Raw genomic sequence first — 57,365 nt, forward strand, 5'->3', positions numbered from 1 at the left:
TGCTCGATGGCCGCCGGCGAGTCCCCGCCGATCAGGTTGACCTGGCCGTCGAGGGCCAGGCCGGGCCGGGTGTTGGGGTTCGTGAGGACGGTGTCCACGCTGGGTCCGCCTACGCCTAACGCGCTCAACATTTTCTTGAAGACCATCGGAACTCCCGCTGGGTCTGGTGTCGCACTCTCCTGGAGCCGACGGTGACGGTGTGCACCGTACCGGATGCTGTCGAGAGGCCGTCGTAAGTCTCCCACCAGCGCCGGGTCGGCCACCACCTCCGCCGGACACTCCCGTTGCTGTGGACGCTACCCGGCGCCGGCCACCACACCACCGGTCCGGCTCGCCGGCAAGCTAGGCGAAATCGAACTCACCGTCGCGCACGCCGCCGACGAACGCCGCCCACTCCTCAGCCGTATAGATAATCGTGGCCGCCTCGGGGGCCTTGCTGTGCCGCACCGCCACCCGCCCCGACCCGTCCAGCAACGGCCCCGCCTCGACGCAGTTGCCGCCGTGGTCCGGGCTCCTGGTGCTGATATGCCAAGCAACGTCGGGCATGGTGTCGCTCATGACAACTCCTCCGCAAGGGCAGAAATCAGCCTCGCCGACTCGCGCACAGTGAGTGCGGCCTCCCGGAGGCGATCGTACGCGCGGACATATCGCAACGCCTTGTCCGACTCCATGAAGAGCCGTCCACCAAGCGTCTCGGCATGCGCGACGTCGGTGTAGGGCGGAGGCATCTTGAAGAGCCAGAACGTGCCGTCCAAGCCCGCGTGCAGACCGAGGCCTGTGGACAGAACCCGGATCTCGACCGTCGGCTTCCGCAGCGCCTGCACCAGGTGGTCGAGCTGTGCCGCCATGACCTGCCGGCTCATCACCGGACGCCGTAGGGCCGACTCCTCGACGATCACGGCGATTCGCGTGCCGGTGGGCTGTTCCAACAGGCGCTGCCGGTCCATCCGGAGCTGAACCCACTTCCGGATCTGCACCTCGCTGGTGGAGCTGGCCTCCGCGTTCCGGATCACCGCCTCGGCGTAGTCCCGGGTTTGCAGAAGGCCGGGTATGAGCAAGGAGGCGTACGTGCACACCTGCTCCGCTTTCGACTCCAGCCAGGGAAAATCAATGAATGACGTGTCATAGATCGTCTGGTCGAAGTCGTTGTCCCAGCGATCAACCCGCCAGGCATCCTGCGCAAGCTGGATGATCCGCGTTCGTTCCCGCTCATCGTAGACCCCGTAGAGATCCAAGAGTTCCATGACGAGATCTCGACGGAAAGGCCACTCGGCTCGCTCGTACCGTGCCAGCGACGAGAAGTCCCGCTCCAGAAACTGGGCCACGTACTTGAGCGTCAGGCCACGTCGCGCAGCTCCCGCATCTGTTGGCCGAGCCACTGCGCCCGAAGCGTCCGTACGAAGGCTTCTCTCTTGACGGCCATGCTCACCTCTCCACGCATCCTGCCGAAAATGGATCCGTTGGTGTCGTTGCACCAATGCCGAGGCCACTGGAAATGTGGCCTTCGGGTGAGGGTGATCACCGGCCCCCGGGGACGCCCGGTGCAAGCACGGCAACCGCGGCTGTGCCAACAGCCGAGAAGGTGACGAGAGACGGCCTGGCGTGTGGCAGACGCATACCGGCTCTCGTCGGGTCTCAACATGGAGCCGCGATTAGCGCGCATTCCGGCTCCGACCGACTTGACGAATACCTATCACGGAAAGGCGGGTCTCCGCGACCCTGCCTCGCCGCGAACTGACACCACCCACCGGCAGCCCGGTGGCCGTACCGCCAAGGAGGGCTGCGGTCGTCGGGCGGGGCGGCCCTGCGCCGGAAATGTCCCCTCCGACCGGGGCCGCCCCTTCCAACACCAACGAAGGGAACCGATCAATGCGTCACGGCACCGTCTACGGCGGCACCGAGCAACTCCATCCCCGCCTCGTCCGCGAACGGAACTTCGCCACGGTGGGCCTCGGCCGACGCGGCCTTGACCCCCAGGAGGTACGACACTTTCTGCACCGGGTCGCGCACGAGCTGGCCACGCTGCGACAGGAGGTGGTTCGGCTCCACGACGAGAACACCCGGATCAAACGGGCGCTGCGCGACTGGCAGAGCGCCCAGGCCCGACGACGCACGCCCTGACCGGTCCAGTCGGGCCCCCAATCCACGCTCGACAGACCGTACCTCTAGATCATCTTCATGCATCGCGGTTCTTAACGCCCGCGACCAGGGCCGCGCCGGTGAGGGTAAGCAGGAATCCGACCGCGAGCATGGTGGGAAGGCTGGCGCCGGTCACTGGGAGGATGGGCTTTCGGACTGTGGCTGTCGCTGGGTCGGATGTGGAGACTGGACAATTGCCGTCACCGTTGTAGCGCGCCTGGATGCTGCGTTTGCCAGGTGTCAGACGGTTGACCGTGAGATTTGCGGTGGCGGTGGGACTGCCGGACAGTGGTTCAGTACCCATGATCTTCGTGCCCTCCAGGAAGGTCACGGTCCCCGTGGGGGCGCTGGCGGTGCAGGTCACGGTAGCGGTAAGAGTGACGGGTTGATCCGGTTCCGGATTCGGCGGGGACACCTGCAGGGTCGTGGTTGAGTTCGACGGGACGATGGCCAGACTGTGAAAGCCGCCGCCCGCGACGGCGACGACCGTGACACCGGTCGGCACGTCCACCGCAACAGGGATGCTACTGCTGGTGGTGGTCCCATCACCCAACTGGCCCGAGACGTTGAGGCCCCAGGCCAGCACGGTGCCGGCGGGGGCCAACGCCAGACTATGGCGGTTGCCGGCGGCAACGGCGGTGATCGTGATGCCGGTCGGCACATCCACCGCAACAGGAGTGCTGCTACTGACGGTCGTCCCATCACCCAACTGGCCTGAGTCGTTAAGGCCCCAGGCCAACACGGTGCCGGCGGAAGCCAACGCCAGACTATGGAAGCGGCCGCCGGCAACGGCGGTGATCGTGATGCCGGTCGGCACATCCACCGCAACAGGGGTACTGCTACTGACGGTCGTCCCATCACCCAACTGACCGGAACCGTTGGCACCCCAGGCCAACACGGCACCGGCGGAGGTCAACGCCAAACTGTGGAAGCCGCCGCCGGCAACGGCAGTAATCATGGTGCCGCCGGGCACATCCACCGCAACAGGAGTGCTACTACTGACGGTCGTCCCATCACCCAACTGGCCCAAGTCGTTGAAGCCCCAGGCCAGCACAGTGCCGGCGGAGGTCAACGCCAGACTGTGGAAGTTGCCGGCGGCAACGGCAGTGATCGTGATGCCGGTCGGCACCTCCACCGCAACAGGGGTACTACTACTGACGGTCGTCCCATCACCCAACTGACCGGAACCGTTGGCACCCCAGGCCAACACGGCACCGGCGGAGGTCAACGCCAAACTGTGGCCGCCACCGCCGGCAAGCGCGGTGATCGTGGTGCCGCCGGGTAAGTCCACCCCAACGGGAGTGCTGCTGCTGATGGTGGTCCCATCGCCCAACTGGCCGGAACCGTTGTCGCCCCAGGCCAGGCCGGTGCCAGGAGAGCCCGCTGCCGCCGACGGCGCGTCCTGCGCAAGGACGCGCGCCGTACCGACCGAGGTTGTGCCCAGCACGATCGCCACCATCAGCAGTACCGCGAACAGCTTCCGCAGACTCGCGGGCCGGGCCCAGCTTCTTTTCACGTCCGCGACCGTGCCGGTCCAAAAACTCGCCACTTAGCCCTACCCCAGCAACTTGTCGAAAGCTCACCCGCCGCAAGGTATAAGCGAACGAAGTAGGCATTGGTGACGAAAGACCCGAGCCGACGAAGACCCAGAACGGCGACCAGCAGCCGGAGAAGAAGCTCGGGACAGCGCGGTTCATCTCTGGCTGAGATCGTGGGACCGCTCAACCTGCATCTGCACTTACCAGAGAGGCGACGGCATGGCGTTCAAGCTGGCCCTGGGTCTGGCATTGATCATTTTTGGGTTGGTGCTCAGACTGTTCTTTCCAGACACCGAGCTGCTCTGGTTCCGGGGTGAACCGCTCGGGCTGGTGCTCATCCTGGTGGGTGTGATCGACGTGTTCCAAGCTCTCCGCCCTCGCCGCAGGTCGAAGCCCAAGGGGATTCTTGGCGAGCTCGCCGACGATCTGGGCATCAGCTCCCGGGATCGTCGGCGCGAGGACCGACCGCACTGACGGGTCCAGCCTCAGCGCTGGCAGAAAGCACCGCCGGCGCGACATCCGACGGGACCGCGAACGGCAGGACCCGGGACGTCCACCGACGCACCTGTCGACGGCCGCGCAATCGCACCACCATGACCGCCGGGCCCCGCTGCTGGAGCAGCTGGGCTACGCGCTCACCCGGGCCTTTCTGCGTTCGCCACGCCCATCGGATCACGTGATCGGGGTCGGTCAGGACGGTCCGCAGCGGGGGCTCGACGTTGCCGTTCCACAGCACCTCACGCCGCCAACTGCGAGCCATCGTGCGGGCGATCACCTGCCGCATCACCAACTGCCGGGGATGGTCCAGCCACACCACCAGATCGGCTTTGCCGGAGAGAATGTCGCCGAGCTTGGCGGTGTACTGCCACTCGGTCACCCAGCGCGGCCCAGCGGCAAATCGACTCACCTCGGCAACGAAGCTCGGGCGCGGTACCCAGTGCTCACCGTGGTGCAATGCGTCGAGCTCCACCCGAGGGAGCTGCCATGCCGCGGCGAGCGACGTCGCCAGGCTCGTCTTGCCCGCCCCAGAGGTTCCCGCGACCAGGACCCGGCTCGGCCGCCAAAGTAGCGGATCACGCCAGCTCAGTAACGGCATGGCGGCATCCTACGGGTCCCGGCCAGGCCGCCCTCCGCCATTGTCGGGCCGGGCCGGGCCGGACTCCGCCCGGCCCCAGCGGGTCACGACCGCCGGCTCATGGGCGCTGGTGGGGCGGCCGACGTCGGTGGGTGAGGTGGATGAGGGTGACTCCGGTGAGGATGAGCAGGCTGGCGGCACCCACGGCGCTAGACACGTTGGGGCCGGTGATGGGCAGATCCGGGTCGGTGGGGGTGTCGGGGTCGGTGGGGGTGTCGATGGTGATGGTGGTGGCCTCGGACCGGCTGTTGGGGCAGGTGTTGGTGCTGGCGTAGTGGGCGGTGAGGGTGTGGGTGCCGGGCGGGAGCCCGGTGGTGTGGGTGGCGGTGTTGGTGCCGCCCAGCGGCACGGTGGCGAGGTCGGTGGCATTGCTGCGGAAGGTGACGCTGCCGGTGGGGGTGTCGGTGGTGCAGGTGACGGTGGCGGTGAGGGTGACGTCCTGATCGGCCGTCGGGTTCCGGGGCGAGACCCGCAGGGCTGTGGTGGACGCTGATCGCGCTTCGACCAGGGCCAGGCTGTGGACGCTGCCGGTGGCGATGGCGATGGCGGTGACCGTGGTTGCCGTGGGCAGGCTGGCCGCGACGGGCGTCCGGCGAACGGTGGTGGTCCCGTCACCCAACTGGCCGAGGATATTGCTGCCCCAGGCGAGGACGGCACCGGCCGAGGTGATCGCCAGGCCGAAGAGATTGCCGGCGGCGACCGCGGTGATCGTGCTGTCGGCGGGCAGGCTCACCGAGCCGGGCGTGTTCCTTTCTCTGGTGGTCCCATCACCCAACTGGCCCCAGGAGTTGCTGCCCCAGGCGAGAACGGTGCCGACCGAGGTCACCGCCAGACTGTGGTTGAGCCCGCCGGCGATGGCGGTGACTGTGGTCCCCGGCGGCAGGCGGACGGGAACGGAAGCGTTGCGGTTCAGATTGCTCCCGTCGCCCAACTGGCCAACGAAATTGTTGCCCCAGGCACGGGCGGCGCCGGCCGATGTCACCGCCAGGCTGTGCGAGCCACCGCCGGCGACAGCGGCAACCACCGTGCCGGGCGGCAACCCCACCGCCACCGGCGTACTGCGGTTCGTTGTGCTCCCGTCACCCAACTGACCGGAAGAATTGTCACCCCAGGCGAAGACGGTGCCGGCCGACGTCAATGCCAGGCTGTGCACGCCACCGCCGGCGACAGCGGTAATCACCGTGCCCGCCGGGAAACTCACCGCCACCGGCGTACTGCGGTTCGTCCTGGTCCCGTCACCCAACTGACCGACAGAATTGTCACCCCAGGCAAGGACGGTGCCGGCGGAGGTCAACGCCAGACTGTGGTTGAAGCCGGCGGCGACGGCAGTGACCGTGATGCCCGGCGGCAGGCGGACGTCGACGGGAGTGCTGCGATTGATGGTGCTCCCGTCCCCCAACTGGCCAACGCGGTTTCTGCCCCACGCGAGAACGGTGCCGGCCGACGTCAACGCCAGACTGTGCGCGTCACCGGCGGCGACAGCGGCCAGCTCAGCGCCCGTTGGCAGGCCCACGGGGTTGGGTGTGGTGCGGTTGTTGTTGGTGGTCCCGTCGCCCAACTGGCCGTAGTAGTTGTCACCCCAGGCGAGGACGGCATCCGAGGTGACGGTGGTCGGCGACGACGCCTGCTGCGCGATCGCCGGCGACCCGCCCGCCGCCGGGGTGACTGTCACTGCCACCACGAGGGCGAAGCAAGCCCCGGCCATTCCTTTTCGCCAGCGCGTTCGGGCAGCACAGCCTGCCTGCTGGCGGAATCTGCGCACCGCCCAACACCTCCGAGCGCACCACATCCGCAAATAGGACGAAAGCCATGTTTACCGCCCTACTGCGGGAAAGGCGAGGAGAAACGCCCTCGAAGGCTCAGACGCGAACCAGGATCCGGTCGTCAACCACATCGAAGGCGGTGTCGATCCCCGCCTCGGCCGTGATCTCCGCCAGATAGTCGCGGACCGCGCGCCCCTCCGGCGTGTCCGCCCGGTACGGCACCGGCTCGTGCCCCTCGTTGATGAACACGGGCACGATGCTGACCCGGTCGATTTGACCGCCGGTGATATGTAGCCGGACGATCACCGAGTTCCGGCCCTCCTCGCTCAGATCTCGGCCGGGGGCGAGTTTCTGGTGGATCCGGTTCGCCTTCTCAAACCACTCCTTGCTGTACGACTGCCACCAGCGCTCGTTGATCTCAAAGGCGAAGTTGCCCAGGCTGTAGAAGATGACCTTGCCTCGGTAGACCTCGACCGGCTTCAGGATGTGCGGGTGGTGCCCGATCACCACGTCGGCACCGGCGTCGATCGCCGCATGAGCCACCGTCGGCTGGTAGTCCGCGAGCCGTGAGCGCTGGAAGTGCAGGCCCCAGTGGAGTGACACGACCAGCACGTCCACCTCGTCGCGCAGCTTGTTGATGTCCGCGACGAACGCCGCCAGGTCGGACTCGTCCGGCTGGGTTTTGATCAGGGGTGGGCCGCCGGGCTGGTCATACTCGAACGGCTCGTAGTGGGTCATCGCCCGCATCGGCGACACGCCGTGCTTGTCCGGCCCGGCGTAGTAGCCCTCCGGCGCGACCGAACAGTAGGCCAGGAACCCGACCCGCGTACCGTCGCGTTCGATGATCCCGGGCCGGCGCGCCTCGTCGATATCCGCCCCCGCACCCACCACGGTGACGCCGTTGCGGCGACACCGCTCGATGCAGTCGAGCAGCGCGTCAGCTCCCCAGTCGCCGGTGTGGTTGCTCGCCATCGAGATGACGTTGTAGCCCGCGTGCGGTATCGCCGCGAGGTTCTCCACGTCGTGCGGGACGCCGCCGCGTGGGCCGGACGAACCCAACGACCCCTGGTCGGAGTAGGCGGTCTCCAGTTGGCCGAAGGTGATATCGGCCCCGACCAGATGGTCCCGCACGTGCCGGAACATGTCGTGCGGACGGTCCCGGAGGATGAGCAGGTCGCCGGTGGCGGCGACGACAATCTCCTGAATCTCCTGGTTCGTGCCCACGTTTGGACGCTAACACTGTCGGTAACCGTCCGGCCGGTCGATCGCGGTGTCCGGACGGCGGGGAACCCCGGCCGGCCTCCGGTTCCACCGCCCACCCCGGTGCCGGCGATCCCGGTCGCGTGGGCTGCACGATCCCGCCCCAGCGCCGCGCTGCCCGGACTAGCCTCAGGACGGAGGCCGGGGGCGACTCCCGCGGAGGTGATGCCGACATGGCCGCAGCCAGTGACGCGCCAGCGCTCGTCGGGGTCGGCTCGGAACGGGACCTGCCGCTGGTCGAGCTCGCCGCGCAGGAAGCGGCCGCGTTCGGGCACCCCCTCCAGCTGATCCACACCTTCGACTGGGGGGCAGCCTTCGCGGCGGAGTCGGTCGCCGGCACGCACGACGCGGCCGCGGAACTCCTCGATCGTGCCGTCAAGGTCGCCCGGGAGGTCGAGGAGACGCTGACGGTAGGCCACGAGATCGCCGAAGGCTCGCGGGTGCAGCCGCTGATCCGCAGGTCGGAGACGGCCTTCCTGGTCGCCGTCGGCGACAGCGGCATGAGTACCCGACAGCCCGGCTGCGCCCTCCCCGCCGACACGCCGGCGGTGCAGCTCGTCACCCAGGCCGGCTGCCCAGTGCTGGTGGCCCGCCGCGAACCGCCGACGAAGGGGCCGGTGCTGGTCGGAGTGGATGGCTCGGCCGACTCCCGGCAGGCCCTGAAGTGGGCGTTCGACTGCGCCGTCCGTCGGACCGGCCGCCTGGTCGCCGTCCGGGTGGTGGAGCGCGGCTACGACGACACACCGGCGATCCTCGCCGACACGGTGGCGGAGATCGGCGGCCCGGAGCCGGGAGTGCCGGTGGAGTGCCACACCATCCGCGGTGCTCCCGGCGATGTCCTGGTGGAGCAGTCCCGGTCCGCACAGCTGGTGGTGGTGGCCGCGCGCGGCCAACAGCCCGGCCGGGGAATGATCGGCGCAACCTGTCAGACCCTGCTCTACCACTCGCCCACGCCCACGGTTGTGGTGCGGGGAGTCCCTCCGGCAGAGAGTCCGTGAGACCCGGGACCAACGCCTCTTAACCCGGCGGTAGCCGTCGGCGAGGCTGACCACAACGCCCCGGATGCGCCACACCCGACCGAGAGGCTTAGGTAAGCATGAACATCGCCACCACCCAGCACAGCCCGCTGACCGAAGACGAACTACGCCGACTGGACGCGTATTGGCGGGCGGCGAACTATCTCACGGTCGGGCAGATCTACCTCCGGAGCAACCCGCTGCTGCGTGAGCCGCTCACCGTGGAACACATCAAGCCGCGGCTCCTCGGGCACTGGGGCACCAGCCCCGGCCTGAACCTGCTCTACGCCCACCTCAACCGGGTCATCGTCGCCCGTGACCTGAACGCCATCTACATCACCGGTCCCGGCCACGGCGGTCCCGCGCTGGTGGCGAACACCTGGCTGGAGGGCACCTGGAGCGAGCTCTACCACGGCACCTGCCAGGACGAGGCCGGCATGGCGCAGCTCTTCTGCCAGTTCTCCTTCCCCGGCGGCATCCCCAGCCACGTGGCCGCGGAGGTGCCGGGATCGATCCACGAGGGAGGTGAGCTCGGGTACGCGCTCAGCCACGCCTACGGTGCCGCGTTCGACAACCCGGACCTGCTGGTCGCGTGCGTGATCGGCGACGGCGAGGCGGAGACCGGGCCACTGGCCGGTAGCTGGCTGTCGAACGTGTTCCTGAACCCGGCCCGCGACGGCGCGGTGCTGCCCATCCTGCACCTCAACGGCTACAAGATCGCCAACCCGACGGTGTTGGACCGGCTCCCCGAGTCCGACCTGCTGGATCTGATGCGCGGGTACGGTCACGAGCCGTACCTGGTGGCCGGGGACGATCCGGCCACCGTGCACCAGGCGCTCGCCGCGACCATGGACCGGGCGCTGGACGAGATCGCCGCGATCCAACAGCGGGCCCGCTCCGGTGGCCAGGTCGAGCGCCCCCGCTGGCCGATGATCGTGCTCCGTACGCCGAAGGGCTGGACCGGCCCGCGCGAGGTCGACGACAACCGGGTGGAGGGCACCCACCGCGCACACCAGGTGCCGCTGCCGCAGGTGCGCGAGAACCCGCAGCACCTGGCCGAGTTGGAGCGTTGGCTTCGCAGCTACCGCCCGGAGGAGCTCTTCGACGCGACCGGGACACCGGTGGCCGAGCTGTTGGACCTGCCGCCGAAGGGCGATCGCCGGATGAGCGCCAACCCGGTCGCCAACGGCGGGCAGGTGCTGCGTGATCTGGTCCTGCCCGACTTCCGCGACTACGCGGTCGACGTGCCCCGCCCCGGTACGGCGGTCACCAGCGCCACCGGCACGCTCGGCAGCTGGATCCGCGACGTCATCTCCGCGAACCCGGAGACGTTCCGGCTCTTCGGCCCGGACGAGGTCGCCTCCAACCGGCTCGGTGCCGCCTTCGAGGTCACCGACCGGGCCTGGGTGGCGGCCACCGTCCCCGGCGACGAGAACCTCTCCCCCGATGGTCGGGTCATGGAGGTGCTCTCCGAGCACCTCTGCCAGGGCTGGCTGGAGGGGTACCTGCTGACCGGCCGGCACGGCCTCTTCACCAGCTACGAGGCGTTCATCCACATCGTTGACTCGATGGTCAACCAGCACGCCAAGTGGCTGAAGGTGACCCGGGGCATCCCCTGGCGGCAACCGGTGGCCTCGTTGAACTACCTACTCTCCAGCCACGTCTGGCGGCAGGACCACAACGGCTTCTCCCACCAGGACCCGGGCTTCATCGACCACGTGGTGAACAAGAAGGCCGAGGTGGTCCGGGTCTACCTGCCACCGGACGGGAACACCCTGCTCTCCACGATGAGCCACTGCCTGCGCAGCCGGCACTACATCAACGTGGTGGTCGCGGGGAAGCAACCCACCCCAAGCTGGCTGTCGATGGAGGAGGCGGTCCTGCACTGCCGCCGCGGGATCGGCATCTGGGACTGGGCCAGCAACGACGGCGGTACGGAACCGGACGTGGTACTCGCCTGCGCCGGGGACGTCCCGACGCTGGAAACCCTCGCGGCGGTCGACCTGCTGCACCAGCACCTGCCCGAGCTCAAGGTCCGGGTGGTCAACGTGGTTGACCTGATGCGCCTGCAACCGTCGAGCGAGCACCCGCACGGGCTGCCGGACTCGGAGTTCGACACCATCTTCACCACCGACAAGCCGATCATCTTCGCGTACCACGGCTACCCGTGGCTCATCCACCGCCTGACCTACCGGCGGAGCAACCACTCCAACCTGCATGTTCGCGGCTACAAGGAGGAGGGCACCACCACCACTCCGTTCGACATGGTGATGCTCAACGACCTGGACCGGTTCCACCTGGTCATCGACGTGATCGACCGGGTACCCGGGCTCGGCGCGCGGGCGGCGCACCTGCGGCAGGAGATGGTGGACGCCCGCCAGTCGTGCCGGGACTACACCCGCAAGCACGGCGCCGACGACCCGCGGGTGGCGCAGTGGCGGTGGGTCCGCGAGTCGAACGCCGGGCTGGGCGACTATCAGTGAACGGAACCGAGATCCTGGTGGGCTACGACGGCTCGCCGGACGCGGTCCGGGCCCAGGAATGGGCCCGGGCCGAGGCCGCCCGGAGTGGGCGATCGGTGCACCTCGCGTACGTCTTCGAATGGCTCACCATGGCCGGGTGGACCGGCCCGGGCGGGGGGCCCAGCATCTGGCCCGACGACACCGCTCGGCGGCAGGCGGAGGAGCTGGTCCGGCAGGCCGCCGCGGACGCGACCAGCCCGGAGCTGACCGTTACCGGTGCGCTGTACGAGGGGCCGCCCGCGCTGGTGCTCCAAGACCTCTCGGCGCGGGCTGGCCTGCTGGTACTCGGTACGCGCGGGCTGGGCGGCTTCGCCGGCCTGCTGGTCGGCTCGACGGCGGGATCGGTGGCCGCGCACGCCCACTGCCCGGTGGTGGTGGTCCGGGGCGACGTCGACCGCCGGGGGCGGACCGGGCACGTCGCGGCCGGGGTGGACGGCTCGGAGCAGTCGCTGCTCGCCCTGGGCTTCGCCGTCGAGCAGGCCGCCGCCCGGAAGGTACCGCTGCACGTGCTGCGCGCGTGGCGTCCGCCACCGGGCCAGCGTCCGCCGTCCGGCCCGGACTCCCGGGCGGTGACCCGGGCCGACCGCGCCGAGTTGGACGAGTCGCTGTCCCAGTGGCGACAGGCGTTCCCGGACGTCACCATCTCGGTGGAGGTGGCCGAGGGCAATCCGGCCGAGTTGCTCGTGACGGCCAGCCGCAACGCCCAACTGGTCGTGGTCGGCAGCCGGGGCCGCGGTGGCCTGGCCGGGATGCTGCTCGGCTCGGTCAGCCAGCAGCTGCTGCACCACGCGCGCTCCCCGGTCGCCGTGGTCCGCGAACGTTGAGGCTGGTCACCGCCGGCGGGGGCTGGTCACCGCCGTAGGGTGCCCGGGCCGAGCAGGGCGCGCAACGCGTTGAGGATCACCAGCACGTCGATACCCTCCTGAAGGAAGGCACCGGCCACCGGCGGCAGCCGTCCGAGGGCGGCGGCGAACATGGCCAGCACGGCGAGGCCCATGCCCACCGTGGCGCTCTGCACGGCGATGCGGCGCGCGTACCGGGCGACCTCCACCGCGTCGGCCAGGCGCTCCAGCCGGTCCACGGTGAGCACCGCGTCGGCGACATCCGCCGACGCGGTGGCCCCGGTGGCGCCCATCGCCACGCCGACATCCGCGGTGGCCAGGGCGGGAGCGTCGTTCACCCCGTCCCCCACCATCACCGTGACCGCCCGATCCACCTCGGCGCGAACCCGGTCCGCCTTCTCGGCCGGCGCGCAGCGGGCGAGGACGTCGTCCACCCCGACCTCTCGGGCCACCCGGCGGGCGGTGGCCGGCCGGTCACCGGTGACCATGACGATCCGGCGCAGCCCCGCCTTCCGCAGCCGGCCGACCGTACGCGACGCGTCGGACCGGACCGGGTCCGCCAGCAGGATCACGCCGAGCGGCCCCTCGCCCGCACCGACCCACACCAGCGAGTGCCCGGCCTCCTCGGCGCGGTCCCGGGCCGGGGAGGCCCACTGGGGCGGCGCGCTGTCGAGCTGCCCCACCCACAGGTCACGGCCCTCCACCCGCCCACGTACGCCCCGACCTGGCTCCTCGGTGACCCCTTCCGGCTCGGCGAGGCCGAGCTCCCGCTCCCGCGCCCCCTCCACCAGGGCGCGCGCCAGCACATGCGGGGAGAGCTGTTCCACGGAGGCGGCGAGGCGCAGCACCTCGTCGGCCGTGGTCCCCGGGGCCGGCACCGTCTCGGCCACCTGGGGCCGGCCGGCGGTCAGGGTTCCGGTCTTGTCCACCAGCAGGGTGCGGGCCCGGCCGAGCAGTTCGAGCGAGCCGCCGTCGCGGACCAGGACCCCGTGCCGGGCGGTGCGGGACAGCCCAGAGACGATGGCGATCGGGGTGGCCAGCAGCAGTGGGCAGGGCGTGGCCACCACCAGGACCGCCACCGCCCGGACCAGGTCGCCGGAGACCAGCCAGCCCAGCCCGGCGAGCAGCAGGGTGAACGGAACGAAGGCGACGGCGTACCGGTCGGCCAGCCGGACCGTCGGCGCCTTCTGCGCGGTGGCCTCCCGGGCCAGCCGCACGATCCCGGCGTACGTGCTGGAAGCCGCGTCCGCGGTCGCCCGCAGCCCGAAGGCGGCACCGGCGTTCACCACGCCGCTGCCCACCCGATCCCCCGGGGCACGCTGGGCCAGCCGCGACTCTCCCGTCACCACCGACTCGTCGAGCGTGGCCGCCGCCGTGAGCTGCCCGTCGACCGGCACCACGTCGCCGGGGCCGACCACCAGGTTGTCCCCGGCGACAACCTGGTCCGCCGGGACCACCTCGATCGTCCCGTCCGGGGCGCGTCGGCGCGCGGTACGTGGGGCGTGCGCGAGCAGCGCACGGAGGTCGCGGGTCGCCCGCCCCTGGGCGTACGCCTCCAGCGTGCGGCCGGTGGCCACCATCACCGCGATCACCGCCCCGGCCAGGTACTCCGCCACAACGAGCGCGCCCGCCAGCGCGAGGACGGCGATCACGTCGACGCCGTACCGCCGGTGCCAGAGCTCGCGCAGCATCGACCCGGCGGCCGGCACCAGCGCGGCCACCGTGGCGGCGGCCCAGAGCAGGTCAGCGAGGCCGGACCGGCCGGCGAGCCACGCCACCACGCCAGCGAGCACCAGCGCGGTCAGCCCGCCCAGCGGCACCCAGAGCAGCCGGCCGCCCGGCCCGGACCGCGCCGGTTGCTCGGGCACGCACTCCGGCTCCGCCGCCATCCCCGAAATCGTCCCAGCGGGTCGGCCGGGGTGGGCGGCGCATCACCGAACCCACCGGGCCAAAATCGTTCCGGCGGGTCACCGAGGTGGGCGGTGCGTCACCCGGGTCGAATGGTCCAGCGGCGACGGGACCTGCGCCCCGTGCGATCGGCGGGCGAATGTCGCAGGATGGATCGGCAACCGCACCCGGGTGCCCGCCGGGTGCGGCACGATGTGTTTCGAGGGAAGGGTCGAGAGCATGAGCCAGACGGACCACGCGCTGACCACCGCGCTCGCGCAGGCCGCCGCGACCGCCGGTCGCGCCCCCTCGGTGCACAACACCCAACCGTGGCGGTGGCGGGTCCTGCCCGACGCGCTGGAGCTGCGGGTGTTCCGGGACCGGCAGCTCACCGCCACCGATCCGGAGGGGCGGCTGCTCGTCCTGAGCTGCGGTGCGGCGCTGCACCACGCCCGGGTCGCGCTGGCCGCCGAGGGGTGGCAGGCGGTGGTGGAGCGAATCCCCGACCCGGATGGCCCGGACCTGCTGGCCCGGCTCACCGGCCTGACCCGGGTGGGGACGGATCCCGAGGCGATGCACCTGGTGCAGTGCATGCGAATCCGGCACACCGATCGCCGGCCGGTTGGTGACGAACCGATCACCGACTCGGCCCTCACCGAGATCACCGAAGCGGCCACCGTCGAAGGGGTCCGGCTCCAGCAACTCGACCGGGACCAGGTGTTGCAGCTGGCGACCGCCGCGTCCCAGGCCGACACCGTGGAGTCGGAGGATCCCCGGCTACGCGCGGAGCTGGCGTACTGGACCAGCCGGGCCGACGACGTCGGTCTGCCGGCGGCGGTGTTGCCGGAGTCGCCCCCACAGACCACCGTGCCCGGCCGGGACTTCGGCCGGGCTGGCACCCTGCCGGTGGGGCCCGGTCATGACCAGGCAGCCGCGTACGCGCTGCTCCACGGCGACGAGGACGAGCCCAACACCTGGTTGCGGGCCGGTGAGGCGCTGTCGGCGAGTTGGCTCGCCGCGACCCGGCTGGGCGTCTCGGTGGTGCCGTTGAGCGGGGTGATCGAAGTTCCGGGCACCCGCGCGGAGCTGCGCGGGGTACTGGCCGGCATGGGACACCCGTATCTCGTGCTGCGCCTGGGCCGCGCGGATCCGACGCACGCCGGCCCGCCGCACACGCCGCGGCTCGCGGTGGAGCAGGTGGTGGACACCACAGCGGTCCGCGGAGCCTGACGGGCGTGTCACGTCCCTGGTCGGCGGCGTTAGCATCGGCCGGTGACACCGAGTCCCGAACACGAACCGCACGCCACCCCTTCGCTCGGGTTGACCCCGCTGTCCCGGGTCGACCTGGACGAGCTGCTGCAGGAGATGCTGGAGCGGGTCAGCCAGGTGGTCACCAGTCGGGAACGGCTGCGGGCCCTACTCGACGCCGTGGTCGGCATCAGCACCGACCTGGACCTGCGCAGCACGCTGCAACGCATCGTCGAGGCAGCCGCCGAGCTGGCCGGGGCCCGTTACGGCGCGCTCGGCGTCCTCGGCCGGGACCGGACGCTGCACGACTTCGTCACCCACGGTGTGGACGACGAGCAGCGCGCCAAGATCGGTGAGCTGCCACACGGCCGAGGTGTCCTCGGCCTGCTGATCGACGATCCACGCCCGGTGCGGATGCCCGACATCACCCAGCACCCCGCCTCCTACGGTTTCCCGCCGCACCATCCGCCGATGCACAGCTTCCTCGGGGTCCCGGTGCGGATCCGGGACCAGGTCTTCGGCAACCTCTACCTGGCCGAGAAGCGGGACGCGGCCGAGTTCACCGAGGACGACGAGGAGATCGTGGTCGCGCTGGCCGCGGCGGCCGGGGTGGCGATCGAGAACGCCCGCCTCTACGAGCTGGAGCACCGGCGGGAGCGGTGGCTGGCCGCCGCCGCCGAGATCACCACGCTCCTGCTCGGCGAGGTCCGCCGTACTGACGCGCTGTCGCTGGTGGCGCGGCGTGCCCGGGAGGTCGCCGAGGCGGAGCTGGCGCTGGTGTTGCTCTATGACCCCGGCGCGGACACCTTCACCGTTGACGTGGTTGACGGCGCGGGTGAGCAGGCCGCTGCCCTGGTCGGCACCGTCCTACCCGCCGCCGACACCAGCTTCGGCGCCGCCGTCATCCACGGCCGGCACGACCGGGTGGCGGACCTCGCCCACGCCGCGCCCTGGCCGGCGCTGCTGGACACCGGGCCGGCGGTGCTCTCCCCACTGGCGACCGCGGACACCCTGCACGGCGTGCTGGTGGTGGCGTACGGCGCTGACCACGATGAGACCAGCGAGGACGATCTGGCGCTACTCGGCAGCTTCGCCGCGCAGGCCGCGCTGGCCATGGAGCGGGCTCGGGGCCAGGAGGAGCGGGAGCTGCTGGTGGTCCTGGAGGACCGCGAGCGGATCGCCCGGGACCTGCACGACGTGGTGATTCAGCGGTTGTTCGCCACCGGCCTGCAGTTGCAGAGCGCGGTGCCGATGAGCACCCGCCCCGAACTCGCCAACCGGATCAACGCGGCGGTGGACGACCTGGACGCCACGATCAAGGACATCCGTCGCACCATCTTCGAGCTGCGCACGCCGATGACCGCGCAGCTACGCTCGGAGATTCGGGAGGCGGTCGAGGACGCCGCCGGGTCGCTGGGTTTCCGGCCCGCGTTGGAGTTGGCCGGCCCGATCGACAGCGCCGTCTCGGACGAGCTGCGTCCCGATCTCACGGCCGTGCTGCGGGAGGCGCTGTCGAACACGGTGCGACACGCCCGGGCCCAGCGGGTCGCGGTCACCGTCCGGGTGGCGGCCGGTCAGGTTTCGGTGACCGTCACCGACGACGGGGTCGGCTGCGATCCGGCCGCCGCCCGGGGCGGGCTGGTCAATCTGCGCGAACGTGCCGAGCGCCACGGCGGGGTGTTCGAGGTGCGACCGGAGCACCCGCACGGCACCCGGCTGCACTGGTCCGTGCCGCTGGACAGCTGAGCCGCCCGCGGCACCGGATCACCCCCGCGGGGTCAGTGGGTCTTGCCGAGCAGGCGGGTGGCGAGTACGGCTGCCTGCGTCCGCCGTTCCAGGCCGAGCTTCGCCAGCATGCTGGAGACGTAGTTCTTCACCGTCTTCTCGGCGAGGAACATCCGGCCGGCGATCTCCCGGTTGGTGAGCCCCTCGGCCACGTACTCCAGGATCCGCCGTTCCTGCTCGGTCAGGGACTTCAGCTCCCGTGGCTGCTCAACGCCGCTGCGGATCCGCTCCAGTACCCGGGTGGTGATCGCGGGGTCGAGCAGCGACTGCCCGGCGGCCACCCGGCGGACCGCGTCCACCAGATCGGTGCCGCGGATCTGCTTGAGCACGTAGCCGGCCGCGCCGGCCATGATCGCCGCGAAGAGCGCCTCGTCGTCCTCGTACGAGGTGAGAATCAAGCCCTTGATCGACGAGTCCAGGGCCCGGATGTCCCGGCACACGTCGATGCCGTTGCCGTCGGGTAGCCGCGCGTCGAGAATCGCGACGTCGGGCCGGAGCGCCGGGATGCGGCGGGCCGCCTCCTGGGCCAGGCCGGACTCGCCGACGACCTCAATGTCACCGCTGGCCGTGAGCAGGTCGGCAAGGCCACGACGGACGACTTCGTGGTCGTCGAGTAGGTACACGCGGATCATCCCTTGTTTCTACCCTGCTGGCGGCTGTTCTGCAGGGGTCGAAGGTCCCGACCCGCCCCGGCCGGGCGCCCACTCGGCGATTCCCACTCCACTAGAACGGACAAGAGAGACAATACGGACAGCACAGGCTGATAGCACGAACGCCGGGAAGCGGTGAGTCCGGGGCAGGACAGTCGGTCCCGCAGGGAAGGGACATCCGGCCCTGGAATTTCGCGCCCCGCCTGGGAGACGGTGGACGAAGCAGCAACCGTGGCGCGCCAACGGAGGGGAGCGACACCATGGACGCTTACTACACCGTAGCGCAGCTACGTGCCGCCGCCGCCGACGCCATTCGGGCCCCGTCCCTGCACAACACGCAGCCGTGGCGGTTCCGCCTGCGCGACGGCGGGATCGAGGTGCTGGCCGACCCGTCCCGACGGCTGCCCGCCACCGACCCGAACGGCTGGGGTATCCGCATCGCCGCCGGGGCGGCGCTGTTCAACCTCCGGCTCGCCCTGGCCGTCGCGGAGACACCGGCGGCCGTACGGCTGCGCCCGTACCCGGCCGAGCCCGACGTGGTGGCCCGGCTGGTCCCGGACGCGCCACGCCGCCCCACCCCGATCGAGCAGGACCTCCACGCGGCAATCCCCCGCCGGTTCAGCAACCGCGCCCCCTTCCAGCCCGACCCGGTGCCCGCCGACGCCCGATGGCGGCTCACCGAAGCAGCCCGGACCGAGGAGTGCTGGCTGGAGCTGCTGGTCGGCACGAGCGCGGTGAACGCGTTCGCTGAGATCGCCCGAGGCGCCCACCGGGTGCTGGAGCGCAACCCCTCATACCGCGCCGAGCGGGAGAAGTGGGTCCACCACGACGAGGCGCCCGACGGGGTACCCGCGAACGCCGGCGGCCCGCCGTTCGAGCCGCAGGACCTGCTGCCCGCGCGCGCCTTCGGCGGTCGGGAACGCGCCCCCGGCCGCGACTTCGAACCGGAACCCCTCGTCGCGGTGCTCGGCGGCCCCGGCAACACGGCCGTTGACCAGGTCATCGCCGGCCAGGCCCTCCAACGTACGCTGCTCACCGCAACCGACGCCGGGCTCTCCGTGTCGCTGCTGTCCCAACCCATCGAGGTACCAACCGCCCGGGAGCAGCTTCGGCTCTCGCTGGGCCGCTACGGCACCCCGCAGATGGTGATGCGGATCGGGTACGGCCAGCCCGGCTGGCCCACCCCCCGCCGCGACGTCAACGAGGTGCTCGACCTGACCGTCCCCCAGCTCTGACCGTCCGGCCGCCCGAACCATCTGGCCGCCCGAACCGTCCGGCCGCTCGGACCCTCCGGCCGCCTTGCGGCGCGCGGTCAGTGTCCGGCCGCCAGCAGCGCCGCCTCCCGGGTCGGGTCCAGGCCCACCGGGGCGCGTTGCGGACGACCCGCGCGGGGCGGCACCACGCCCACCGCCTGCAGCCACGACCAGGTGTCGGCGACGGTGTCGGCCACCGGGCGGCACACCAGCCCGGCGGCGTACGCGGCCCGCACGTCAAGCTCCTGCAACCAGCGGTAGGGATGCCCGGCCGGAATCCAGATCGGCAGGTTGTACCAGGGCACCACGCCCGCCGCCAGAATCCGCTCCGGTTCGATCCAGCGCGGCCGGGCATCAGCCCCCGTCGCCGCCACACAGGCGGCGAGCAACTCCCCCATCGTCGCGTGCCCGGTACGGCTGACCACGTTGAACGTCCCGCCGGGCACCTTCGGGTCGAGCAGGAACGCCGCCAGGTCGCGGACGTCGACGTACTGCAGGGCGAGGTCGGCCGGGCCGGGCGCCAGCACGGCACCGCCACGGGCGATCCGCTGCAGCCACCACGGCAACCGACCGATGTCCTCACCCGGCCCGAGGATCAGGCCGGCCCGGGCGATCAGCGCCCGCTCGCCGTAGACCTCCCGGACGGCCCGCTCGGCGCCGGCCTTGTTGGCCGGGTAGTCGGCCTCCCCGGCGTCGGGCGCGGCGTCGACCACCGGAGCGTCCTCCGCCGACCCCAACGCCACCGGCTCGGCGTAGACCGACCCGCTGGAGACGTAGCCGTAGCGCCCGACCTGCCCGGCCAGCGCCCGGGCCGAGTCCCTGGCGGCCCGCGGCGCCCCGTCCCAGGTGTCGACGACCAGATCCCACTCCCGGCCGGCGAGCGCGGCCAGCCCGCCCGGTGCGGTCCGGTCGCCCCGGAGCCGGTGCGCACCGGCCGGCGTCGTCCCGTGGCGGCCCCGGTTGAACACCGTCACCTCCCACCCCCGGCGCAGCCCCGCACCGGCCACCGCCCCGCCGACAAATCCCGTACCACCCAACACCAGCAGTCTCATGCCTTCACCGTGCCAGCCTGCGAAGGTTGGGCGTACCGGGTTCTGCCGCCAGCAGTTCCGCTGACGGCAGAAGCGGTCCCGGGCACGGGCCACGCCCAACGTGACCCGTGCCCGGTGCGGCCCGTGTCCGGTGCGGCCGACCGCGATGTCAGCTGGCGTGAACGCCGACCTCCTTCAGCGAGTAGCCCAGGTCGGTACCGCGCTCCTGACCCTGGACGCGGACGTAGCGAACCGACGTCGGGTCGAAGAAGGCCGTCTCCAGACCACCGTCACCATCCGATATGGAGGCCACGGTCTGCCAGGAGCTGCCGTCGGCACTCACCTCGATCCGGTACGCCCTGGCGTACTCGCCCGCCCACTCCAGGGTGACCCGTTGAACCTGATGTGCCGCGCCGAGATCCAACCGCAGCCACTGGTCGTCACTCCACCAGCTCGCCCAGCGGGTCGTCCGGTCGCCGTCCACGGCTCGACGGGGGGCGTAGGTGGTGAACGGATACCACGCGGTCGAGCTGGCCGAGGCGGACGACCCGGCGGCGAGGTTGACACCGGGGACGTGGCCCTCCGTGGCGCCCCACATGCCGAGGTACGACTCGGCGCCGCGCAGCAGGTCGTCCACCACCTCCTGACCGCCCAGGACCCGCATCTGCTCCACCCAGTCCGGCACCAGTCCGTAGTGGGCGGCACCGTCAGCATTGATGTCCCAGGTCCGGTCACCGGTGGTCTGCCGGTCCATGACGGCACCGCCGTGCGCGGACTGGTACGGGTACTGGACCGGGTTCGGGGTGTCCGCGCCCCGGGGGCCGGGCCAGCTGCCGAAACCGTTCATGTCGGTGCCGAAGCCGTACCCGACGTCGTAGCTGTCGCGCAGCTCCTTCGTCCGGTCCGCATCGGCGATGAACCGCTCGGCACCGTGCATGTACTGCGTGATGAACCCGCCGAGTCGGTAGACCCGCTCGCTCCAGAGCAGGTCCATCCAGCTGTGCGACGAGACCACACCGGGGTACGACACGGACTCGAAGATGTCCAGCGCCCGGCCGGTGGCCTTGACGCTCATGTGGTCGATCTCCACCATCATGTTGCGGTCCATCATGCCCCGCAGGGCGTACTCACCGAGGTTGGTCAGCCCGCGGACGTTGCACCGGGCGTCGGACGAGTACGACGGCATCTCGACGTCGGACGGGAGCAGGTCCCCCAGCCCGGGTAGGTCGCCTACGGAGGCGATGGGGTTGTCCTGCTGCGGCCCCCGGCACTCCTCCGTCGTCCAGAAGGTCCCGGTCGACAGGAACTGCCCGGCGTTGACCGCGATCCCGGTGGTCCCGGTGTCGAATCGCACGCCGCACAGCGCGTTGTCGAACTTGTGGCAGAGGAACATGCTGCGTACGCCGAGGTCGTGCAGCTCATCGAGCCCGCGATCGATGTCCTCCTCGTCGCACTGGGCGATGTCCAGGATCTGTTTACAGCCGAACGGCTCGGAGGTCTCCACCCCCAGGACGACGGCGAGCTTGCCCTGCGCGATGACCTCGCGGGCCTGGTCGCTGTCGGTGACAACGCGGAACCACCCCTGGCCCGCGCCGCCGTACATCTGGTCGATGTAGTCCTGCATCTCGTACGTCTTGGCGGCCTGGAGTCGAATCGAGGTCATCTCGTCGCAGCTGCGGTCCTTGAAGAAGTAGACCGAGCAGATCACCCCGTTGGTGACCAGGTGGTTGACCATGACCCGCTGGCCACCACGCCAGGCTCGCTCGATCCAGGCGTAGTAGTTCTGCTGGTGGGTCTGCGAGTTGTGGGCCGGCCAGTCCGCGAACGTCGGCCAGCCGTCGGGGTCGTGCTGGCCGTCACCACCGTTGGTGAGGAAGTCGAACAGGGCCAGGGATCCGTCGGGGTAGTGCTCCGGGCAGTCCTTGAGCGCGTCGGTGATACCCCCGTCGGAGAAGGGCTTGCCGCAGAGGAGCCGCCCGCCAAAGGCCTCGTTGGACATGATGTGGTTATGCGCGTCCACGAAGCCACGCACCTGACCCTCGGCGTCGGTGCCGGTGAACGGCGCCCCGGTGACCCCGATCGCGGAGTCGGGCGCCGGCCGGTCAGTGGGCGTCCACCAGTCGGGCTCCTCCGCCGCGCTGGGTGCCGCCGTGCTGAGCAGCAGGGTGATCACGGCCAGCAGGGCGGTCACCACCACGGATCGTTGCCGGGTCGCTCGGCTCGCCATCAGCGGTCGTCGCCGCCGGGTCAGGAGTGACATTGTTCCTCCAGGGCAGAACTCGGATCGGTGTGCGCAACACCGAAGGCGATCCGCCGTGGCCGGCCCGGAGGTGGGACCGAGGTGCGGCCGGACTGGTCGTGGCGGGCCGTTACCGGCAGGTCTTCCGGTGCTGCCCAACCGGGCGTTCCGGCGAGATTACGGACCGCGGCCGGTCAAGTTACCAGGGAGTAACTGATTTATTGCAAGATTTAAAACCAACTATTAACAGATCGGCTACGACCCGCCACGACAGTCGGCACAGCGAGCAGGCCACCCCGCCCGCCCACCACAGCCAGGTCGACCGGAATGCCGGAACCATCCCTTGCCGCAGCTCACGAAAAATAAACGAACATCTATCGATAGGAGCCCTGGACGGCGAGCTGGATGCACCCGGAACGACGTCATCAGCTCGACTGGGCCTGGACCACCCTGATCGTCCGGCAACTCCCGGCCTGAGCAGAAGCACCTCGCTGACCTGCTCCTGCACATTCAATGGTGGGCGATACTGGGTTTGAACCAGTGACCTCTTCCGTGTCAAGGAAGCGCGCTCCCACTGCGCCAATCGCCCTGAACCACCGCTACCCAGATTTCCTGGCTGGCGGTGAACGAGCGGACGACGGGATTCGAACCCGCGACCCTCACCTTGGCAAGGTGATGCGCTACCAGCTGCGCTACGTCCGCGTGCCGCCGAACCGCGTCGGCGACGGGTTCACTCTACCCGACGGCAAGATCGCCGACATCCGACCCCCCGGGCTCCGTCGGATCGCGCAGCATAACCGCGGCGTGATGTCCGCAGCCCGCGCCAACCAACGCACGAGCCCGATACCTAAGTCGACAGCCACGCACGACCCCATACGAAGGCACCCGTTCTTACACTGCCCGACCACGGCAGTTGCGGACATTCCCCCACCGAAGGTCCGGGCGTAGGTTACGGGGCCGCCGGGTCCTCGTCTCCCTCCAGAGATGGAACGCCTCGCCGAACCGTTGCGGCGAACCGCCGTGCGCCTGCGCTGGCCAGATAGTCAAGGGTCTGATGGACTGTCAGCCGGGTGCCCCGACGGCCAGTACTTGCCGCCTGCATGCCTGTCCTTCGGATCGTTGCCCATCTGGTCGATCAGCGCATCGCCGACGATGACCAGCGCGTCCCCGAACGCGGCATTCATGAACGCGATCCGTCGATCGATCGCCGCAGCCGACACCGGCACATGCCGTCGAACCTCGTCAAGAATGGCCGGCGACCAACGCGGCTGATACACGTCCTCCTCCGCCAGGCGCAGCAGGAAGTCGCACAGTGCGTTGGGAATCAGTACGTTGGCATCCAGAACAGCGATCGTCGTCACGCGTCAGGCCGCGTCGTCCGCCTCGACCGGGGCGGGCTGCCCGTACATGCCCATCTCTACCGCGTCGGCGGTGAGCTCATCGAGGATCGCCCGCCTGACTTGGGCCCGGCGGTCACGGTAAGCCAGCACTTGATCCAGCGGAATCCGGCGCGACGAGTTCGGCCGCGAGTAGCCGATCTCGCCAGCCTCCAACAGTTTGATCAATGTCGGTCGGGACACCCCGAGCAATCCAGCCGCTTCGGTGGTCGTCAACTCCCGATCCACTGGCACGATCGCCACACCACGACCAGACGCCAGAACGTCGGCGATCCTGGTCAACACGTCCCGAACCGACACCGGAACCTCAACCTGAGACCCGCCGCGACGGACCGCCAGCTCCCCCGAACCTTCATGAAGCAAGCTGGCCAACTCGGCCAACGAGGGACGTTCCCCATCCCCTGGCATGATCGCCTCCGTGGCCATGGCCTCCTCCAATCCAGCACCAAGCACCAAGCACCAAGCACCAAGCACCAAGCACCATCATCCCGCAAAGTGAAAAAAGTGCAACCACTTCGACTGACTTCTGGTACCGGCGGGCCGTTCCCTCTTGATCAGATCGAGGCTGCGATCAGTAGCAGGTGCGGCAGCCCTACTGAGCCGATTGAGCTCCCGCTCCCGCGCCCGGGCTCGGCGGCTACACATTCCCGGCAGGCTCGATGTCGCCACCCACCCCTGAGTGGCGTCAACTAGGTTGCCGCGCGGCGCGAGGGCATCGGGGTTTCCGGAAGCTGCGTCCCGCATCAGAAATGCGTACGGTTCGAGGAGCTGGCCGACGAAGCGTCTCCTACGAGACTCGCGGCTACAACTCGGGTACATCGACCTTAATCGAATATGGTGGGCGATACTGGGTTTGAACCAGTGACCTCTTCCGTGTCAAGGAAGCGCGCTCCCACTGCGCCAATCGCCCTCGATGATGCTGAGGTGGGGACGGGATTTGAACCCGCGTACACGGCTTTGCAGGCCGTTGCCTCGCCTCTCGGCCACCCCACCGGGTTGCCCCCGGTCAAACGTGGCGGCATCTCCGAGCGGACGACGGGATTCGAACCCGCGACCCTCACCTTGGCAAGGTGATGCGCTACCAGCTGCGCTACGTCCGCACGTCCCGGCTTCCCGGTGACGGATGAGAACTTTAGCCGAGTCGGCGAGCGGTTGCCAACTCGACCCCCTCGGCGCGTCCCCGCCCCATCTCGACCAGGGCCAGGAGCCACCCGGACCGATCGAGCCGCACCACCGAAGAGCCCCGTGGTGCGGCACCCGGGCGAACTGTCCTACTTCCGACTGCGGTGGGGCGAGTTCACCCTGGGTGGTAACAGCTCGTACCCGTTCGGGTGCACTACGGTAACGGTCGTGACGAGACGTGCGGCCGAGGTCCGCCTGGATGCCCTGCTGCGCACCGCCTGTGACGTGATCGTGGAACGCGGGTTGGCGAACACCCGCACCGCGGACGTGGCCCAGGCGGCCGGGGTGAGTCAGGCACTGGTCTTCTACCACTTCGCCACCAAGGACCGGCTACTCGCCGAGGCGTTCGCGTACGCCGTCGAGCAGGATCTGGCCCGGCTGGACGCGGTGCTGCGCTCCAGCGCCCCGCCGCTGGCCAAGCTCCGCCGGCTGGTGCGGCTCTACACCCCCGCCGGTCGCCCCACGTCGTGGGCAATGTGGATCGACGGCTGGGCCGAGTCGCTGCGTACCCCGGAGTTGGAGAAGACCTCCCGCCGGCTGGACCTGCGCTGGCGGCAGGACCTGGCGACGGTGATCGCGGCCGGGGTAGCCGACCACACCTTCGAGTGCGCCGACCCGGCTGGCGCCGCGTGGCGGATCAGTGCCGTGATGGACGGTCTCGCCGTCCAGCTCGCGGTGCACGACCGGGTGATCTCCCGACGCCAGTTCACCGAGTGGGTACGCCTGGTGACCGCCCGGGAGCTGGGACTCGACCCGACGCAGCTGGACTGAGCACGGACGGACCGGGCCGACGCGGGACCCGAGTCGGCCCAGCGGAGGAGGAGCCGGACCGGACCGGGCCGCGACCCCGGCGGTCCGGCTGCGGGAGAATCACGCGGTGTCCGAACTCGCCAGCGCCTTCGTCCGACTGCACGCCCGTCTCGCGCCGGTCCCCTTCGTCCCCGAGGTACGACTCCACCAGGCCGACGACGCGGTCGGGCTCTGGGAACTGACCGAGGGTGAGTTCCGCAGCGACCAACCACCCCCCTTCTGGGCCTTCGCCTGGGCCGGCGGGCAGGCCGTCGCCCGATACGTCACCGATCATCCGGAGCTGGTCGCCGGTCGGCGGGTGCTCGACCTCGCCGCCGGTTCGGGGCTGGTGGCCATCGCCGCGGCCCGGGCCGGCGCCACCGCCGTCCGCGCGGTCGAGGTCGACCCGCTGGCCGTCGCGGCCGTCGCCGTCAACGCCGAGGCCAACGGGGTACGCCTCGACGCCGAGTTGGCCGACATCCTCGACGGCGACGCGGGCGACGCCGAGGTCGTACTCGCCGGAGACGTGTTCTACAGCGCGGCGATGGCGCGGCGGATGCTCCGCTTCCTACTCACCGCCTCCCGCGCGGGGGCCACGGTGCTGGTCGGCGACCCGGAACGCGCATTCCTGCCCCGCGACCGCTTCGACCCGCTGGCCAGCTACGAGGTGCCGGTGCCCGAGACGCTGGAGAGCGTACGCGTGAAGCGTGCCACGGTGTGGCGACTCCGGGCCGGGCTGCCTGGAACGGCCCGCTAGCGTGTCCGCCGTGCTGTTCCGGAGCTGGACGAAGACCGCCGGCACCCACTGGCCGGCCGTCACCCGGGTGGCTGACCGGCAGGGCACCGAACACCTGGTGGTGACCGAGCACGCGCTGGTCCGGCAGGTGCTCACCGACCAGGTGACCTACCGTCCGGACAATGCCCTGGACGCCGTCACCCCGATCCCGGTAGCCGCCCTGCGGGTGCTCGCCGGACACCGCTTCCGCCTCCCCCCGACCCTGGCCAACAACGGCGGCGTGAACCACCCGGCGATCCGCGCTCTCGTCGCCGACGCGCTCCACCCGGCAAAGGTCGCCGCCCAACGACCCTGGCTGACCGGGCTGGTGGCGGAGCGGGTGGCCGCGATCCGCGCCACCCTCGACGCTGGTGGCTCCGCCGATCTGCACGCCGAGCTCAGCGCCGACCTGCCGCTGCTGGTCCTGGCCCGCCTGGTCGAACTCCCGGACGCCCCGGTCTCCGCGGTGAAGCGGTTCGCCCGGGCGGCGCTGGAGTTGTTCTGGGCCCCGCTGGACGCCGACCGCCAGCTGGCCCTGGCCGACGAGGTCGGCCGGTTCCACCAGGTGCTGCGGGAGTTCGCGGACACCGGCGGTGGGCTGGCCGCCGCCCTGCGGGCCACCGGCCACCCGCCGGATGTGCTCGTCGGGGCGCTGTTCTTCCTGCTGGTAGCCGGTCAGGAGACCACGTCGCAGTTCCTCACCCTGCTCCTGCACCGGCTGGCCGGCGAGCCGACGGTTCGCGCCGGGCTGCGGGACGGCGGCGTCTCGGTGACGAACGTGGTCGAGGAGGGGCTGCGGCTGGAGCCGCCGATCGTCACCTGGCGTCGGGTCGCCGCCGTGGACAGCACGCTGGGCGGGACCGCGGTACCGGCGGGCACCAGCGTGCTGCTGTGGCTGGCCCGGGCCGGCCGGGATCCGGCCATCGTGCCGGCGCCGGACGAGTTCCGGCCCGGCCAACGGGGGTCGCGCCGGCATCTGGCCTTCGGGGCGGGCGCCCACCGTTGCCTCGGCGACCAGTTGGCCCGGATGGAGGCGGCGGTGGTGGTGGAGCGGGTGACCCCGCTACTGGACGGGGTGACCGTGGTGCGCGCTCCGTGGTATCCGGACAACCTCACCTTCCGGATGCCCGACGCCTTCGTGATCCGCCGCTGACCAGCCGACTCAGCGGACCACCGACGCCAGCCGGCCCAGCGGCGCAGTGGCCAGCCGGCCCAGCGGCGCAGTGGCCAGCCGGCTCAGCGGACCTCCTCGGCCCAGGCCCGCCAGTCGTCGAGCACCCCGTACAGCGCCGGGGTGAGCCATCCCGGCGCGGACCGCCGGAACACGCCCGGATCGATCGCACCGGCACCGGCCGGCAACGCCCCCACCAGGTACGGCACCAGGTCGGTCAGATTCGCCCAGTGGACCAGCTCCGGCTCGGCCGGCCAGGCACCGAGCAGCACCCCCGCCGGCACCGCCCGGCGTTCCAACGCCTCCAGGGTGAGCGCGGTGTGGTTGAGGGTGCCCAGACCGGCCCGCGCCACCACCACGGCCGGGCAGCCGACGGAGACCGCGAGATCGGCCATCGTCCACGGCTCACCGGACGGGCGCAGCCCCATCGGCACGAGCAGTCCGCCGGCCCCCTCGACCAGGACCAGGTCGTGCTTGTCGGCCTCCGCGCGGACGGCGTCAACCGCCTCGTACAGCTCCAGTGGCGGCAACTCGGCGACCCGGGCCGCGGCCAGCGGGGCCAGCGGGTCGGGGAAGTTCGCCAGCGTCCGCCCGGTCAGCGGTGCGGCGAGTCGGGTGACTTCGTCGATGTCGACCGGGTCGCCGGTGGCCGTACCGGTCTGGCCGGGCTTGACCACCGCGACCCGCAGCCCGGCGGCCTGCGCCGCCGCGGTGACCGCCGCGGTCGCCACGGTCTTGCCGACCCCGGTGTCGGTGCCAGTCACCAGCACCGGCCCCCGCCACGGCGTCGCACTCACGGCGCGCACTCCACGATGACCTCCAGGGCCCGCTCGAAGTCCGCCCGGGGGACGCCGACGTTGATGGTCAGCCGGAGCCGGGAACGGTTGTCCGGGGTGGAGGGGGGACGGAAGCAGCCGACCGCGACACCCCGGTCCCGGCAGTCGGCGGCCCAGGCGGTGGCCGCCTCCGGTCCGGGTGCGGTCACCGACACGACCGCGCCCTTCGGCGCCGACCCGGTCAGCCCGGCGGCGCGCAACCGCCGGGCCGCGTACGCGGCCCGGTCACCGAGTTCCACCCGCAGCTGCTCGCCCGTCCAGGCGAGCCCCACGGCGACTCGTACCCCGGCCGCCACCGCCGGCGGCGGGGCGGTGTCAAAGATGAACGTCCGCCCGGTGTCGACCAAGTGCCGGACGAACTCCGCCGGGGCGGCGACCACGCCGCCGGCTCCACCCAACGCTTTGGAGAGGGTCGCGGTGACGATCACGTCGGGCTCACCGGCCAGACCGGCCGCGGTCGCTCCCCCGGCACCACCGGGCCCGACCACGCCGAGCCCGTGGGCGTCGTCCACCAGCAGCAGCGCGTTGTGCTCCCGGGCGACCGCGTGCAGCTCGGCGAGGGGAGCCAGGTCACCGTCAACCGAAAACACCGACTCGGTTACCACCACCGCCGGGCGACCCGGCGCAGCGGCGAGCGCGGCCCGGACCGCGTCCACGTCGGCGTGCGGGGTCACCATGGTCTCGGCACCGGAAATCCGGCAACCGTCGATCAGCGACGCGTGGTTGTGCGCGTCGGAAACCAGGAGCGTCCGCGGTCGCACCAGGCCCCGGACCGCGCCGACGTTGGCCAGGTAGCCGGAGGAGAAGAGCAGGGCGCGTTCGGCCCCGAGCCAACCGGCGAGGTCTTCTTCGAGGGCGTGGTGCGGTGCGGTGGAGCCCCGCACCAGCCGGGACCCGGTGGCGCCCAGCCCGTACTCGTCGAGCGCCGCGGCGGCCGCCGCGGTCACCGCGGGGTGCCTCGACAGGCCGAGGTAGTCGTTACCGGCCAGGTCAACGATGTCGTCGGCGGCGGCTCGGGGGCGGAGGGTGCGGGTCAGCCCCGCCTTGGCACGCAGCTCGGCTCGGCGGTCCAGGGCCGCAAGCCAGTCCGACACCGCCGCTCCTTCCCCGGCTCCCGCTCGCCGGGCGCCTCCGCCGGGGCGAACGTACCACCTGGCCGGACCCCGCTCCGGCGTGCCGCGCGCCACCCCGGCGCGCCGCGCACCGGTCCCGCTGGTGGGTGGCCCGCGCCGCACCGGCGGCTCCTCCCCGACGCGGCGGCCTTGTAGGGTACGGCCATGCCAGAGATCCTCGACCAGGCCCGCACCCAGGTACTGGAGAACGGCGTCGGCCTCGACGAGGCCGGCGTCCTCGCCGTGCTGAACCTCCCCGACGAGCACCTGCCCGCCGCTCTCCAGCTCGCGCACGAGGTACGCATGCGCTGGTGTGGGCCGGAGGTCGAGGTCGAGGGAATCGTCTCGCTGAAGACCGGCGGCTGCCCGGAGGACTGTCACTTCTGCTCGCAGTCCGGCCTGTTCACCTCGCCGGTCCGCGCGGTGTGGCTGGACATTCCGTCGCTTGTGGAGGCCGCAAAGCAGACCGCGAAGACCGGCGCGACCGAGTTCTGCATCGTGGCCGCCGTACGCGGCCCGGACGACCGGCTGATGCGGCAGCTGCGGGAGGGCGTCGCCGCGATCCGGGCGGAGGTCGACATCCAGGTGGCGGCCTCGGTCGGCATGCTCACCCAGGAGCAGGTCGACGAGCTTGTCGAGATGGGGGTGCACCGCTACAACCACAACCTGGAGACCTGCCGCTCGTACTTCCCGAACGTGGTGACCACCCACTCCTGGGAGGAGCGCTGGGAGACGCTGCGGATGGTCCGCGAGTCCGGCATGGAGGTGTGCTGCGGTGGCATCCTCGGCCTCGGGGAGAGCGTTGAGCAGCGCGCCGAGTTCGCCGCCCAGCTCGCCGAGTTGGACCCGCACGAGGTTCCGCTGAACTTCCTCAACCCCCGGCCCGGCACCCCGCTCGGGGACCGCTCGGTGGTCGAGGGGAAGGATGCGCTGCGCGCCATCGCCGCGTTCCGGCTCGCCATGCCCCGCACGATCCTCCGGTATGCCGGTGGTCGCGAGCTCACGCTCGGCGATCTGGGTACCCGCAGCGGTCTGCTCGGCGGCATCAATGCGGTAATCGTCGGCAACTACCTGACCACGCTGGGTCGCCCGGCCACGACGGACCTGGAGCTGCTCCAGGACCTGAAGATGCCGATCAAGGCGCTCTCCGAGACGCTGTGAGCCCGGCCGGGATGAGCAGCGACACGACGGGTCCGGCCCCGCTTGGTACGTCGACACGGTTCGGCGGCCCGGCGGGGGCCGGCGCCTCCTGGTGCGACCGGTGCGGTACGCCGGCCGGCGAGGGGGACCACACCGCCTGCCAAGCCGCCCGGCAGCTGGAGCCACCCCGCTACTGCGGGCACTGCCGGCGACGGATGAAGGTGCAGGTGCTGCCGGTCGGTTGGGCGGCGGTCTGCGTCGAGCACGGCGAGACCCAGGCCTAGCCGTCGTCGAGCACGGCGCGACCCAGCCGTCGTCAAGCACGGCGTGACGCGGGCCCGATCGCGTCCGGAGATTCCTCACAACATTCATTACCTTCGATCGACGCCGGTTGTTCAGCCAGGTCAGGGCGGTTAAAGGGTGACTCCCCCACCGCGGAACAAGCAGACCTGGGGCAGCCCGCCGTCCTGACATACGAACGTACTGTTGCCGCCCCCACCCGCGGCGGGCGACAGTACGCCACACCAGCGGTGCCATCGACGCCGCCGCTCCCCGGACAACCCCTGAGGAGATCGCGATGGCTCTACGACTCGCCGACGGGACCGCCTGGTCCGAGGTCCTCGACCGCGCGGTGGCCGCCGCCCCCGAAGCCTTTTCCACCCCGACCGACGGCATCCGTACGCTGCACAACCTGATCGAGGGCGACTGGCGAGCGGTCGGCACCCCCGCCACCGTACGCACGCCGGTCGACAACACCACCCTGGTCCGCCTCCCCCGACTGGACGCGACGGCCGCCCGCGCCGCGGTCGCCCACGCCGCCGCCGCGCACCGGGACTGGGCCGACACCCCCCTCGCCGAACGGAAGACGCGGGTCGTCGAGGCCCTGGACGCCCTGACCGCCCACCGCGACCTCCTCGCCCTCCTGCTCGTCTGGGAGATCGGCAAGCCATGGCGGCTCGCCGCCGCCGACGTCGACCGGGCCCTGGACGGGGTCCGGTGGTACGTCGACGAGATCGACCGGATGCTCGCCGAGGGTCGGGAACCACTTCCCGGGCCGGTGAGCAACATCGCCTCGTGGAACTACCCGATGAGCGTCCTGGTCCACGCCGAACTGGTGCAGCTCCTCGCCGGGAACGCCGTGATCGCCAAGACGCCGTCGCAGGGGGGCGCGGTCTGCCTCACCGTCGCGCACGCGTTACTGCGCCGCGCCGGCCTACCCGCCACGCTGATCTCCGGCAGCGGGGAGGAGCTCTCCGAGGTGCTGGTCCGCGCCCCGGAGGTCGGCGCGGTGGCCTTCGTCGGCGGACGCTCCAACGGCGGCAAGGTCGCGGCGGCGCTGCTGGACACCGACAAGCGACACTTCATCGAGCAGGAAGGGCTGAACGCCTGGGGGATCTGGGACTTCTCCCGATGGGATCAGCTCGCCGCGCACCTGAAGAAGGGCTTCGAGTACGGCAAGCAGCGCTGCACCGCCTACCCGCGCTTCGTCGTACAACGGAACCTGGTGGACCAGTTCCTCGACATGTACCTGCCGGTGGTGCGATCCGTACGGTTCGGACACCCACTGGCGGTCGACGACGGATGGTCCGCCGGTGACCCCCTCCCCGAGCTCGACTTCGGGCCCCTGATCAGCGCGGCCAAGGCCGACGAGCTGCGCCGTAAGGTCGACGAGGCGGTCCGGGGCGGGGCGGTCCCGCTGCACCGGGGCCGGCTCGACGGGGCGCCGTTCCTCGACGGGCAGGACACCTCCGCCTACGTGGCGCCGTCGGTGCTGCTCGCCCCACCCGGTCGATCTCGGCTGATGCACGCCGAGCCGTTCGGTCCGGTCGACACGATCGTGGTGGTGGACACCACCGACGAACTCCTCGCCGCGATGAACGCCTCCAACGGCGCGCTGGTCGCCTCCCTCGCCTGCGACGACGAGGACGAGGCGGCGAAGCTCGCCACGGACGTACAGGCGTTCAAGGTCGGCATCAACAAGCCCCGCTCCCGAGGCGACCGCCAGGAGCCGTTCGGTGGGCGGGGTGCCTCCTGGAAGGGCGCCTTCGTCGGCGGCGACCTGCTGGTCCAGGCGGTCACCGTCGGCGGTGACGACGACCGCCTCTACGGCAACTTCCCGGACCGCACGGCGCTACCGCCGAACGTCTGACGCCTCGACCGGCTCCGTCTGCAGACGAGCCGGCTCTGTTGCCTCGAGGAAGCCACGTCACACGGAGGGGCGGTGGATGGCCCCAACAAGGTGCCATCCACCGCCCCCTGAGCGACCGTCACTGCTTCCATCGAGCGGCCAACTGCTGGTACCGCGCGACCAACTCGTCCCGCGTCGCTCCTCCGCCGATGCCCTGATCGAGGAAATCACGGTCTCCACAACACGGCCCTGAAGGGTATAAAGCGGATAAGTTTCGCAAAACAGGGATAGTGCGACAAAATATCAGATACGAAGAGTAGGAGGCTATTTCGGAATCAATCAAAGCCCAAGGAGGGTCATGAATCGCCATCATCACCAGAGGCTGGGATCAGGCCTGCTGGCGGGTCGCAAACGGTGGGTGGCCATTGGCGTCATGGCACCGCTCACCTTCGCGTTCGTCGGCCTGACCGCCCCCGCCTTCGGCCACGTCTGGGGCAGCGACACGAGCACGAACATGGTCGCCTACCCGGACGAGGAACGGGGCTGGGACCAGGGCGACTGGGACCGCGGACACTGGGACCGGGGAGGCTGGGGCCAGGAAGACTGGGACCACGGATACTGGGACGACAAGTGTGGACACACCTGCCCCTCCGGACCGCCGGGGCCTTCCGGACCACCCGGACCCACCGGACCGCCGGGACCCACCGGACCACCCGGACCCACCGGACCACCCGGACCAACAGGCCCACCCGGACCCACCGGACCACCCGGACCCACCGGACCACCCGGACCAACAGGCCCACCCGGACCCACCGGACCACCCGGACCAACAGGCCCACCCGGACCCACCGGACCACCCGGACCAACAGGCCCACCCGGACCCTGCGCTGACATCGACAGTCTTGCCCCATCAAACTCTGAGGAGTTCAGTGCGGTGGTTTCGGACGGGGTCACCTATGCCGGCCGCAGAAGCCTCAACCCAGCACCGCCGGGGCCCTACACCTGGACCGACCTCAGCGGAAACGCCAACTATCCGGGAGAATCCGTCTGCGGGGTCGCTATCTCCGCCGCCGGCAATGACGCCTGGGTAAAAGTGCTGACCACCGATGGCGAGGTGTGGGAAACCGAATGCGCTACGCAGGGGCAGAACTTCACCTGTAACAACCCCTGGGTGCAGTTGACAACGCCGTCCTGAACGGAACGAATTCCGGAAGAGAAACGGTGAACCGCACCGGTGATGGTGGTGGGTGGCTTTCGGGTCACCCACCACCACTGACCCGCCACAGTAGGCAGCGGGACGAACGAGCACCTCAGCCCTCGCCCTTGCTGGTACGCGACACCTCGTAGACCGGCTTCGCCCGCCGGCCCAGCAGCAGGCCGAGCCAGGGCCACCGGATCTCCAGCGCACGGGCGAGGGCATAGTAGGCGGCGACCACCACGGCGACCACCCCAGCGGTCAGCGAAGCAGACGAGTCAGCATCGAGGACGATTCCCGTTTTCGAGGCGAGCCAGGCCAGCACCGCACCGACAGCGACCGGAACGGCGGTGCGGATGAAGGAGATCAAAAAGTCGTTGACCATTGGAGTGCCTCCTCGGGGTGTGAGGTGGTTCTCCTTCAACAGTACGAGGAAATGTGTCCCGGTGCGCTACTCGCATTCATCACTATTTGCGCGCGACAGCAGTCAAGAACTGGAGCATGTTGCCACCGCCACCGAAAGGTCCTACGCCGACAGGAGTCCGGTATCTGCACCGGCCGAACTGACGATCACCGCGTCGCGATAGAGAGGTCTACGGCTGCCCCGCCCCGACCGGGGAGACGGTCGCGGTCAACGGCACCGTCAGGGTCAACAGCGAGCCGTCCCGGTCCACCACCGATGGCCGCTCCAACCGGCGGACGGCCCGCAGCATCGGGGTATTCTCCGCCTGGATGTGCAGGCCCAGCGCGGCGTACCCGCCCTGCTCCGCCTGCCACACGAGCCGACGCAGCAGCGCCGATCCGAGTCCGCGGCGCTGCCAGTCGTCGCGTACCAGCAACGCCACCTCGGCCAGGTCCCCCTCGCCGAGCAGATTGGCCATCGCCACCACCGGCGCGGTCGGCGCATGGGAAACGGTCGGCGTGGCCAGCAGGGTGACTCCCCGGGCCGGCACCAACAGTCGGCGCAATCGTGCCGGGGCGGGTCGCGCCGACCCACCGTGGTAGCGGCGGTTGCGGCTGCGCGCCGAACACCGCTCGTGCAGGTCGACCACGCCGATCAGGTCTTCGCCGGCCGCTGGGCGTACGTCCACCTCGGCGCTGTCCGGCAGGCGCAGGGTGACCAGGTCGGCCAGTCCTCGAACCGCCAGACCAGCTGGCCGGTCCGCCACCAGGGTCTGTTGTCCCCACCGCGTCATGTTCTACCCCTTTCCCCGGTACGACCCTCCCCCAGCACTGTTGCAGAACCCGTAACCCAGGGTGACGGGTCGATTTCGACGCCGAGAACTGGAACCAGCCTTGACATCAGAAGTGAGCTGCCATCAACTGTTCGGATGACCGAGCCGGCCATCGACGATTCCGCACCGACCGGCTCCCCGCCGGGTCTGGACCTGGGCCGGCTCGCCGGCTACCTCGCCGCGCACCGGCCGGACCTGGGCGACGGGCCACTGAGCGCCCAGCTGATCGCCGGCGGCCGGTCCAACCTGACGTACCTGCTCGGTGTGGGCGGGCGGGCGATCGTGCTGCGCCGGCCGCCGCTGGGCCACGTGCTGGCTACCGCGCACGACATGGCGCGGGAGTTCCGGGTCATCTCGGCGCTCGCCCCGACCGAGGTGCCGGTGCCGGAGGCGTTGCTGCTCTGCACCGACGCTGAGGTGATCGGGGCGCCGTTCTATCTGATGGACCGGGTGCCCGGCACGGTGTTCCGCTCCCGGGCGCAGACCGATCCACTCCCCCGCGGTCAGCGGCGGGAGCTGGCGCTGGCGATGATGGACACCCTCGCCGCGCTGCACACCGTGGACCCGGCGGAGGTCGGCCTGGCCGACTTCGGCCGCCCACAAGGCTTTCTCGCCCGCCAGGTCCGCCGCTGGTCCGGGCAGCTCGACAGCTCTCGGAGCCGCCCGCTGCCCGGCATCGACGAGCTACGCGACCAACTGGCCGGCACCGCTCCGGAGAGTTCCGGCCCGGGGCGGATCGTGCACGGCGACTACCGGCTGGACAACCTCCTCGCCACCGTCAGCCCGGTCGCCGTCCAGGCGGTGCTCGACTGGGAGATGGCCACCCTCGGCGACCCCCTGGCCGACCTGGGCCTCCTGCTGACCTACTGGGATGCGATGGGCGGCGATGCGGTCCCGAGCAACCCCGTGGCCGACGGGCTGGGGCCCCGGGCCGGCTTCCCCGCCGGCGCCGAGCTGATCGAGCGGTACGCCAGCCGCAGCGGGATCGATGTCGGCCCGCTGGACTGGCATGTGGCCCTGGGGTGCTTCAAACTCGCGGTGATCTGCGAGGGCATCCACTACCGGCACCGCCAGGGACAAACCGTCGGCGCGGGCTTCGACCAGATCGGCGAGATGGTCGCTCCGCTGGTCGCGTACGGACTGACCGCCGTCTCGAGGAGGAGCTGATGGACTTCACCCACGACGCCCACACCGAACGGCTGCGCTCCGAGCTGACCGATTTCCTGGAGCAGCAGGTCTACCCGGCCGAGGCGGTCTACGCCGAGCAGGTCGCGGCCGCCGCGGACCAGTGGGCTCGACCGCCGGTGCTGGCCGAGTTGCGGGCGGCGGCCCGCCAGCGGGGCCTGTGGAACCTCTTCCTCCCCGATCCCCACCACGGCGCCGGGCTGACCAACCTGCAGTACGCTCCGCTCGCCGAGCTGACGGGCCGCAGCCCGCACCTCGCCCCGGAGGCGCTCAACTGTGCGGCACCGGACACCGGCAACATGGAGCTGCTCGCCGAGTTCGGCACCGAGACCCAGCGCCAGCGGTGGCTGCGCCCACTGCTGGCGGCGGAGATCCGCTCGGCGTTCTGCATGACCGAGCCGGAGGTCGCCTCCTCCGACGCCACCAACATCGCCACCCGGATCACCCGGGACGGCGACCACTACGTGATCAACGGCCGCAAGTGGTGGTCGTCCGGCGCCATGGATCCGGCCTGTCAGATCTTCGTGGTGATGGGCCGGACCGACCCGTCGGCCGCCCGGCACCGGCAGCAGAGCATGATCCTGGTACCGCGGGACACACCTGGGGTCACCGTCCGGCGCGGGCTACATGTCTTCGGCTACCACGATGGTCCACACGGTGGCCATGCCGAAATCGATTTCGCCGACGTCCGGGTGCCGGTGGAGAACCTGATCGGTGCGGAGGGCGCCGGCTTCGCCATCGCCCAGGCCCGGCTCGGTCCCGGCCGGATCCACCACTGCATGCGGTTGGTCGGCATGGCGGAGCGAGCGCTGGAGCTGCTCTGCCGTCGTGCCCTCGACCGGGTGGCGTTCGGCCGGCCGATCGCCGAGCAGGGGGTGGTGCGAGAGTGGATCGCCGAGGCGCGGGTCCGCATCGAGCAGTCCCGACTCCTGGTACTGAAGACGGCCTGGCTGATGGACACGGTCGGGAACAGGGGCGCGCACGCCGAGATCCAGGCCATCAAGATCGACACTCCGTCGATGGCGGAGTGGGTGATCGACAAGGCCATCCAGGCGTACGGGGGTGCCGGTGTCAGCCAGGACACCCCGCTGGCGGCGCTCTGGGCCCAGGCCCGCACCCTACGCCTCGCCGACGGGCCGGACGAGGTCCACAAGGCCGCTCTGGCCCGCCGCGAACTCCGCCGCTACGCCTGAGTCGCCACCCCGGACACCACCTCCGCGGCGCAGGGCCCGTCGGCGGTGGCGGTCAGGTGCTGGCACGCTCGATCAACTCGGTGTCCAGGAGGATGTTCGTGGTGGCCCGTTGCTCGCCACGGATCCGGGATACCAGCAACTGGGCCATCTGCCGTCCCATCTCCTCGATCGGCTGGAAGACCGTGGTCAGCGGCGGGTCCGACTGGCGGGCGATCGGTGCGTCGTCGAAGCCCACCACGGCCACGTCCTCGGGCACCCGCCGACCGGCCTCCCGCAACGCCCGGAGCGCACCGAAGGCCATCAGGTCCGAGGCGACGAAGACCGCATCCAGGTCCGGGCACGCGGCCAGCAGCTGGCGCATCGCGGCCTCCCCACTGTCCTCGCTGAAGTCCCCGTACGCGATCAGGTCTGGCCTGCCCCCGCTCGGCGTCTTCGCGACCGCCTCCTGGTAGCCGGTCAGCCGCCCCAGGCCGGCGCCCATGTCCTGCGGGCCGGTGATGGTCGCGATCTGCCGCCGTCCCCGCCCGACGAGGTACTCCACCGCGCGCCGGGCCCCGCCGACGTTGTCCGCGTCCACGAGCCAGGCCGGCTCCGCGTCGGAGTGCAGCATCTGGGCTGGCCGGCCACCGAGCACGGTGGGCAGGCCCCGCTCCGCCAGCAGCGTGGGCAGCGGGTCGGCATCGTGCAGCGACAACAGTAGGACGCCGTCAACATGCTGGTTGGTCAGGTGGTGCTCGACCCGCTCCCGCTCGCTCGGGGACTGGACCATCACGAGCCAGAGCTGGAACGGGGTCCCCAGCAGGCCGGAGCTGACGCCCCGCACGATGCCGGCGAAGAACGGCTCGGCGAACACCCGGTCCCCGGATTCTGACACCACCAGGGCGATCGAGTCGGTCCGCTGGGTAACCAGGGCGCGAGCGGCCCGGTTCGGCACGTACCCCAGTTCCGCGATCGCCCGCTGCACCGCGGCGCGGGCCTCGGGACTGACCTGGGGTGAACCATTGACGACGCGGGAGACCGTGCCCCGGCCCACGCCGGCACGTGCGGCGACCGCATCGAGAGTCGGGCGCCCGAGCGAGCGGGTGCGCTGCGTTGTCATCGTCTGCTCCTCCGACGGCGGAAAGCCCCGGTGCCCACCGGTGGCACCGGGACCACCCGGATAGCTGGTTCGAGCCTATTCTGCAGCCAGACCGTTGCGTCGGATTGCCTCGGCGTACCAGCGACCGCTGGATTTCAGGGTGCGGGCCTGACTGCGGTAGTCGACGTGGATCATGCCAAAGCGCTTCGTGTAGCCCCAGGCCCACTCGAAGTTGTCCAGCAACGACCAGGCGAAATAGCCCCGCAGCGGGACACCCGCGGCGATCGCCTGGTGCGCGGCGCGCAGGTGCGCGTCGAAGAAGGCGGTGCGGTCCGGGTCGTCCACCTGACCGTCCACGACCGCGTCCACGAAGGCCGAGCCGTTCTCGGTGAGGTAGAGCGGCAGGTCGGTGTACTCCTCGTGCACCCGCCGCAACGTCTCGACCAGCCCGGGAGGGTCGATCTCCCAGTCCATGTCGGTGACCGGTCTGCCCCGGGTGACGAAACGAACGCCTTCGCTGCCGGGCCAGCACGACGGTTTACGCCAGTACGGCTCCGGCGGTTCCCCCGTCGGCGCGGCGACCACGTGCCGGCTGTAGTAGTTGATGCCGACCAGATCCAGCGGGGCGGCGATGGTGGTCAGGTCCTCCGCGCGCACGTGCCCGAAGTCGGTGACCGGGCTGAGGTCGGACAGCAGATCCGCCGGGTACGAACCGCGCAGCAGTGGGTCGAGGAAGAACCGGTTCGCCAGCCCGTCGATCCGGCGTGCCGCGTCGGCGTCGCCGGGCGAGTCGGTGGCCGCGGTGACCGGGTAAAGGTTGAGGCTCACCCCGACCTCGACGTCGGACTGGGCCGCTGCCCGTACTGCCGGCACGGCCAGCCCGTGGCCGAGTAGCAGGTGGTGACCGGCGCGCACCGCGGCGGCGGGGTCGGACCGACCCGGCGCGTGGGCCCCGGAGCCGTACCCGAGGAAGGCCGAGCACCACGGCTCGTTGAGCGTGGTCCAGTACCGCACCCGGTCGCCGAGTGCGCCGGCGACCAGGGCGGCGTAGTCGGCGAACCGGGCGGCGGTGTCCCGGGCCGGCCAGCCGCCCGCGTCCTCCAGTGGCTGCGGCAGGTCCCAGTGGTAGAGCGTCAGCCACGGTTCGATGCCGTTGGCCAGCAGTTGGTCCACCAGCCGCCGGTAGAAGTCGAGTCCCTCCTGGTTGCTCGGGCCGGTGCCGCCGGGCTGCACCCGGGGCCAGGAGACCGAGAACCGGTACGACTTCAGCCCCAGCTCGGCCATGAGGGCGACATCCAGGTCGAGCCGGTGGTAGTGGTCGCACGCCTCGTCACCGGTGTGCCCGGCCACCACCCGCCCCGGGGTGTGACTGAAGGTGTCCCAGATCGACGGGGTGCGGCCGCCGACGGCTGCCGCACCCTCGACCTGGTAGGCCGCGGTGGCGGCGCCCCAGAGGAAGCCGGGCGGGAAGGTCAGCGGCGGGCGTTCGGCGAGAACGCCGGCGGCGGGTGGGCTCGCAGGACTACTCACGACTTGACGGCACCTTCCATGATCCCGCCGATGATCTGGCGGCCGAACAGGAGGAAGACGATGACCAGCGGCAGGGTGCCGACGGCGGTGGCGGCGAAGACCTGTGAGTAGTCGGTGTAGTACGCGTACGACAGGAAGGAGAGGGAGACCTGCAGCGTCGGGTTCTCCGGGGTGAGCACCGCGTACGGCCAGAGGAACGAGTTCCAGGTCTCCATGAAGGTCAGCAGCCCCAGGACCCCGGCGGCCGGGCGCAGCGCGGGCAGCACGATGTTCCAGTAGATCCGCAGGGTGCTGGCACCGTCGATCCGGCCGGCCTCGATCAGCTCGTCGGAGACCGCCTGGCTGGCGTACTGCCGCATCATGAAGACGCCGAAGGCGGTGACCAGGAACGGCACGGTGACCGCGTAGAGGGTGTCGTACCACCCCAGCGTCTGCATCATGCCCCAGAGCGGGATGATGCCCAGTTGGGTGGGGATCATCATCGTCACGATGATGGAGAGCAGCAGGACGTTGCGGCCCCGGAAGCGCAGCTTCGCGAAGGCGAAGCCGGCGAGCGAGCCGGTGAGGACCACCGACACGGTGACCACCGAGGCGACGATGATCGAGTTCATCATGCCGGTGAGGAAGTTGGCCGCGTCGTTGTCGAGCACCCGGCCGAAGTTGTCGCTGAAGGCACCACCGGGGGTGACCGGCGGAGGGATGTCGTTGATCGACTCCAGGGCGCGGGTGCCGATCACCACCATGTAGTAGAAGGGGTAGATCGACAGCAGGGTCGCCAGGACGAGGGCCAGGTAGGTCAACGGGCTGGTGCGCCAGAGACGCTTGGATGCGGAGATCATCGAAGGCTCCTCACTTGGCCGCGCGGCGAACGAGGACGAAGTTGAGCAGCGACATCAGTCCGATGATCATGAAGAGGGCCCAGGCGACCGCCGCCCCGTAACCAGCGCTGTTCAAATTCGTGATACCCATCTCGTACATGTACATGGCCAGGGTCTGGAAGTCGCGCTGGGTGCCGCCGATGATGTTGCCGTTGCCGAAGAGCAGCGGCTCGGTGAAGAGCTGCATGCCGCCGATCGTGGAGAGGATGACCACGAAGATGAACGTCGGCCGGAGCAGCGGCAGGGTGATCCGCCAGAACTGCCGCCACTGGCCGGCGCCGTCGATCTCCGCCGCCTCGTAGAGGTCCCGGGGGATCGCCTGCATGCCGGCGAGCAGGATCAGGGTGTTGTATCCCGTCCACCGCCAGTTGACCATGGACGCGATCGCCGTCCAGGAGCTCCAGGTCTGCCCGTCCCAGTCGATCTGGTCGATCCCGACGAACCCGAGCAGCCAGTTGACCAGCCCATACTCCCGTTGGTACAGCATGCCGAAGACAATCGCGACCGCGGCGACCGAGACGACGTTCGGGATGAAGATGGCCAACCGGAAGAAGGTCTTGGCCCGCAGCAGGGTGCGGTTGAGCAGGTTCGCCAGGAAGAGCGCCAGCAACAGCTGCGGGACGGTCGACAGCACGAAGATGCCGAGCGTGTTGATCAGCGCGTTCCAGAAGTATTCGTCGGTGAGCAGCCGGGTGTAGTTGTCGAACCCGATGAAGGTGTGATCGCCGATCAGATCCCAGTCGTGCAGCGACATCCAGAAGGTACGCAGCATCGGGTAGAGCCCGAAGATGCCGAAGACCAGAAAGAACGGCGCGATGTAGAGGTACGGCGAGTACTTGAGGTCCAGGCGGGCCAGGGAGAGCCGCCAGCGCTTGGGGGTGCCGCCGGGCGGGGGTGGTGCTGCCGGTGTCGGCGGGGCCGCGGTGGTCGAGTGGCTCATGTCAGCGCTCCGCTGCATTCCGTGCCGACCTGCGGTGCTGGCAGGTCAGGTCGACCGGCGGCTCGCTCAGGGTGGCTCATGGGGTTCCTTTCCTGGCAGGGTTGGTGCCCTCGCGCAGGGCGCGACGCACCACGCAGTACCAGCAGGTGGCCGCACCCCGGTCCGGGACCGACCGGTGGCGCCCGGAACGGTCTCCGAACGCCACCAGGTCGGATTCACTCAGAAGGCGCCCTGAATCTCGGCGTCCTTGATGAACTGCTGCCAGGCCTCGTCCTCACTGACCTGTCCGTTCTCGAACCCCCGCAGCGCCAGCCCGAAGGCGTTCTCCTTCACCGCCTGATGCTTCGGCCCCAGGTGGATCGGCTCGATCTTGCTGACGCTCTCGCCGAAGATCTTGCCGGTCGGGGCGCCGCTGAAGTACTCGTTGGTGTAGCTGAGGAAGGCCTCGTCCTGCAGCGCCTCCAGGTGGGTGGGGAGCGGGCCCTTGGCCTTGAAGGCCTCCACCTGGCTGGTGGCGTTGGTCAGGAACTCGGCGAGTTTCGCCGCCTCCTCGTGGTAGGCGCTCTGCTCCGGCACCGCCAGCCAGGAGCCGCCCCAGTTGCCGCCGCCGCCGGGCACCGCCGCCACGTCCCACTTGCCCTTGTTCGCCTCGCCGGAGTTCTCCGCGACGATGCCGAGCATCCAGGAGGGGCAGAAGGTGGCCGCGAAGCTGCCCTGTTTGAAGCCGCCGGACCACTCGGGCGACCAGGTTTCGATTTTGGCGGAGAGCTCGACCATCGAGGTCGCGGTGTCCCAGGCCGCCTTCACCGCGGGGCTGGTCTCCGCGATGATGTTGTTCTCCTTGTCGTAGAAGAGGTCGTCGCCCTGCTGGAAGAGCACCGCTTCGGAGACGGTGACGATCGTATCGATGAGGGCCTTGCCGCCACTGCCCTCCTTGTACGCGCGGCCGGTCTCCAGGAAGCTGTCCCAGTCCGGCCAGAGCGCCGACACCTCATCCCGCTCGGTGGGCAGGCCGGCCGCCTCGAAGAGGTCCTTGCGGTAGCAGACGGCGAGGCTACCGACATCGGTCGGCAGGCCCATCAGCCGGCCGTCCGGCGCCTTGCCCAGCTCCCACTTCCAGGGCAGGTAGTCCTCGGAGTGGTCGTCAATCAGCGGGGCGAGATCCACCCAGTTACGCGGGTTGGACTTGAACTCGTTGAGGATGCCCTCCTCCAGCGCGACCACGTCGCCCGCACCCTTGCCGGTGGCCAGGTAGCGCACCAGCTTGGGCCGGTACTCACGCAGCTGCGCGGTCTTGCGCAGCTCGATCTTGATGCCGGTGTCCTTCTCGTACTGTTTGATGAGTTCTTCGTAGCCGAACTCGCCGAACGTCTCGACGATCAGCTTGCTGGGCTTCTCGCCCGCCGCCGGCTCGTCGTCGGTGCCGCAGGCCGCGAGGCCGCCGACGGCGGTGATCGCGGCAAGGGCGCTGGCCGCCAGGCGGGAACGCCGCGTGGTGAGGCTCATCCTGACCCCTCTTTTCGATGTGAGGCTGCGTCTGTCGTGATGGGGGATGCGGTACGGGGCGTCGACCGACGATGATGGATTCGACGACGGTCCGGCATGGACAAATGAGCCGTACCACACCACTGGGAACGCTCCCATGAGATTGCCGGGAGGTGTCAGACGTGTCAATAGGCCGATGGGGGTGAATCCCGGATCGTTACCGCGCGCTCACGATCCCCGCCGCGAAATGGTGCTTTACCCGGGCCAGCGCCCCGCAGTGGCGAAACAGGTCAGCAGAATCGACGAAGCAGCGTGCCCGCCCGACCGGAATCGAAGACGGCCGGATCAAAGCGGTCCCCTGCCCAGTCCCGCAACGTGTGATGCTCGGGATGCGCCGGATCAGCGAACGCGGCCAGCAGCTCCAGATAGCCGGCCGGACCGCCGACATCCTCCGGCGGGCACGCCCGTTCCCCATCCAGACAGTCGGGATAGCGCTCCTCCGGATCCGCCAGGAGGACGTCCTCCACCACCAGATCGTGCTCCCACCAGTTACCGAAGTCGTAGGTGTAGTGAAACCGGCTACCCTTACCGACCACCGCGTCCAGCCGGACCTCCAGCTCGTCGCGGAGCGACAGTTCGCCGTCCGGGTCGGGCTCCCCGAACTGCTCACCGTCGACCTCGAACGAGTGCAGGTGGCAGTCCCGCCAACCCATCGCGTGCTGCACCACCCGGTGCACCCGGTCCAGGGTGAAGCCGCCCGGGACCAGCACCCGGCGCCAGACCAGCGGCCGGACCCCGGCCAGAGAAATCCTCAGCTGGAAGATCTGCCGCGGCATGCTATCCCGTCCTCCCGCAGAATAAGCTGCGACCATGATCTGCCGAGCGTGCCGGGCGAGGCGGCACGACGACTGTCGCGGCCACAACTGGTGTGACTGCCAGCACCGTACCCCTCCGCCACCCCCTCCGGTCACGGGTCCGGCCAGCGAATGACCGTCGAAACGCCGATTACCGCCCTCTGGCCGGCACCGTCCAGCATGCCGCTCGACGACTCCGCGCTCACCGCCTGCTACGGCCGGACCGACCTCAACTCCGAGGAGGCCCCGCGCACCGGGAATCCCAATCGACCACGCCTGCGCGTCAACTTCGTCACCAGCGTGGACGGCGCGGTCACCGTTGACGGCTATTCGGCCGGGCTCTCCGGCGAGCCGGACAAGCGGGTCTTCCGCCTGCTACGGATGCTCTGCGACGGTCTCGTGGTCGCCGGCGGCACGATGCGCCACGAGCGGTACCGGCCACTCCGGCTGGACGAGCGACGCCGCGCCTGGCGCCGGGAGCACGGCCTACCGGAATGCCCGACCCTCGTCGTGGTCTCCGGCTCGGCCAACCTCGACCCGACCCATCCCGCCCTCGCCGACGCACCGGTACGCCCGATCGTGCTCACGCGCGCCGCCGCCACCGCCCCGCCGGGCCTGGCCGACGTCACCGACCTCGTCGAATGCGGCGACGACCGGGTGGACCTCGCCGCCGGCCTGGCCGAACTGCGTCGCCGCGGGCTCGACCAGTTGCTCTGCGAGGGCGGCCCGCACCTCTTCGGCGCGCTCACCGCCGCCGACCTGGTCGACGAGGTCTGCCTGACCGTCGCCCCGCTGTTGGCCGGCGCCGGGCCGGGCCGGATCACCGCCGGGGAGCCCAGCCCGGTGCGGCACCTGCCGCTGCGGCACGTGCTCGCCGCCGCCGACGGCGGGCTGCTGCTTCGCTACGCCCGCGACTGACCCCACCCGCCCGCGGCACCGGGCGGTGGCAGCGGTGCTCGGCGAGGCAGCACCCGCGAATCTGTCGCGGCGCCGCGCACCGGACCCATCGCGGCACGGCGCCGCGCACCGGACCTATCACGGCCCGCCGTTGCGGGCCTCGCAGATCCGGCCGGTGAAGGCGGGGTCCGCCTCCCGCCCCGCCGACCAGACCGGGTTGATCCCCAGGGCCAACGGCGGTGGCTGCCAGGCCGAGCCGAGACGCTGGAGCACCTCGTACTGCCGCTCGGACCGCTGCACCGGTTCGCCGGAGAGGAAGTCGAGCACCAGGTCCGCGACGTCGGCCCGGCCGACCAGCTCACCGTGGAACGCAGGCAGCTCGTACACCGGGATCCGGTGGTACTGGCCGGGCGGCGCCTCGATCGCGGTGACCGTCGGCAGGAAGGCCACCATCCGTACCCCCGCCACCGGGCAGAGCGTACGGTTTCGGTAGAACGGGGCATCGGCCAGCAACGAGCGGATGAAATCCTGGTCCGGCACCTCCTCCGAGGTGTCGGTGAGGTTCCAGAGCGACTGCAGCGCGCGCAACTCCCAACCGGCCACCACGCCCCACCCCCGCCTGATCTCCGCCGGCGGGTAGTACACCCGGCCCGGCATCACCAGCGGGCTGAACAGCAGCACCGCCTCCACCTCCGTCATCGGCCACCGCTCCAGGTAGGTCCGGGCCACCATGGCCCCCTCGCTGTGCCCGAGCAGGGCGATCGGCCGGTCGGTCCGCTCGTGCAGGACCTCGACCTGCTCCGCCAACAGGGCCGCGCTCTCGCCCAACGACCGGTGGGTGGCCACCGCCGTGTACGGCAACGGCCGGTCCTGTTCATCCAGCCCGAGGTAGGAGAACCGCTCCACCCGCGGATCCACCGCCGGTTCACCGTCGTACTCGGAGTCGTGCCCGCCGAGGGCGATCACCGCGTACGGGACCGAGTCCGGCAGCGGCTCCGACATGATCGGCGGTCGCCACCCGCCGCGCCCGCCCTGGACCCGCTCGGCCGCCAGCGGCATCGCCGGGAAGCTGAGCAGGATGAGCGCCACCAACAGCGGCACCACCGGCACGAGCCGGAGGCGAACCCGGCCGGGGGCCAGAACGGCGGCGACGCTCTTGCGCCAGAGCAGCGCGTTGACGGCGCCGCCGACGGCGGCCAACGGGACAGCCCACCAGATGGGCACCGCCGACAGCACCGCACCGGCGATGGTGAGCACGGCGAAGTTCAGCCACGCCCAACCCACCACCTCGAGCCGCGGCAGACCGCGCCACCAGTCCGCGGTCAGCCCGGCCCGCAGCAGGAACGGGGCGAACAGCAGCAACGGCAGCAGCGAGGCGATCAGATACCAGGAGAGCCCGGTCGTGGCGAAGGCCATCGCCAGCGCCACCCAGGGCGAGAGGAGCACCGCGGTGAGGATGGTGACCCAGATGTTGCGCCGCAGCAGCCAGCGCCACGACGGATGGGGGGCTCCGTCCGGCCAGGCCAGGTTCGCCATGACGGTGGTGAGGAGTCCCCGCAGCACCGATATCCCCACCAACGTGATGAAGAACCCAGGGATGGTCCGGTGGTAGACGAACAGCCAGCGCAGCTCATGGAAGGTGCCGTACGGCCAGACGGCGCTCACCTGCGGCGACAGCCCGCGAACAGCCTGGAACCCGAGCACCGCGATGATCGCCGCCTCCACCGCCGGTAGCACCGCCGCCAGTGCGACCAGCGCCTTGAACCGACCGCGGGGCGTCCGCAGCCACTCCTCCCGCAGCTTCATCCGTTACAGCATCGCCCAGCTCTCGCCCTGCTCGTGGCGAATCCGCCGACAGCAGGCGCGGCGTGGTCTCCGCCGCGTCACGTGGCGGCCGGTCGTAGGTCTCGGGCAGGATGCAGGGCGTGTCTGCCGACCTCGCCCCCCAGCCCCGCGGAGTGACCCGATGACCGACGACGCCGTGGACAGCCCGGGCGAGCTGGTCGGCAGGGTGCTCGGCACCGCCGACGCCACCCCGCTGCAGTTCTGGACGGCGGTCTCCCCCACCAGCTACCTGCAGCTCGACGACGTGGTGGCCACCCGCCGCGAGCTGCCGGACCGGGAGCCGGTGACGATCGCCGGGGTGGTCACCCAGGTACGCGCCCGACACGAGGGCGCCCAGTTCGACTCCGACGTCTTCGCGATCGCCGACGGCATGCTCCCCGCCCAGGTGCAGGAGGCCGCCGAGATCACCACCACCCGGGTCGACCCGGAGCTCTACGTTCCGCCGTCGCCGGGCGCCGTCGTGCACCGGGCCGAGGGGGACGCCCGGGCCCGGGCGCTGCACTTCGACCGGATGGAGCGGCGGATCCCGATGGGCACCGGCCGCGACGGGGTGCCGGTCTACCTCAACGCCGACTTCCTCGACGGCACCCGGGGCGCGCACGTCTCCATCTCCGGCATCTCCGGCGTCGCCACCAAGACGAGCTTCGCCACCTTCCTGCTCTACTCGGTCTTCCGCTCCGGCGTCCTGGGCGGGGACGCGGTCAACGCCAAGGCGCTGATCTTCAACGTCAAGGGCGAGGACCTGCTCTTCCTCGACCACCCCAACACCCGGCTGGACGAGTCCACCCGCACGGCGTACGCCCGGCTCGGTCTGGACGCCGCGGCCTTCGGAGACGTACGGGTCTACGCTCCGCCCCGGGCCGGTGACGCCAGCGGCACGCCGGATGTGAGCAGTCGGCTCAGCGGGGTGGACAGCTTCTACTGGACGCTCGACGAGTTCTGCGCCGACCGCCTCCTGCCGTACGTCTTCGCCGACGCCGACGACGAGCGCCAGCAGTACACGATGGTGGTGCACTCGGTCACCGCCCACCTGGCCCGCCACGCGCAGCCCGCCGACGGTGGGGTGAGCATCGACGGGGTCCGCCTCGGCGGCTACGCCGACCTGGTCGATCACATCGTCGAGCAGCTCAACGACGACGAGACCCGGGGCGACTGGGCCGGCAGCGCGGTCGGCCTCGGCACCGTCAACGCCTTCGCCCGCCGGTTGATCGGCAGTAAGAAGGACCTGTCCCGGCTGATCCGCGGCGATCTGGCCACCCGGCGCCCGCACCGGATCAACACCGCGGAGTCGGCGCAGGTCACCGTGGTCGACCTGCACAACCTGCCGGACCGGGCGCAGCGGTTCGTGGTCGGCGTGACGCTCAAGAGCGAGTTCGAGCGCAAGGAGAAGACCGGCACGGCCAAGCCGCTGCTCTTCGTCGTTCTTGACGAGCTGAACAAGTACGCCCCCCGCGAGGGCTCCTCCCCGATCAAGGAGGTGCTGCTGGACATCGCCGAGCGGGGCCGCTCCCTCGGGGTGATCCTGATCGGCGCGCAGCAGACCGCCAGCGAGGTGGAGCGGCGCATCGTCACGAACTCGGCGGTCCGGGTGGTGGGTCGACTCGACCCGGCGGAGGCATCCCGCCCCGAGTACGGTTTCCTCCCGCCGGCGCAACGGCAGCGGGCGCTGCTGGCAAAACCGGGCACGATGTTCGTCAACCAGCCCGACATCCCGGTGCCGCTCTGCCTGGAGTTTCCGTTTCCCGCCTGGGCGACGCGGGTCGCGGAGGCGGGCGCGGTGCCCTCCCAGACCCTCCGGTCGATCACCCAGTCGGCCGACCCGTTCGCCGTGGTGGGCTCCGGTGACGACGACATCCCGTTCTGAGGTGGTTTGAGCCGTGAAAATCCTGCACACCTCCGACTGGCACGTCGGCAAGGTTCTCAAGGGGCAGTCCCGGGCCGAGGAGCAGAAGGCCGTCCTCGCCGGGGTGATCGAGGTGGCCCGGCGGGAAGCGCCGGACCTGGTCATCATCGCCGGCGACCTCTACGACACCGCCGCCCCCACCCCCGAGGCGACCCGGCTGGTCACCCGCGCGCTGACCGCGCTGCGCCGTACCGGTGCCGACGTCGTCGCCATCGGCGGCAACCACGACAACGGCGCGGCGCTGGACGCGCTGCGGCCGTGGGCCGACGCCGCCGGGATCACCCTGCGGGGCAACGTCCGCGAAGACCCCGACGAGCACATCATCGACGGTACGACCGGCGGCGGCGAACGCTGGCAGCTCGCCGCGCTGCCGTTTTTGTCCCAGCGGTACGCGGTCCGGGCCGTGGAGATGTACGAGCTGACCGCCGCCGAGGCGAACCAGACGTACGCCGACCACCTGGGCCGGATCGTCACCCGGTTGACCGAGGGCTTCACCGAGCCGAACCGGGTGCACCTGGTCACCGCCCACCTGACCGTGGTCGGGGCGGCGACCGGCGGCGGCGAGCGGGACGCGCACACCGTCCTCGGCTACGCGGTGCCGGCGACGGTCTTCCCCGGCAGCGCGCACTACGTCGCCCTCGGTCACCTGCACCGCGCCCAGCGGGTCGACGGCGGGTGCCCGATCCGCTACAGCGGCAGCCCGCTGGCGGTCGACTTCGGCGAGCAGGAGAACATCCCGTCGGTGACCGTGGTCGAGGTGACCGCCACCACGGCCGCCCAGGTGCGCGAGGTGCCCATCCCCGCCGCCGCCACCCTGCGGACCGTCCGGGGCACGCTCGCGCAGCTCGCCGAGGTCGAGGTGCCCGACGCCTGGCTGCGGGTCTTCGTCCGGGAGCAGCCCCGGGCCGGCCTCCGCGAGGAGGTGCAGGAGCTCCTCCCCCGCGCCCTGGAGATCAGGATCGATCCGGAGCTGGTGCCCGCGCCCGGCGGTGGGGCCCGCGTCGCCCAGCGCGCCGGCCGGTCACCGCGGGAGCTCTTCGGCGACTACCTGGACGACCGGGGACACGCCGACGACGACGTCCGGGGACTCTTCGACGAGCTCTTCGAGGAGGTCGAGCACTGATGCGGCCGATGCGACTGGACCTCGACGGCTTCACCGTCTTCCGGGTGGCGACGACGATCGACTTCACCGACGCCGACTTCTTCGCGCTGGTCGGGCCGACCGGATCCGGCAAGTCCACCGTGTTGGACGCCATCTGCTTCGCGCTCTACGGCACCGTACCCCGGTGGGGTGGCACCCGCGGGTTGGCGAACGCCCTCGCCCCGTCGGCGGCCGAGGCGCGGGTCCGGCTGGTCTTCGAGTCGGCCGGCGACCGCTACGTGGCCACCCGGGTGGTCCGGCGGGACAGCCGGGGCAACGTCAAGACCTCCGGCGCCGGCCTGCAGCTCATGCCGCCCGGCTTCGACCCGGCGAAGCTCGACACCGGGCTGAGCCCGGAGGACCTGGGCGAGGTGCTCGCCGGCACGGTCGCCGAGATGGAAGGCGCGGTGCTGACGGCGGTCGGGCTGCCGTATGAGCAGTTCACCAGCTGTGTGCTGCTGCCGCAGGGGCAGTTCGCCGACTTCCTGCACGCCCGACCGGCCAAACGGCAGGAGATCCTGGTCAACCTGCTCGGCCTCGGCGTCTACGAGCAGGTACGGGAGAAGGCGGGGACCCGGGCCAGCCAGGCCGAGGCGAAGTTCGAGGTGGTCAACCAGACCCTCACCGGCCTCACCGACATCGACGACGCCACCCTCCACGAGGTGTCGGCCCGCGTCGCGCAGATGCGGGAGCTGGCCACCGCCGTCACCGCCGCCGTTCCCGAACACGCGGCGGCGCACACCGCGGCGCGGGAGGCGAGCGGGGCGCTGACCGCCCTCGACACCGACCTGGCCGTACTCGACGCCGTACGCGCCCCCGCCGGGGTGGCCGAGGTGGCCCGGGCGGTGGCGACCGCGCAGACCGAGGCGGACCAGGCCACGACCGTGGTGGCGCTCGCCGAGGAGCGGGAGGAGAAGCTCCGCGGCGAGCTGGCCGCCGCCGGCGACGAGAGCGCGCTGCGCCTGCTGCTGCGGGCGTACGAGGACCGGGCGGGGCTGGCCGGCGAGGCCGAGACGGTCCGGGCGGCGGTGTCGGCGGCCCAGGCCGGGCACGCCGCGGCGACGGCGGAGCTGACCGCGGCGCAGGCGGCGGCCGAGCAGGCCGAGGCCGACCTGGCGGCGGCCTTCCAGGCGCATGAGCAGGCCCAGGCGACCGACCTGGCGATGGCGGTGCGGGAGCAGCTGCACGACGGGACCACCTGCCCGGTCTGCGAGCAGACCGTCGCCCGGGTCCCGGCGGTCCCGGCCGGGTCCGCGGTGTCGGCGGCGGTCGCGGCCGGTAAGGCTGCGCGGGCGGCCAGCGAGACGGCCAAGGCCACCGTGGCGCAGCGGGACGGCGCCGCCCGCGAACGGGAACGGGAGCTGGTGGCGGCACGGGCCCGGCAGGAGCAGCTCGACGTACGGCTGGCCGCCCTGCACACCCAGCTGGCCGACGCCCCGGAGCCGGCGGCGCTGCACCAGGCGTTGGCCGAGCACGGGCGGCTGCGGCAGGAGCTGGAGGAGTCGGCGGCGGCGGTCCGCGCCGGCCGGGACGAGGCCCGCCGGGCGCGGGCCTCGGTGGACTCCGCGCAGGAGCGGCTCCGCACCACCTGGCGGGCCTTCGACGCGACCCGGGACGGGCTGGCCCGCTTCGGCCCGCCGGCCACCGACCGGGAGGACGTGGCGGCGGCGTGGACGACGCTGACCGACTGGGCCACCGCCGAGGTGACGCGACGGCGCACCGAGCGCGCCGACCGGGTGGCGGCGGTGAGCGCGGCCGAGGCGCAGGTGGCCGCGGTCCAGGCGCGGATCGGCGGGCTCCTCGCGGCGGCCGGGGTGCCGGTCACCGACGACCCGGGCCGCGACACGGCGGTCGCCCTCGAACGGGCCGAGGCGCAGCTGCGGGACGTGACCCGTCGCCGGGAGCAGGCCGGTGAGCTGCGCGAGCAGCGCGCCACCTACGAACGTGAGGCGCAGGTGGCCCGCGCGCTCGCCGGGCACCTGCGGGCGAACAACTTCGAACGGTGGCTGCTCACCGAAGCACTCGACCTGCTGGTGGACGGGGCATCGACAATCCTGCGCGAACTCTCCGGCGACCAGTACGACCTGGTCCACGACAAGGGGGAGTTCTTCGTCGTGGACCACCACGACGCCGGCCTGCGCCGAGGCGTACGCACCCTCTCCGGCGGGGAGACCTTCCAGGCATCACTGGCGCTCGCACTGGCCCTGGCCGAACAGCTCGCCGGGATGTCGACCACCGCGGCCAGCCTGGAGTCCATCGTGCTGGACGAGGGGTTCGGCACCCTCGACACCGCCACCCTCGACACGGTGGCGGCCACGTTGGAGAACCTGGCCGCGCGGGGCGACCGGATGGTGGGCGTGGTCACCCACGTACCGGCGCTGGCCGAGCGCATACCGGTCCGCTTCGAGGTCCGCAAGGACGCCCGGTCGGCCCGGATCGAACGGACCGGCCGGTGAACGCCGACGGCGGGCGGAGGCGACCCGGGTGACCCGCTTCTTCGTCGACGCGTGGGACCCGGCGTACGGGGCCTCGTTCGAGGCCGCCGCCGGCGGCCCGGCCGCGCCCAGCAGCGCCCGGGTCGAGGCCGACCACGAGCTGCCCGCAGCCGAGTGGCGGGCGGTCGGGCCCCAGCCCGGCGTGCACGCCCCGGCCGTGGTGCTCCTCGTCGACGGGGTACGCCGCAACGACGCCAGCCTGTGGTTGACCGAGCCCGACGGGGTCTCGTACCCGGGGCTGGCCGCCTCGTACGCGGCCGGGGTGGTCCGCTGCGACCTGGAGCGCGGCGCGGCCCAGCTGGCCGGTGCCCGGGTGGAGCGGGGGCTCTTCACCGCCAGCCCGTCCGCGGTGGACGTGCGCGCCGGCAACGTCCACTACCCGGTGCACCGGGTCGGCGGCAGCGGCGAGCTGGCCAAGCTGCCGGCGGCGGTGCAGGGGCCGCTGACCGCGCTGGAGGTGGCGGTCTCCAGCGCCGCCCGCAGCGACGAGGATCTGCTGGTGGTGGACGGGCCGCTGCGCAACCGGCGGCTCCTGCCCCGCACCCTCGGCTACGTCAAGACCCAGCACAGCCAGTACCTGGACGCCCGGCTCACCGCGGTGGTCACCGGGCTGACGGCCGGGCAGCGCTCCCCGGTATTCCGGCTCGGCACCGCGTGGGGCGGCTGGTCGTGGTACCTGCGGCTGCCGGTTGCCGGTGGCGCTCCCTGGGCGGGCATCGTCCGGGTGGAGTGCTCCACCGAGCTGGACATCGCGGCGGCGGTCGCGTTGGCGGACCTGTCCGTGGTGACCCTGCCCCGATTCGCCTCCACCCCGTACAAGGACCCCCGGGCACCGCAGAACCTGATCCCCATCGCCGGCCTGGAACGCCGGCTGCGACGGATGATCGGCGACTCCCGGCTGCTGCACCGCGCCCTGGTCGCCGCCGCGCGCAGCGCCACGCCCGCCGCCGCGCAGCCACCCGGCGGTACGGGCTGATGGGGCGCCGCCGCTCCACCGACCGGGCCGCCGTCGAGGTGGACACGGGGATGGCCGAGCTGGTCCCCGACCCGGACCGGGCGGGCTCCTGGACGCTGCTGCTCGACGGTGCCCCGCAGTCACATGTGGATCTCACCGACCCCACCCACCTGGAGTTCGAGTACGTGCGCCGGCTCGGCGCCGCGATCGACCTGCTCGCCCCGGCCGGCGCCCCGCTGCGCCTGCTGCACCTCGGCGGCGGCGCGCTGACCCTGCCCCGGTATGTCGCCGCCACCCGTCCCGGCTCGACCCAACGGGTCTGCGAGGTGGACGGCGCGCTGGTCGAGCTGGTCCGCCGGGAACTGCCCTGGCCCCCCAACCCACGACTACGGGTACGCGTCGCCGACGCCCGGGAAGCCCTCACCGGCCTCCGGGACGCCAGCATCGACATCGTGGTCGCCGACGTCTTCGCCGGCGCCCGCACCCCCGCCCACCTGACCTCGGTGGAGTTCGCCACCGAGGTGGCCCGCGTCCTTCGACCCACCGGCTGGTACCTGGCGAACATCGCCGACGGCCCGCCGCTGCGGCACGCCCGCCGACAGGTCGCCACCGTCCGATCAGTGCTACCCAAGGCGGCGCTGGTCGGCGACGCCGCGGTGCTGCGGGGCCGCCGCTTCGGCAACCTCGTGCTGCTCGCCGGCCGCAGCACCCCGCCCGTGCCCGAGCTGACCCGGCGGGTCTCCGGCGACTGGTTCCCGGGCCGGGTGCTCGCCGGCGAGGAGCTGATCCGGTTCACCGGGGGTGCCCCGGTCGTCCACGACACCGACGCCACCGACTCCGCACCGCCCCCGGCGGGGATCTTCTCGGTCGGCGGTTGATCCGGCGCACCCCGATACCGAGTATTGATCCGGCGCGCTCCCGATGCCGACCAGCCGGCCACTTTCGACTGATCCGCAGCGTCTATACGATGGCGAAAATGCCGACGAAACAGCTGAAGGTTGGCCTGCGGGTACCTGCCACCACGCCGAGCGCGGGCAACAGACCAGGCAGGGCCCGGCCGGGCTCGGCTTCGTCCTCGTCGTACCGACCACGGATCTCGACGCGACGTGGCGGCTCTGGCGGGAGGAGGGCCTGACCGTGACCCTCGACCCGGAAGACGTCGGATGGGCGCGCATCTTCTACGGCCTGGACCCGGACGGCTACGAGGTCATGTTCGAACAGTTCCCCGGCTAGAACCAGGAGACCGCGAACAGTGCGACCTCCCGGCCCCGCTCGGCGTGCCAGCTCAGCCCTCGCCGGTTGACCGGGGGGGGACGGTGCTCGTGTTGGGAATCAGGGCAGTGCGGCGGCCTCCCGCAAAAGACTGAACATGAACCGGGTGTGTGGCCTCAACCGGCTGCACGAAGTCCCAGCACTGGCGGCTACGGCGAGTTAGCCAACAGAGTCCTTGCGAGAACCCTGGCAAAGACCCCGTCCGGCACCTACATCAACACCACGTCCTCAATCACGAATCACAGACCATGCATCGAGCATGGCCGTCAATCAAACGCATGTCGCTCGGCATCTTCCCTTGTCCTGTACAGCTCACCCCACCCGATAACCTCAAGATCATCACGGCCAATTGGAGTGCGAATTATATCGAACTCGACGCGCGGTATTGAAATGAAGACAAAACAGGGGAACTCATTCACCGGATCCAAAGAAGCACCCCCATGCCGCGGGACCAAGATCACCGTTTGGATGTCGGAATTCCGATTAAAATCTTGCCCGACCACTGCTGGCGACAGCTGGGCAACTACCGCAGTCTTGCCAGTATCGAACACTAGGAAGCGTTCGAGTCGACACTCACGAACGCGTTCGAATCGAACACTGTCCAGTGAACTCAGATAGAGGGTGTCTATGGTCACATCAGAACTCCGGGTTGACGCCACTGACGCGGCCAGGAGAAACAGATCCACTTTCTAGCAAATCTGGAATAATGTATTCGGGGAGACCACCCTTCATACCAACATGCGGCAAGGCGTCGCGCTGCGCTACTACTGCCGAAGGATCTTCTAGTGTGCCTTCGATAACAAAGCGGCCAGTGTTGTTACCTCCGCTCGCACCTCCAGACGGAAGCCCCGCCGCATCACGGTAGTTCGTTACGCTTCGTGGGTCGACAGGGGACCAAGATGCCCCACCTGCCTTGGAATCACCTCCGTAGACTCGATAGATCTTCTGTCCGACCGACGGTACAACGGGACGAGCGCCTGCGCTACTCCCGCCGCCGGCGCTGCCTCCACCGCCAGCAGCGGAGATGGCGCTGGATCGTGCGCCGCTGGCTGCCATTTGTACGGCAGCTTTGCCTCCCATTCCGGAGGCGACCGCCACTGCGGCTCCGAAGGCGGCTCCACCGATGAGGGCGATGCCTGCACCTAGTGTTTCCCGTGGGGACTGCGTAGATTTCCGCTCTGTCTCACATTCGGTGGTGACGGAGGGTGGTGGTCAGCCGAGCAGGATTCGATGGCGCAGGAGAGCGAAGCCCGCTCGTCCAAACATTTGTCGTTTGATCAGTTTGGTTTTGGTGTTGACGCCTTCGGTGCTGCCGTTGTGGAAGGGGTGGGTCAGGGCGGCGTTGAAGGCGTCGCGGTCAAGGCCGAGGCCGCGGGTGAACGCGGTTCGTGCACCTCGGTGCAGGGTTTCGCCTCGGGCTTCCTCCCGACCCCGCCTCACGACGACGCCGTTGCCTCCAGCTCGGGGTTAGCACCACCTCTTCCCCAGGGGACTTCCACCCCCAAGCAATCACCCATGCCGGGCATACATCGACGCCACGCCGCTACGCAGCATGCCAATGAGAAGCCGTAGCGTCGGCTTACATCGGCCATGACAGCAACCGGGGCGCACGATCACGCACCTCAACACACATGGTTGCCAGTCGATCACGTATCGGAGCACCTCGTTACATTGTTCAAATCCCATAGGGAAGGGGACTCGGCGGCATACATGTGCCGACCGAGCCCCCTTTTCTATCGCAACCTCAAGCGACGACCACTGTCACCTGACGAGGCAGATCCCGAGGTTCAACAAGCACGCGGATCATAATTGACCTAGCGGGCGAAAGATCGAACTCCTCGGTCTGACCTGCGATGGAGTTTCCCACGACCAGAACGCCACTCGGCAGCGACAGTTCGCCCGCGAAAGCCTCACTTCCTTCGGAAGCGCGGACGCCCTCCGAAATTACGGCTACGCGCACTTTCCCGTCGGAATCAGATCGGGTTGCAACGCAGATCATGGTCTCATTAGCGACCATCTGCTCCTCGCCGGTCTCCCACTGAGGAACCTCCACGGCATCTCTGTCGCCGATCTCAATCTGACCGTACAGAGGCAGCACGTCAACCACGGTGTCAACCTCACGACCGCTCACGCCCACTACTTCACCACCACTTCGAACGGATCACCATGCCCGATGCCGAACTTCCTGTAGAAGGCAGACAGTACACCGCCTTGGCGTCGCTGCTCCGGAAGGGGGACGCCCAGGATTCGCGCTCCGGCGCCGCCTTGCATCGAGGATGCAAACGGATATTCGTCGGGACTAAGCGGCGCACCACAGAAGCCCGCACAAGCGGCTGCCCTGTTCGCATCGATATCCGCCTGATGCCTGGTTCGGTTTAGGACCATCGGCTTACCGCTCGCCTGAGCAGCGCGGATATTCGCAGCGATGTTTGGCATTCTGCTCGAA

The 57,365-nt window shown here is 70.6% G+C and carries 50 protein-coding genes, 5 tRNA genes and 2 pseudogenes (2 of these 57 only partly in view); 24 read left to right on the forward strand and 33 right to left on the reverse strand.

Translation table 11 applies throughout. The features are described 5' to 3' along the window. From H0524_RS21625 to H0524_RS21635, 3 genes and pseudogenes are all read right to left on the reverse strand, one after another. Positions 1-146: the 5' portion of a sporulation protein gene (locus tag H0524_RS21625; protein WP_050564125.1), read on the reverse strand. Its footprint begins 811 nt before the window's first position; only the first 146 of its 957 coding nucleotides appear in the window; its start codon is at positions 144-146; the stop codon falls past the left edge of the window. Positions 147-342: 196 nt separating this feature from the next. Continuing rightward, positions 343-558, reverse strand: coding sequence for a DUF397 domain-containing protein (locus tag H0524_RS21630; protein WP_018214707.1), 216 nt, complete (start codon positions 556-558; stop codon positions 343-345). Further along, positions 555-1,423 (reverse strand): annotated as a pseudogene (locus H0524_RS21635) (DUF5753 domain-containing protein). The gene H0524_RS21630 and the pseudogene H0524_RS21635 overlap by 4 nt, the downstream one beginning before the upstream one ends. A 446-nt stretch (positions 1,424-1,869) precedes the next feature. Between H0524_RS21635 and H0524_RS21640 the strand changes: the two are divergent. Further along, on the forward strand, positions 1,870-2,121 hold the full coding sequence (locus H0524_RS21640; protein ID WP_018214705.1) for a DivIVA domain-containing protein: 252 nt from the start codon (positions 1,870-1,872) through the stop codon (positions 2,119-2,121). 55 nt (positions 2,122-2,176) lie between these two features. On the opposite strand, the gene H0524_RS21645 is transcribed toward H0524_RS21640, so the two are convergent. Continuing rightward, positions 2,177-3,688: an Ig-like domain repeat protein gene (locus H0524_RS21645; protein WP_180200288.1), complete on the reverse strand. Its 1,512-nt coding sequence runs from the start codon at positions 3,686-3,688 to the stop codon at positions 2,177-2,179. A gap of 208 nt (positions 3,689-3,896) precedes the next feature. Here H0524_RS21645 and H0524_RS21650 point away from each other — a divergent pair, with 208 nt between their 5' ends. Next, positions 3,897-4,151 (forward strand): hypothetical protein, encoded by a 255-nt coding sequence (locus H0524_RS21650; protein ID WP_018725431.1) that lies wholly within the window; start codon positions 3,897-3,899, stop codon positions 4,149-4,151. Here H0524_RS21650 and H0524_RS21655 read toward each other — a convergent pair. The 3 genes from H0524_RS21655 to H0524_RS21665 all read right to left on the reverse strand — a co-directional run bounded on the left by H0524_RS21655 (position 4,111) and on the right by H0524_RS21665 (position 7,799). Further along, the gene (locus H0524_RS21655) at positions 4,111-4,773 is read right to left on the reverse strand and encodes a hypothetical protein (protein ID WP_180200289.1); all 663 of its coding nucleotides are present in this window, start codon (positions 4,771-4,773) and stop codon (positions 4,111-4,113) included. The genes H0524_RS21650 and H0524_RS21655 overlap by 41 nt on opposite strands. 97 nt (positions 4,774-4,870) lie before the next feature. After that, positions 4,871-6,517 (reverse strand): Ig-like domain repeat protein, encoded by a 1,647-nt coding sequence (locus H0524_RS21660; RefSeq protein ID WP_218942389.1) that lies wholly within the window; start codon positions 6,515-6,517, stop codon positions 4,871-4,873. 154 nt (positions 6,518-6,671) lie between these two features. Beyond that, positions 6,672-7,799: a CapA family protein gene (locus tag H0524_RS21665; protein WP_180200291.1), complete on the reverse strand. Its 1,128-nt coding sequence runs from the start codon at positions 7,797-7,799 to the stop codon at positions 6,672-6,674. Between the two features lie 209 nt (positions 7,800-8,008). Between H0524_RS21665 and H0524_RS21670 the strand changes: the two genes are divergently transcribed. The 3 genes from H0524_RS21670 (at position 8,009) to H0524_RS21680 (ending at position 12,197) form a co-directional block, all read left to right on the forward strand. Then, positions 8,009-8,833, forward strand: coding sequence for a universal stress protein (locus tag H0524_RS21670; protein ID WP_180200292.1), 825 nt, complete (start codon positions 8,009-8,011; stop codon positions 8,831-8,833). A 98-nt stretch (positions 8,834-8,931) separates the two neighbouring features. Further along, entirely contained in the window at positions 8,932-11,334 is a 2,403-nt protein-coding gene (locus tag H0524_RS21675; protein ID WP_180200293.1) for a phosphoketolase, read from the forward strand. Then, positions 11,331-12,197: a universal stress protein gene (locus tag H0524_RS21680; RefSeq protein WP_180200294.1), complete on the forward strand. Its 867-nt coding sequence runs from the start codon at positions 11,331-11,333 to the stop codon at positions 12,195-12,197. The genes H0524_RS21675 and H0524_RS21680 overlap by 4 nt, the downstream gene beginning before the upstream one ends. Positions 12,198-12,223: 26 nt before the next feature. Here the strand turns inward: H0524_RS21680 and H0524_RS21685 are convergent, their stop codons facing one another. After that, complete coding sequence (locus H0524_RS21685) at positions 12,224-14,104, reverse strand: heavy metal translocating P-type ATPase (protein ID WP_180200295.1); 1,881 nt, start codon at positions 14,102-14,104, stop codon at positions 12,224-12,226. Positions 14,105-14,342: 238 nt separating this feature from the next. Here H0524_RS21685 and H0524_RS21690 point away from each other — a divergent pair, with 238 nt between their 5' ends. Both H0524_RS21690 and H0524_RS21695 read left to right on the forward strand, forming a co-directional pair. Beyond that, positions 14,343-15,332, forward strand: coding sequence for an Acg family FMN-binding oxidoreductase (locus H0524_RS21690; RefSeq protein WP_218942390.1), 990 nt, complete (start codon positions 14,343-14,345; stop codon positions 15,330-15,332). A 42-nt stretch (positions 15,333-15,374) separates the two neighbouring features. Beyond that, a complete protein-coding gene (locus H0524_RS21695; RefSeq protein WP_180200296.1) occupies positions 15,375-17,096 on the forward strand; it encodes a GAF domain-containing protein in 1,722 nt (573 codons plus the stop codon). A 32-nt stretch (positions 17,097-17,128) separates the two neighbouring features. On the opposite strand, the gene H0524_RS21700 is transcribed toward H0524_RS21695, so the two are convergent. Next, the gene (locus tag H0524_RS21700) at positions 17,129-17,767 is read right to left on the reverse strand and encodes a response regulator transcription factor (RefSeq protein ID WP_018214694.1); all 639 of its coding nucleotides are present in this window, start codon (positions 17,765-17,767) and stop codon (positions 17,129-17,131) included. 278 nt (positions 17,768-18,045) lie between these two features. Here H0524_RS21700 and H0524_RS21705 point away from each other — a divergent pair, with 278 nt between their 5' ends. Continuing rightward, entirely contained in the window at positions 18,046-19,020 is a 975-nt protein-coding gene (locus H0524_RS21705) for an Acg family FMN-binding oxidoreductase (protein ID WP_180200297.1), read from the forward strand. Between the two features lie 77 nt (positions 19,021-19,097). Here the strand turns inward: H0524_RS21705 and H0524_RS21710 are convergent, their stop codons facing one another. The 9 genes from H0524_RS21710 to H0524_RS21750 form a co-directional block, all read right to left on the reverse strand. After that, positions 19,098-20,090 carry an NAD-dependent epimerase/dehydratase family protein gene (locus H0524_RS21710; RefSeq protein ID WP_180200298.1) on the reverse strand — a complete coding sequence of 331 codons (993 nt, stop codon included), beginning with the start codon at positions 20,088-20,090 and terminating at the stop codon, positions 19,098-19,100. Positions 20,091-20,238: 148 nt separating this feature from the next. Beyond that, the gene (locus tag H0524_RS21715; protein WP_180200337.1) at positions 20,239-22,296 is read right to left on the reverse strand and encodes a discoidin domain-containing protein; all 2,058 of its coding nucleotides are present in this window, start codon (positions 22,294-22,296) and stop codon (positions 20,239-20,241) included. A gap of 526 nt (positions 22,297-22,822) precedes the next feature. Next, a tRNA-Val gene (locus H0524_RS21720) sits at positions 22,823-22,897 on the reverse strand. A gap of 40 nt (positions 22,898-22,937) precedes the next feature. Continuing rightward, positions 22,938-23,010: transfer RNA gene (locus tag H0524_RS21725), tRNA-Gly, on the reverse strand. Positions 23,011-23,351: 341 nt separating this feature from the next. Continuing rightward, positions 23,352-23,669: a hypothetical protein gene (locus tag H0524_RS21730; protein ID WP_180200299.1), complete on the reverse strand. Its 318-nt coding sequence runs from the start codon at positions 23,667-23,669 to the stop codon at positions 23,352-23,354. A 3-nt stretch (positions 23,670-23,672) separates the two neighbouring features. Beyond that, a complete protein-coding gene (locus H0524_RS21735; protein ID WP_180200300.1) occupies positions 23,673-24,113 on the reverse strand; it encodes an excisionase family DNA-binding protein in 441 nt (146 codons plus the stop codon). A gap of 427 nt (positions 24,114-24,540) precedes the next feature. Then, a tRNA-Val gene (locus tag H0524_RS21740) sits at positions 24,541-24,615 on the reverse strand. A gap of 12 nt (positions 24,616-24,627) precedes the next feature. Continuing rightward, positions 24,628-24,698 (reverse strand) — tRNA-Cys (locus H0524_RS21745). Between the two features lie 34 nt (positions 24,699-24,732). Next, a tRNA-Gly gene (locus H0524_RS21750) sits at positions 24,733-24,805 on the reverse strand. 250 nt (positions 24,806-25,055) lie between these two features. On the opposite strand from H0524_RS21750, the gene H0524_RS21755 reads away from it, so the two are divergent. From H0524_RS21755 to H0524_RS21765, 3 genes are all read left to right on the forward strand, one after another. Beyond that, positions 25,056-25,658, forward strand: coding sequence for a TetR/AcrR family transcriptional regulator (locus H0524_RS21755; protein ID WP_026322326.1), 603 nt, complete (start codon positions 25,056-25,058; stop codon positions 25,656-25,658). A gap of 106 nt (positions 25,659-25,764) precedes the next feature. Further along, complete coding sequence (locus H0524_RS21760; RefSeq protein WP_180200301.1) at positions 25,765-26,433, forward strand: methyltransferase; 669 nt, start codon at positions 25,765-25,767, stop codon at positions 26,431-26,433. Position 26,434: 1 nt separating this feature from the next. Continuing rightward, the gene (locus tag H0524_RS21765) at positions 26,435-27,604 is read left to right on the forward strand and encodes a cytochrome P450 (RefSeq protein WP_180200302.1); all 1,170 of its coding nucleotides are present in this window, start codon (positions 26,435-26,437) and stop codon (positions 27,602-27,604) included. Positions 27,605-27,687: 83 nt separating this feature from the next. On the opposite strand, the gene bioD is transcribed toward H0524_RS21765, so the two are convergent. After that, positions 27,688-28,428, reverse strand: a complete 741-nt coding sequence (gene bioD, locus H0524_RS21770; protein ID WP_018725411.1) for a dethiobiotin synthase — start codon at positions 28,426-28,428, stop codon at positions 27,688-27,690. Further along, the gene (locus tag H0524_RS21775) at positions 28,416-29,552 is read right to left on the reverse strand and encodes an 8-amino-7-oxononanoate synthase (protein WP_180200303.1); all 1,137 of its coding nucleotides are present in this window, start codon (positions 29,550-29,552) and stop codon (positions 28,416-28,418) included. Before H0524_RS21775 ends, bioD begins: the two co-directional genes overlap by 13 nt. Before the next feature lie 183 nt (positions 29,553-29,735). Here H0524_RS21775 and bioB point away from each other — a divergent pair, with 183 nt between their 5' ends. The 4 genes from bioB to H0524_RS21795 all read left to right on the forward strand — a co-directional run bounded on the left by bioB (position 29,736) and on the right by H0524_RS21795 (position 34,033). Then, positions 29,736-30,731, forward strand: coding sequence for a biotin synthase BioB (bioB, locus tag H0524_RS21780; RefSeq protein ID WP_018214684.1), 996 nt, complete (start codon positions 29,736-29,738; stop codon positions 30,729-30,731). 11 nt (positions 30,732-30,742) lie between these two features. Next, positions 30,743-30,994 (forward strand): hypothetical protein, encoded by a 252-nt coding sequence (locus H0524_RS21785; RefSeq protein ID WP_180200304.1) that lies wholly within the window; start codon positions 30,743-30,745, stop codon positions 30,992-30,994. Between the two features lie 293 nt (positions 30,995-31,287). Continuing rightward, entirely contained in the window at positions 31,288-32,859 is a 1,572-nt protein-coding gene (locus H0524_RS21790; RefSeq protein WP_180200305.1) for an aldehyde dehydrogenase family protein, read from the forward strand. A gap of 337 nt (positions 32,860-33,196) precedes the next feature. Next, a complete protein-coding gene (locus H0524_RS21795) occupies positions 33,197-34,033 on the forward strand; it encodes a hypothetical protein (RefSeq protein ID WP_180200306.1) in 837 nt (278 codons plus the stop codon). Positions 34,034-34,148: 115 nt separating this feature from the next. On the opposite strand, the gene H0524_RS21800 is transcribed toward H0524_RS21795, so the two are convergent. Beyond that, positions 34,149-34,418 (reverse strand): hypothetical protein, encoded by a 270-nt coding sequence (locus H0524_RS21800; RefSeq protein WP_180200307.1) that lies wholly within the window; start codon positions 34,416-34,418, stop codon positions 34,149-34,151. 208 nt (positions 34,419-34,626) lie between these two features. Then, the gene (locus H0524_RS21805) at positions 34,627-35,229 is read right to left on the reverse strand and encodes a GNAT family N-acetyltransferase (RefSeq protein WP_180200308.1); all 603 of its coding nucleotides are present in this window, start codon (positions 35,227-35,229) and stop codon (positions 34,627-34,629) included. Positions 35,230-35,364: 135 nt separating this feature from the next. Here H0524_RS21805 and H0524_RS21810 point away from each other — a divergent pair, with 135 nt between their 5' ends. After that, positions 35,365-36,435, forward strand: a complete 1,071-nt coding sequence (locus H0524_RS21810; protein WP_180200309.1) for a phosphotransferase family protein — start codon at positions 35,365-35,367, stop codon at positions 36,433-36,435. Then, entirely contained in the window at positions 36,435-37,646 is a 1,212-nt protein-coding gene (locus tag H0524_RS21815; protein WP_180200310.1) for an acyl-CoA dehydrogenase family protein, read from the forward strand. The genes H0524_RS21810 and H0524_RS21815 overlap by 1 nt, the downstream gene beginning before the upstream one ends. Positions 37,647-37,698: 52 nt before the next feature. Here the strand turns inward: H0524_RS21815 and H0524_RS21820 are convergent, their stop codons facing one another. The 6 genes from H0524_RS21820 to H0524_RS21845 form a co-directional block, all read right to left on the reverse strand. After that, positions 37,699-38,745 (reverse strand): LacI family DNA-binding transcriptional regulator, encoded by a 1,047-nt coding sequence (locus H0524_RS21820; RefSeq protein WP_018725403.1) that lies wholly within the window; start codon positions 38,743-38,745, stop codon positions 37,699-37,701. Positions 38,746-38,820: 75 nt separating this feature from the next. Continuing rightward, positions 38,821-40,254, reverse strand: coding sequence for a GH1 family beta-glucosidase (locus H0524_RS21825; protein WP_180200311.1), 1,434 nt, complete (start codon positions 40,252-40,254; stop codon positions 38,821-38,823). Further along, complete coding sequence (locus tag H0524_RS21830) at positions 40,251-41,093, reverse strand: carbohydrate ABC transporter permease (RefSeq protein ID WP_180200312.1); 843 nt, start codon at positions 41,091-41,093, stop codon at positions 40,251-40,253. Before H0524_RS21830 ends, H0524_RS21825 begins: the two co-directional genes overlap by 4 nt. 10 nt (positions 41,094-41,103) lie before the next feature. After that, a complete protein-coding gene (locus H0524_RS21835) occupies positions 41,104-42,072 on the reverse strand; it encodes a carbohydrate ABC transporter permease (RefSeq protein WP_180200313.1) in 969 nt (322 codons plus the stop codon). A gap of 219 nt (positions 42,073-42,291) precedes the next feature. After that, a complete protein-coding gene (locus tag H0524_RS21840) occupies positions 42,292-43,578 on the reverse strand; it encodes an ABC transporter substrate-binding protein (RefSeq protein ID WP_180200314.1) in 1,287 nt (428 codons plus the stop codon). A 269-nt stretch (positions 43,579-43,847) separates the two neighbouring features. Then, complete coding sequence (locus H0524_RS21845; RefSeq protein ID WP_180200315.1) at positions 43,848-44,393, reverse strand: plasmid pRiA4b ORF-3 family protein; 546 nt, start codon at positions 44,391-44,393, stop codon at positions 43,848-43,850. A gap of 150 nt (positions 44,394-44,543) precedes the next feature. Here H0524_RS21845 and H0524_RS21850 point away from each other — a divergent pair, with 150 nt between their 5' ends. Further along, complete coding sequence (locus tag H0524_RS21850) at positions 44,544-45,329, forward strand: pyrimidine reductase family protein (RefSeq protein ID WP_180200316.1); 786 nt, start codon at positions 44,544-44,546, stop codon at positions 45,327-45,329. Positions 45,330-45,446: 117 nt separating this feature from the next. Here the strand turns inward: H0524_RS21850 and H0524_RS21855 are convergent, their stop codons facing one another. Beyond that, the gene (locus tag H0524_RS21855) at positions 45,447-47,114 is read right to left on the reverse strand and encodes a hypothetical protein (RefSeq protein ID WP_180200317.1); all 1,668 of its coding nucleotides are present in this window, start codon (positions 47,112-47,114) and stop codon (positions 45,447-45,449) included. A 160-nt stretch (positions 47,115-47,274) separates the two neighbouring features. Here H0524_RS21855 and H0524_RS21860 point away from each other — a divergent pair, with 160 nt between their 5' ends. From H0524_RS21860 to H0524_RS24360, 6 genes are read left to right on the forward strand one after another with little or no spacing between them, the layout of a single operon-like run. Next, positions 47,275-49,017 (forward strand): ATP-binding protein, encoded by a 1,743-nt coding sequence (locus H0524_RS21860; protein WP_180200318.1) that lies wholly within the window; start codon positions 47,275-47,277, stop codon positions 49,015-49,017. A 13-nt stretch (positions 49,018-49,030) separates the two neighbouring features. After that, positions 49,031-50,179, forward strand: coding sequence for an exonuclease SbcCD subunit D (locus tag H0524_RS21865; RefSeq protein WP_180200319.1), 1,149 nt, complete (start codon positions 49,031-49,033; stop codon positions 50,177-50,179). Next, entirely contained in the window at positions 50,179-52,653 is a 2,475-nt protein-coding gene (locus tag H0524_RS21870) for an AAA family ATPase (protein ID WP_180200320.1), read from the forward strand. Before H0524_RS21865 ends, H0524_RS21870 begins: the two co-directional genes overlap by 1 nt. 28 nt (positions 52,654-52,681) lie before the next feature. Further along, the gene (locus tag H0524_RS21875; RefSeq protein ID WP_180200321.1) at positions 52,682-53,668 is read left to right on the forward strand and encodes a hypothetical protein; all 987 of its coding nucleotides are present in this window, start codon (positions 52,682-52,684) and stop codon (positions 53,666-53,668) included. Beyond that, positions 53,668-54,525 (forward strand): spermidine synthase, encoded by an 858-nt coding sequence (locus tag H0524_RS21880; RefSeq protein ID WP_180200322.1) that lies wholly within the window; start codon positions 53,668-53,670, stop codon positions 54,523-54,525. The genes H0524_RS21875 and H0524_RS21880 overlap by 1 nt, the downstream gene beginning before the upstream one ends. A gap of 43 nt (positions 54,526-54,568) precedes the next feature. After that, positions 54,569-54,880, forward strand: coding sequence for a VOC family protein (locus H0524_RS24360; RefSeq protein ID WP_309225197.1), 312 nt, complete (start codon positions 54,569-54,571; stop codon positions 54,878-54,880). Between the two features lie 305 nt (positions 54,881-55,185). Here H0524_RS24360 and H0524_RS21890 read toward each other — a convergent pair whose 3' ends face one another. The 4 genes and pseudogenes from H0524_RS21890 to H0524_RS21905 all read right to left on the reverse strand — a co-directional run. Beyond that, positions 55,186-55,554, reverse strand: coding sequence for a hypothetical protein (locus tag H0524_RS21890; RefSeq protein WP_180200323.1), 369 nt, complete (start codon positions 55,552-55,554; stop codon positions 55,186-55,188). 577 nt (positions 55,555-56,131) lie between these two features. Further along, positions 56,132-56,302, reverse strand: a pseudogene (locus H0524_RS21895) (transposase); the annotation flags it as partial. A 361-nt stretch (positions 56,303-56,663) separates the two neighbouring features. Then, a complete protein-coding gene (locus H0524_RS21900) occupies positions 56,664-57,026 on the reverse strand; it encodes a hypothetical protein (protein ID WP_180200324.1) in 363 nt (120 codons plus the stop codon). A gap of 29 nt (positions 57,027-57,055) precedes the next feature. Further along, positions 57,056-57,365, reverse strand: part of the annotated coding region (locus H0524_RS21905) for a NucA/NucB deoxyribonuclease domain-containing protein (RefSeq protein ID WP_218942391.1) (this coding region is incomplete at its 5' end). The annotated region continues 337 nt past the right edge of the window; 310 of its 647 annotated nt are in view.

This window comes from Salinispora sp. H7-4 (assembly GCF_013416675.1).
GTDB lineage: Bacteria > Actinomycetota > Actinomycetes > Mycobacteriales > Micromonosporaceae > Micromonospora > Micromonospora vitiensis.

Coding starts and splice junctions, on each gene's coding strand:
- H0524_RS21840 (WP_180200314.1), bottom strand. CDS start 43,578: ATGAGCCTCACCACGCGGCGTTCCCGCCTGGCGGCCAGCGCCCTTGCC.
- H0524_RS21650 (WP_018725431.1), top strand. CDS start 3,897: ATGGCGTTCAAGCTGGCCCTGGGTCTGGCATTGATCATTTTTGGGTTG.
- H0524_RS21640 (WP_018214705.1), top strand. CDS start 1,870: ATGCGTCACGGCACCGTCTACGGCGGCACCGAGCAACTCCATCCCCGC.
- H0524_RS21700 (WP_018214694.1), bottom strand. CDS start 17,767: ATGATCCGCGTGTACCTACTCGACGACCACGAAGTCGTCCGTCGTGGC.
- H0524_RS21800 (WP_180200307.1), bottom strand. CDS start 34,418: ATGGTCAACGACTTTTTGATCTCCTTCATCCGCACCGCCGTTCCGGTC.
- H0524_RS21735 (WP_180200300.1), bottom strand. CDS start 24,113: ATGCCAGGGGATGGGGAACGTCCCTCGTTGGCCGAGTTGGCCAGCTTG.
- H0524_RS21670 (WP_180200292.1), top strand. CDS start 8,009: ATGGCCGCAGCCAGTGACGCGCCAGCGCTCGTCGGGGTCGGCTCGGAA.
- H0524_RS21855 (WP_180200317.1), bottom strand. CDS start 47,114: ATGAAGCTGCGGGAGGAGTGGCTGCGGACGCCCCGCGGTCGGTTCAAG.
- H0524_RS21715 (WP_180200337.1), bottom strand. CDS start 22,296: ATGGCGAGCCGAGCGACCCGGCAACGATCCGTGGTGGTGACCGCCCTG.
- H0524_RS21705 (WP_180200297.1), top strand. CDS start 18,046: ATGGACGCTTACTACACCGTAGCGCAGCTACGTGCCGCCGCCGCCGAC.
- H0524_RS21710 (WP_180200298.1), bottom strand. CDS start 20,090: ATGAGACTGCTGGTGTTGGGTGGTACGGGATTTGTCGGCGGGGCGGTG.
- H0524_RS21630 (WP_018214707.1), bottom strand. CDS start 558: ATGAGCGACACCATGCCCGACGTTGCTTGGCATATCAGCACCAGGAGC.
- H0524_RS21870 (WP_180200320.1), top strand. CDS start 50,179: ATGCGGCCGATGCGACTGGACCTCGACGGCTTCACCGTCTTCCGGGTG.
- H0524_RS21880 (WP_180200322.1), top strand. CDS start 53,668: ATGGGGCGCCGCCGCTCCACCGACCGGGCCGCCGTCGAGGTGGACACG.
- H0524_RS21660 (WP_218942389.1), bottom strand. CDS start 6,517: ATGGCCGGGGCTTGCTTCGCCCTCGTGGTGGCAGTGACAGTCACCCCG.
- H0524_RS21685 (WP_180200295.1), bottom strand. CDS start 14,104: ATGGCGGCGGAGCCGGAGTGCGTGCCCGAGCAACCGGCGCGGTCCGGG.
- H0524_RS21820 (WP_018725403.1), bottom strand. CDS start 38,745: ATGACAACGCAGCGCACCCGCTCGCTCGGGCGCCCGACTCTCGATGCG.
- H0524_RS21795 (WP_180200306.1), top strand. CDS start 33,197: ATGAATCGCCATCATCACCAGAGGCTGGGATCAGGCCTGCTGGCGGGT.
- H0524_RS21805 (WP_180200308.1), bottom strand. CDS start 35,229: ATGACGCGGTGGGGACAACAGACCCTGGTGGCGGACCGGCCAGCTGGT.
- H0524_RS21690 (WP_218942390.1), top strand. CDS start 14,343: ATGAGCCAGACGGACCACGCGCTGACCACCGCGCTCGCGCAGGCCGCC.
- H0524_RS21830 (WP_180200312.1), bottom strand. CDS start 41,093: ATGATCTCCGCATCCAAGCGTCTCTGGCGCACCAGCCCGTTGACCTAC.
- H0524_RS21675 (WP_180200293.1), top strand. CDS start 8,932: ATGAACATCGCCACCACCCAGCACAGCCCGCTGACCGAAGACGAACTA.
- H0524_RS21845 (WP_180200315.1), bottom strand. CDS start 44,393: ATGCCGCGGCAGATCTTCCAGCTGAGGATTTCTCTGGCCGGGGTCCGG.
- H0524_RS21810 (WP_180200309.1), top strand. CDS start 35,365: ATGACCGAGCCGGCCATCGACGATTCCGCACCGACCGGCTCCCCGCCG.
- H0524_RS21835 (WP_180200313.1), bottom strand. CDS start 42,072: ATGAGCCACTCGACCACCGCGGCCCCGCCGACACCGGCAGCACCACCC.
- H0524_RS24360 (WP_309225197.1), top strand. CDS start 54,569: ATGCCGACCAGCCGGCCACTTTCGACTGATCCGCAGCGTCTATACGAT.
- H0524_RS21655 (WP_180200289.1), bottom strand. CDS start 4,773: ATGCCGTTACTGAGCTGGCGTGATCCGCTACTTTGGCGGCCGAGCCGG.
- H0524_RS21850 (WP_180200316.1), top strand. CDS start 44,544: ATGACCGTCGAAACGCCGATTACCGCCCTCTGGCCGGCACCGTCCAGC.
- H0524_RS21860 (WP_180200318.1), top strand. CDS start 47,275: ATGACCGACGACGCCGTGGACAGCCCGGGCGAGCTGGTCGGCAGGGTG.
- H0524_RS21815 (WP_180200310.1), top strand. CDS start 36,435: ATGGACTTCACCCACGACGCCCACACCGAACGGCTGCGCTCCGAGCTG.
- H0524_RS21785 (WP_180200304.1), top strand. CDS start 30,743: ATGAGCAGCGACACGACGGGTCCGGCCCCGCTTGGTACGTCGACACGG.
- bioB (WP_018214684.1), top strand. CDS start 29,736: ATGCCAGAGATCCTCGACCAGGCCCGCACCCAGGTACTGGAGAACGGC.
- H0524_RS21790 (WP_180200305.1), top strand. CDS start 31,288: ATGGCTCTACGACTCGCCGACGGGACCGCCTGGTCCGAGGTCCTCGAC.